A 55952-nucleotide genomic window follows, 5' to 3' on the forward strand; every position below is an offset into this window, starting at 1 on the left:
TGCGGGAGTAGCTCAGTTGGTAGAGCGCAACCTTGCCAAGGTTGAGGTCGCGAGTTCGAGACTCGTCTCCCGCTCCAAATTTTGATCCACAGACTTCTACTGGGGTCTGTAGGTCATTGAAAAAAGGAGCTTCGGCTCCTTTTTTCATTCCAGCGAGTGCCACGGAAATCCACCCACAGCTACCGTTTTTGAGTGACCAAATAAGGCACAAGAATATGGGTGGGTTGGCTACCGGATAGTTGCTGGGGCTGAGCGGGAACCATGACGAGCATAGGGCCTAAGTCATTACTTAGGAGTCTCGAAATGGCGCTCTCTGATCTGACCGTCCGGCAGGCGAAGACCACCGGAAAACGCTACACCCTCTCCGACAACGACTGCCTGGGCCTGATGGTCTCAGCCGCAGGCGGCAAGTCATGGCAATTCCGCTACTACTGGCTGGGCAAGCAAAAGCGCCTGTGCCTGGGTGGCTATCCTGCCCTCAGCCTGCGCGAGGCCCGGACCGAGCGGGACAAGGCCCAGGCCCTGCTCGCCAGGGGGATCGATCCCCAGGTCGAGCGCGACCAGAAACGGCACGCGGCCAAGCTGGCGGGCGAATACACCTTCAAGACCGTCTTCGATGCTTGGGTAGAGCATCGCCGCAAGGAACTCAAGGAAGGCCGTCAGAGCACGCTTTCCCAGATCCTGCGCATCTTCAACAAGGACGTGCTGCCCACTCTGGGAAAGATGTCGATCTACGACATTCGTCGCCCCCAGCTCCTGGGCGTCCTGGCGGCGATCGAGAAGCGCAAGGCGTTCACCACCGCCGAGAAAGTCCGCACCTGGTTCAACCAGATGTTCCGATATGCGCTGGTCATCGCCGAGGGACTGGAAGTCAACCCGGCCGCGGACCTGGACGTGGTGGCCGAGCCCAAGCCCCCGGTGGCCCACAACCCCTACCTGCACCTGCCCGAGATGCCCGAGTTCCTTCAGAGGCTCCGGCTCTACAACCCCCGTGGCTGGCAGACCCAGCTTGGCGTCCGGCTACTGTTCCTGACCGGGGTGCGCACCGGCGAACTGCGGTTGGCCGAACCTGAACAGTTCGACCTCGACAGGGGCTTGTGGATCATCCCGCCGCAGATCGTCAAGCAGCTCCAGGACGAAATGCGCAAGGCGGGGAAGCGGCCGCAGGACGTGCCCCCCTATATCGTGCCGCTGTCCCTGCAGGCCATCGAGATCGTCCGCTACCTCCTGGGCGCAATGCGGCCGGCGCAAAAATACCTGCTGTCGCACCGTAGCGAACTCAAGAAGCGCATCAGCGAGAACACTCTCAACAAGGCCTTGCAGCTCATGGGCTACGAGGGGCGTCTGACCGGCCACGGCATTCGTGGCACCATCTCGACGGCGCTCAACGAGATCGGCTACCCCAAGATTTGGGTGGACGCGCAACTTTCGCACTCCGACCCGAACAAGGTGAGTTCGGCCTACAACCACGCCAAGTACGTGGAGCCGCGCCGCCGGATGATGCAGGACTGGGCCGATCGCCTCGACCTGCTCGAACAGGGCGAAGTGGGAGCCGCGAGCGCGCACCTGACCATCCGTATCGACGGGGTGCCGGCGATGGCGGAAGTGGAGGACGCGATGGACGCGGCCCCCGCGGTGGCCGAGCAGGCTCCCTCCGTCGCCCCGCCAGTGGTGGCCACGCCCATCGTCGTGACCCCGAACAGCGGCGGGATCACGTTCCAGCGGCTGTCGCAGGTGCCGCCACCGCCGACGCATGCCCCGGAGCCCGAAGTCTCTGCAATCCAGCGCGAGCGGGAAGAAATGCTGGCCATGTACGAGTCGCCGAACAACCTGCCGGTCCCGCTGTTCGGCAAGCTGGCCGGAAAATCCAAGGACCAGATCAACCGCGAGCTGAAGGCGGGCAAGCTGCTGTCCATCAGCTTGGGCAACCGGGGACAACGCGTTCCCGACTGGCAACTTGTACCGCTCAAGCACAGGCTGGCTCAGGTGCTCATGAATCAGTATCCACACGCGGATTCGTGGGACCTGTACCGCATGCTGACCCAGCCGCACCCTGACCTGGGGGACCGCGCGGCCATTGATACGGTCACGCCGACCAACGTGCCCGCGATCATCCGGGTCATCACGGGCGACTACCAGCACCATGCGGATACGCCCGAGACTATTGCCCCGCACCCCATCCCCGAGGATGTGCGGCAAAGCGTCCGCCGGTTGGTTGATAGCGCAGTGGTGCTTGAGGGTGCCTGACACTCGCGCTTCAACCTATGGCCGCGGGCGCCTGCTACGCAGCGCCTGCCCTGGCAACTTCCATCGCTCTGCGCTCGAACCGCTCAAAAACGGAGTCGGCTTGGGCGTGGGGCCGCTGCAGGTATGTCACGATCTCGTAGGGGCCGTCTGAAAGCGGGCGCATAGTGATCCCCCACGCATGGGCACGCTCAATGCGCGATTGCGCGGAGAGCCCCACTCCGTAGCCAGCGGTGACCCAAAGCGCCATCATCTCGAACGAAGTCACATGCTGAATGCTCTGTTGGCTCAACGGAAGGGAAGACAGTCGCTGATCGAGCAGTAGGCATGCCTCCGTCGGCCAGCGAAACACCGGATAGTCCAGAAGCTCGGCAAGCGTGATTTTCGCCTGGGCAAGTAAGGGGGACCCCAGCGGCATTGCAACGGCCATGTTCTCGACCCAGAGCGGCTGGCTTTTCACGGCCGGAGCACCAGTGTTCCGAAGCGACATTCCAGCGTCATAGCGGCCTTCCTCAAGGCCCGTCATCAGGTCGTCGCCTGAGGTCTCAAAGAACGCGATGGTGACTTCCGGCTCCTCCGCTCGCTGTAGGGCAAGAAGCGTTGTGAGGCAAGAGGATGGCACTCCAGGTGCGATAGCAAGCCTGAAATGGGAAAACTGGCTGGTGGCGTCATGCATGAGGGCCCCCAATAAGCGATCTGTCCAGAAAGGCAAACCAGCGTCGCAGGAAAGAGTGAAGTTTAACGTCGTTATTTTTAACGTGGTTAATTGTGGCAGATTGTTTGACGCTTCTGCTAATGCAGAAATCAACAATTCAGCCAGGCCGTCCTTCTGGCACATCGACGTATGAATCCGAGTCGGCGTTAGCCTTCGGACAGGCCGTGCGCGCTGCGCGCGTCGCTCAGGGAGTCGCGCAAGACGAGTTCGCATCTCGGGCAAGCATTTCGCGTTCTCACATGGGTAAGATCGAGCGTGGTGAGCACGTGCCCACGCTTCCGCTCATACTGAAAATTTCTACGGCACTCGGAATAAGCGCGGCTGACCTGATGACGGCGACCGAACGCAATCTGCGTGCCGACACTGATCCCTGAGTGTCTGGCCTGCCAGGCTTCGTCAACCGTCCGAAGAGTCGCGTAGGCGAACGATAAATCGCTCCACCGAAGCCGATAAATTGCTGCCGTCGGGCCGAAGCAGGTAGGTCGTGATCACGGCAGAATCCATCGCCAAGGGGCGGATCACCACATCCGGCCGTTGGGAGATGGGAATCTTGGTCGCCGTCATGAAGCCGATGCCGTAGCCGGCGCCGACCAAGGTGAGCATCATGTCGAGCGAGGATACTTCCTCGACAACATTCAGCTTGTGCTCCAACGTGTTGAGCAGCCGCTTGAGTTCGCGGCAATAGCCCTCGCATACCTGCGGGTCGCACAGGACAAGTGGATGGCCTTGGAGTTCTTGAAGTGGCACCTCCTTGTAGGTGAGCAATGAGTGTCGAGCTGGCACAGCAATCACCAGCGGGTCGCGCCAGATTGCTTCGGCAGCGATACCGTCGCCGACATCGGCCGTGTGCGCGAACCCGATCATGAAGTCGCCCGAACGCAAGCCACGCACTTGCTCTGCCAGAGGCACCTCTGACAAGCGTATTTCGATCTCCGGCTCCTCGGCGCGACAACGAGCCAGAAATGCCGACAGCCGTGGATCGATAGCTCCATCTGATACTGCAATGCGCAGGCTACCGCGCAAGCCCGCTGCCACAGCCTTGGCGTTTTCACGAGCCTGTTCCAGCACAGTGAATAGACGGCGTACATCTTGCAAGAAGACCGCACCCGCCGCCGTCAGAACTGTTCCTCGCCGGTTGCGGTCGAAGAGCACTACGCCCAACTCGTCCTCAAGTTCCTTGATGGCTCGTGATAGCGGTGGTTGTTCGATATGCAGGCGCTCAGCCGCCCGCGTGAAATGTAGCTCCTCAGCAAGAACTACGAAGCAGCGAAGATGGCGCAGCTCCATAGGCCACCCTCCCGTTCCGACTTATCCAACACTGTGCTATCTCCCTATAGAAGTGACTGCCATTCTGGCGGCGGCGAGTTCGGCCACGTCTTTGGAAACTTCTGGCTGAATGAGCCAGGGCTGGGTTGATCGTGCGATGGCCCGAGGCCGGCACAACACCAGGCGAGCCTGATCAAGTCCGTGGGGTGGTCAGGATCAGACGAAGGCTATGTCCAGCCATGCACGTCAATGGACGCCGTGCATCGCCTCCGTCCGACCCTTGGTCGATTGCGAACCAGGCGCCCGAACACGCCTGCGGTTGATCATCACCTGCGGATGCTGAGGCTCTGCTCCTGGCCCGAGCCAAGGCAAGTACCCCGTCAAAATCACAACGCCTTGGGGCAGCAGGCAAATGCCGGCGAAAATATTCGCCGGCTCCAGTTGCTGGCCGGGGACCTGCGGAGCCAGAATGCCTCTCACCAGAAAGTGTGAGACATCCTGATGCTTAGCCCGCGCCGGATGCTTACTGCCGCACTGAACCATGCGGGTCGATGACGTACTTGTATGCAGAACCCGCGTCGAACTCCTTGTACGCGGCGGGCGCGTCTTCGAGCTTGATGAACTTAGTGTTCATCATCGGCGAAAGGTAAGGCATGCGATCGTTCAGTATCGCCCGCATTAACGCGTGGTTGTAGTTGGCCGTCGGAGATTGACCAGCCGACATTCGCGGCGACTTGATCCAGGCGTTGGACCATTCCAGATCCATATGGCCTTTCTTGGCTTTCGGGTCTTTCGAGATCGGGTTTGCGCAGTACACACCGACCGTACTGGTCATTCCGCCGAAGCGGACATATTTGAGCATTGCGTTGGTAACAGCGCTCTCCACGATCTTGTCAGCCTCCGCGCCAAACCCGCGGCAGTCCACACCAACATAGTCGATGACGCGATCCACCTCCCTGTGCCCGGTAATGCGTTCGAGATGCTCCTCGATCGGCACGCCGTCGGAAAGGTTGATGGTTTCCACGCCGTGTGGCTTGAGAAGGTCCAGCCGCTCTTGAATGTAATCGGCAACGATGATGGCGCCTGCACCCAGAAGTCTGGCGCAGGCGGCACCCGCTCTGCCGACCGGCCCGGCACCGAAGATCAGGATGTTCTCGCCGACGACGTAGGCCGGTGCGGCTGGCCAGTCTGGGCCAGCGAACCCATGGAAAGCTGTGGGTAGTACGTCAGAGAGAAGGGTCAGATCGCGGATTTTTTCCATGGCGGCATCCTTGTCAGGGAAGCGAAGGAGATTGAAATCCGCATACGGTACGAAGAGATAATCACCTTGGCCCCCCGTCCAGCCACCGAGGTTGAACCCGTAGGCTCCGCAGTCGATTTCGGGGTTGGTGTTCTCGCATACATCGGAGCGCATATGCTTGCAGTTGTAACAACGCCCACACCCCACATTGAAGGGAACGGAAACGATGTCGCCCTTCTTCACGACTTCGACGTCTGATCCCACTTCGATCACTTCGCCGGTCATTTCATGGCCCATGGTCATTCCCTTGGGAACAGCAAACGAACCGCGATAAATGTGAAGGTCGCTGCCACAGATATTTGTGGTAACTATTTTGAGGATAGCGCCATGGGGTGCGCTTTTCCCTTGAGGGGTTATCAGCTCTGGAAATTTGAAGGTGTTGACCTTCATTTCCAAGGGCTTCTCGAAAGTCACGATTCGGTTACCGGTCGGAGTCATTTCGTCACCTCTGTGCGTTAATGTTTCCATCTTCTAAATCGAAGTGGGAAACGAGACTTACCGCTGTCAAGAAGAACGATCGTGGTACTGCCTAGCCGTTGGCCGCGTCTCCTTCTGCGGTCTTGACAGCATAGGATCAAGCTCAGAAGTGGTCAAACTGGAATAATCTATGTGCAGATAGGCACAATCTATCTACGCGGGCTCGTCGAGCCGTGCTCGTCTCCTAGCCGGGAGAGGGCAACGATCATCGCTACATCGCGCCTCCTAGCTTGATCTAGGAACAGTCAGCTCGACCCAGCGAAACATGAGGACGCCGCACGCAGCAGGTACTCCTGTCCCCCTAGTTGCCCCTGGACCTGGTGGACTTCGATGGGTTGCTCAGCACGTGGCGCCTGTTAGCGGCGCACACGGCATGCCTGCAATCTTCGCCTGGTTGAAGCAATACAGAGTTGCTCTTCAAGACTCGCTATTTCAGGGGGCTTTGAGATGAGTCTGCTTTGGGCTGGAACCGACGATGGATCGATATAACGGATTGAAGCGTGGCAGCGAGTTCGGGGGTGTGCACCATTTCGAGCAATGCACGCGATGACGGTGCCTCGAACGCATTTTTCCCAGCAACGAATCCGACATTTGAGTGCGACATTGGTCCATTGATTGCGATTGCGTGGAGATTTGGAATGTGCGCGAGTTGGCCGGCGAGAGATTGCGGAAGAACTGCCGAATATTTTCCTGTCGCCACGTGTGCCGATAGCACGTCAATTGAATCAGTGCGAATAGTCTGTGCGGTACATTGCGTCAGCCTATCTTGAATGGGTTCAGGTACTGCCGAGTTCAGCACGCAGAGTTGTCTATTGAGAACATGGTCCCACGTTGTGCTTCGGGGTTGCTGTGTTCTCGCGGCGTGAAAAAGGAAAATGCGTTCACGGTACAGAAGGTGAGTATCGAAGTCTTCCCCTGGGATATCCTCCAAATGCATGAGTGCGATATCCAAATTGTTTTCTCGAATCGCCTGTAGCAGGGAAGAAGCGCCGGAAACCAGAACTGATTGTTGAAGTAAGGGCGTTTTTTCAGCAAGGGCGATGCTTAATGTGGGCGCTACACCGGCAGTTCCTGGGAGTATCCCTAGCCGGAATTGCCCCTCTATACCTCGCCGTAGTGCGGAGAGTTCTCGCTCCAGCCCTTTGCAGTCGTCATACATCTGCTGAGCCCAAGACAGTACGCGCATCCCTTCAGAAGTGAGGCCGTCATAGCGTCGGCCATGACGCACGATCTCGACACCCATGTCTTCCTCCAATTGCTTAATGCCCGCGGAGAGTGTCGGCTGAGAAACATTGCAGCTTTTGGCCGCGTTGCCAAAATGGCCTTCACGGTGCAAAGCAAGCAAGTATTCAAAGTTTCTTACGATCATATATTTTCTTCTGATAAAGTTGATTAGATTTTATACTTTCACGAAAAACCCTGCGCACGCTTCGATCCGCGTCCAACCTTGGACACATAGCTGGCACGCATGAAAGGCTGCTGCGCGCAGTGCCCATACAGTAGGTTCGACTCGTCATCGACGGTCAGCACCACAACGCACGGGACAGCCAATAGCGCGAACACAGGTGCTTCGCGCTGTGGGGCGAGTCGTCCTCATGTAGCTTAGCAGTTGGCGCGTTCTGGAAGGGAGTAAGCGTGAGTGGTGAGGCACGCAACCGCAAAAGGCGGTGCTAAGCTCTTGAGCTGTTCGGGTCGTGGCCGCGAGTCGTTGAAGCGGCGAGAGAATGGAGCCTGCCGTGGCCGTTGTGGCGCAGCTAGTACACCATGCCCCCAGCGTTTCCTTAGCTGCGATTGACGGACATGCCTGGCGGTAGCTCAATAACAGCCATTTATGGATGAAGGAACGAGGGGAATGAGGCAGATGAAGATATTCACGATTGGATTCACTAAGACCTCCGCGCGGTCCTTCTTCACCAAGTTAAGTGCTTCTGGTGCCAAGCGCCTTGTCGATGTTCGCCTGAATAATGTTTCGCAATTGGCCGGCTTCGCTAAACGCGAGGATCTTCGATATTTTTCCGAGGCGTTGTGCGGGATGGAATATGAACATCTACCAGCACTTGCTCCAACCAAAGACATGTTCGAGGAATATAAAATAAAAGGGGGAGATTGGGATATCTACGCCAGGAAATTTCTGGATTTAATGTCGTCCCGAAAGATTGAGTCAATCGATAAAGAAAAGATTGATAACAGTTGCCTGCTTTGCAGCGAAGACAAGCCCCATCACTGCCATCGGAGGCTAGTGGCCGAGTACCTTGCAGGCAAATGGCCGAATGTTGAGATCGTGCATCTTTAGAGGGGCGACGTAGCTCCACGTTTCCAACGCCTCGTCTGGAGGGCTGAGAGAGACAAAGGCGCGTATCGGCGGGAGCCGGCGCCACACATTGGGCGTACAGAGCAACCTCGCCCGCCACGGCTCGATGTCGGCGCTCAACGAGGCGAGTGGCTCCAGGTGCATTGGCAGACGGGCCGCTGGCTGACGTCGTGGCGATCGGCGGATATGCACTGGGAAGCCCGCCCATGTGTTGGGCTATCATGTTGGCGACGCCTGCGCCCAGGTGGGGCGCGGCAGGATCGCCGTCATTTACACCCCAGTTTGGTACTGCTATAGGTCTTCTGAAATAGCCGATACATCAGGACAAATTGAAGTAGCTCAATTAGGAGATATCTAATGTCAACCGGTACGTTCATTCTGCACTCCAGCTATACGCCGGCGGGGGACCAGCCAGAGGCGATAGCGCGCCTACTGTCGGACATAGAAGAAGGTGCGACACACCAGACGCTGAAAGGTATCACCGGCTCAGGTAAGACCTTTACGATGGCGAATGTGATTCATCGTCTGAAGCGGCCCACATTGATCTTGGCTCCTAACAAGACGTTGACCGCGCAGCTTTATGGTGAAATGAAGCACTTCTTTCCCGAGAATGCTGTCGAGTACTTCGTTTCCTACTACGATTATTTTCAGCCCGAGATCTATATGCCGGGCACCGATCGTTTCATTCCAAAGGACTCGGCCATCAACGACCACCTTGAGCGCCTACGCCTGTCCACGACCAAATCCTTGATTGAGCGCCGCGATGTGATCGTCGTCGCTTCGGTGTCTTCAATCTACGGCCTGGGTGACCCGGATGCGTACCGAGCGTTACAGATCGCTCTGTCCCCTGGCGTCAAAATAAACCAGAGAGAGCTGATTCGTCGCTTGGCTCTGCTGCAATATGATCGCACTGAGCGCACTCTCAAACGTGCAACGTTTCGGGTGCAAGGTGATGTGATCGATATCTTTCCTGCTGATTCCGAGCATAGGGCAGTTCGGGTGGAACTGCTGGATGACTCTGTTGCGTCTGTTCAATGGCTAGACCCTGTTACAGGTAAAACGCTGGGGGCAATTGACCATTACTTGGTTTCGCCAAAGACGCTTTTTGCACCGCCCACGAATAAAATAGATTCCGCGTCCAAGAAGATACTCGCTGATATGGAAGAGCGGGTTGCCGAGCTTAACAGAAATAATCGCTTGGTCGAGGCAAACAGGCTGTACGAGCGGATCACGCATGACGTGGAGATGATGCGCGAGGTAGGCTATTGTTCGGGGATGGAGAATTATTCCTGCTACTTCAGCGACCGGGACCCGGCCTCGCCTCCGATCACATTGCTGGATTACCTGCCGAAAGATGGGCTTCTGTTCGTCGATGAATCCCACGTCATGGTGCCACAGATATCCGCAATGTACCGGGGGGATCAGGCGCGCAAGGAGACGTTGATAGATTACGGGTTCCGCTTGCCTTCGTCTAAGAACAATCGCCCGTTGAACTTTGGTGAATTCGAGAAGGTCAAGCCACAGACCATCTTCGTTTCCGCGACGCCGGGTGACTACGAGTTGAAGGTGTCGAAAGACAGGGTTGTCGAACAGGTTATCAGGCCGACGGGACTGCTTGATCCCGAGGTTGAGGTGCGCAAATCGGATGGGTACATAGATGATCTGCTTGCTGAAATATCGAAGTGCGTGAAGAAGAAAAATCGCGTGCTCGTGACCACGCTGACGAAGGTCAGTGCAGAAGAGCTAACGGATTTCTTGACGGACCATGGGATTCGAGCGCGCTACATGCATTCGGACATAAAAGCGGAGGATCGTGTTGAGATCATCAATGGCCTGCGCGCAGGAGAGTTCGATGTTTTGATTGGGATTAGCCTTTTGCGCGAAGGGCTGGATATTCCCGAGGCATCATTGGTTGCTATTCTCGATGCGGATCGGGCAGGCTTCCTGCGGTCGGCCCAGGCACTCATTCAGATGATAGGTCGAGTTGCTCGGAATGAAAACGGAAAGGCGATCTTGTACGCCGACGTGACGACTCCGGCGATGAAACAGGCGATCGATGAGACAAATAGGCGCAGGCAGCTTCAAATTGCCTTTAACGAAGAAAATGGAATTTCTCCGGTCTCCTCTGTGCGAAAACTAGCAGGAGAAGAGACGAGTACGGAGGAGCCCACAGTTCATACCGAGGCTTTTTGCGAGAATTTGTCCGACCTTTGCGACCAAATTACTGCCAAGGAGCAACAGTTGCTCGAATTTACTGATACTGGCGACGAGCAGCGCGTGGAAGATATCCGTCATCAGTTGGATGGGTTGTACCGGCAATTTATTTATATCTAATCGTTCGCCGGCATTGGATTGCATGGCCGACCGATCTGCACTTGGCGCAAGGGGCAGACGGTCGGCTCATCATTCAAACGGAGGGGTGAACCGCCGAGGCTCAGTGCCCCGCTTTCCAAGGCAGGTGTCCTACAGCGTCTTGCGGCGTGTCAGCGCAAAGCTGGCAACGATCCAACGGCGACCAGCATTTCATCAAATACCGCTCGAACCCTTCCCGGAATGGGGCCACGCTGAGGCCGATAGACGTACAACCCCCATGCCGGAGGTTCTTCGGTCTCCAGCACTCGCACGAGCTTCCCGCTGGCAATGTAGGGGGCAGCCATGTAGTCCGCCAGTTGCGCGAACGCGATTCCGGCCAACGCTGCCCCCATTTCCATGTCGGCGTTGTCGGCGACGAGGGTGGGAGCGGTGGGTGTCCACTGGCGTCCCGCCTTGAAGTGCCAAGGCCAGGGGCGGCCGGTATTGATATCCAAGGCCACGGTGACCGGCAGGCTGCTTAGCGCATCGATGTTTTCAGGTACACCCACTTTCTTGATCAGGCGCGGAGCGGCAACGATTGGGAGTCTCATGTCGGCCGCCTTGCGCGCGACGAAGCGGCTATCGCGCATGAATCCGACCCTGATCCCAACGTCAATCCCTTCGTCAACCGTGTTGCTGATGCGATCGGACAGGCGCACATCCAGAGTGATACCAGGATGACGCGCGGCCACGCGTTCCAGTGCAGGCAGCACCGCTCTGGTGCCCAAACTGTGCGGTGCGGTGATGCGAACCGTGCCGGACAGGGATGCCTGCTGGTCGGACCCAGGCGTCCGCCATAGATCCTCGAACCGCTCCAATGCCGGGCGCACCTGGTCTAACAGCCCTTCGCCGAAGGCGGTGATGCGCACCTGGCGTGTGCTTCGATGAAACAACACCTCGCCGTAGTGTTGCTCCAGTTGCTGGATGGCACGGGTGACACCTTGCGGAGAAGTCCCCAGCCGGACGGCCGCATCGCGAAAACTGCTGCTTTCGGCCGCCACCCGAAAGATGCGCAGTAGTTCCATTTCCTTGTTCATGACGAACACCTCATGGCCAGTTTCGCTGCTCGTTAATTGTTCCAGATAGTGGAATTATAAAATCGCAACAATTCCATATACAAGGGAGGCGCGGTTGCCCAAACTGGCAACACCCCCGAATGCTCCGCGCCTAACAACCCAACAAGGAACGCGAATGAACGCTGCGACTCTCATCACCGCCTACTACGACGCCTTCAACCGCGGCGATCGCGAGGCCATGCTGTCCATGTTGACCGATGACGTTGCGCACGACTTGAACCAAGGCGCTCGTGAGGTCGGTCGCGAAGCCTTCCGCGCCTTCCTGCGGCGCATGGATCGCTGCTATGGCGAGCAACTGCGCGGCATCGTGGTGATGGTCAGCGCCGACGGCCTGCGCGCAGGCGCGGAGTATGTGGTGCATGGCGAATACAAAGTGACGGACGACGGACTGCCGGAAGCACAGGGCCAGCGCTACGTGCTGCCGGGTGGCGCGTTCTTCGACATCCGCGATGGCAAGATCGCTCGTGTCACCAACTACTACAACCTCGGCGACTGGATCGCACAGGTCGGAGGGGATGCCTGAAATGACCAGCGACGTGCAGGTGCTGGTTCGTCGTGGATCGGACATTGCCGAATGGTTCGACACCGTGGCACATCTGCGGGCGAAGGTCTTCCGCAGCTTTCCATACCTGTACGAGGGCGACATCGAATACGAGAAGCACTACCTTTCCATGTACGCTCGTTCGGCAGACAGCCTGCTGGTGCTCGCGCTCGCTGATGACCTGGTCGTGGGTGCGTCCACGGGGTTGCCTCTCGGCGATGCAGAGCCGGCCTTCCAGGTGCCGTTCGCCGATCGAGGAGTCCCGATGGAGGCAGTGTTTTACTGCGGCGAATCAGTCCTGCTCCCGGCCTTCCGGGGGCTTGGCCTGGGCCACCGCTTCTTTGACGAACGCGAAGCGCATGCTCGTTCGTTGGGCGGCATGCAGTGGACATCGTTTGCGTCGGTGGATCGAGCAGACGACGATCCTCGGCGTCCTTCCAACTACCGCAGTAATGATCCCTTCTGGACCCGTCGTGGCTACGTGCGGCAGTCGGACATGAAGGTTACGCTGCCCTGGAAGCAGGTGGGTGAGCCAAGCGAAACCGAGCAGACGCTCACGATGTGGCTGCACTCCCTGGAGAACGCGAAATGAAAGTGGCAGTTGCGAAATACGCAGTGGGCCAGCCCACGGACTTCGAGGCATTTGCTGCGCGGCAGCGACTGGTTCTGGAGGAGGCGCGTCGTGGCGGGGCGGAACTGGCCGTGTTGCCCGAGTATCTATCCCTCGAACTGGCTGCAACGTGCGAGCCGAGCATTCGCCATGATTTCAACGCCTCTCTGGCCGCGCTGCAGGCCTTGCAGTCTCCGTGGCTGGCACTGTATGCCGACTTGTCGCGCGAGTTATGCATGACCATTCAGGCCGGTACGTTTTTGACCCAGGTTGGACTGAACCGCTATCGCAACCGGGCTTGGTGGTTTGCGCCTGACGGTACACGCGACTACCAGGACAAATTGCAGTTAACGGGGTTCGAGAAAGACACCGGCGTCATCGAGGGTGGCGACGAACTCAAGGTGTTCGATCTGAAAGGCGTGCGTGCCGGCATCGCTGTCTGCTACGACAGTGAGTTTCCATTGCCCGTGCGAGCCCAGCGAGAGGCGGGGGCGCGCCTGCTGCTGGTCCCGAGCTGTACCGACACCCGAGCAGGTGCAACCCGGGTCCGTGTGGGCTGCATGGCGCGGGCACTGGAGAACCGAATGTTCATCGCGCAGGCCGTGACGACTGGAACTGCCGACTGGAGTCCGGCGCTGGACACGAACACTGGCGAGGCCACGATCTACGCACCAATGGATCGTGGATTCCCGGAGGATGGCATTCTCGCGACGACTTGCGGCACGCAGACATGGGCGATCGCTGATCTTGACGTAGATGCGCTCGAACGAAACCAAGAACAGGCCCAGGTTGCAGTCGATCGCGACTGGGACGGTCAGATGTTGCCTGCACTGCGGAATGCTCGGTACTCGGGTCGTAAGGTCGCCTAGCCGGGGTCATCTTGATAGCTTCAGCTCGATGAATCCGTGTACATAGGCCATGTCTATCTGCACATAGATTTTTCCAGTTTGACCAGTTTTGAACTTGCCCCGATGCTGTCGATACATGCAAAAAATATTCATTGATTTGAATGTTTTGCGCTTCTTGGGAACAAATCTGTACTAGCCTGTAAGAGTGCTCGAAGAGCACAGAATTTGTGGCGAAGTTCGGCCGCATATACTATGGGGGAGTATTGTATAATGCGGCGATGTACCCAAGTAGAGAGGTGTTCGATGCCACACAGCCCGGAAGAAAAGAAGCAAGCACTGACGCGCATCAGGCGCATCAAAGGTCAGGTAGCGACTCTTGAGCAAGCGCTTGATGCAGGTGCGGAATGTCCTGCAATTCTTCAGCAGCTTGCGGCCGTTCGTGGGGCAGTCAACGGATTGATGGCAACCGTTCTGGAGAGCTATCTGCGGGAAGAGTTTCCCAGTAGCGAAATCAGGAGCGATTCGCAGAACAAGTCCATTGACGAGACCATCTCTATCGTCCGCTCCTATCTGCGGTAGAGGCACCAGGGTGCCCTCGGTGAGGGCAAATTTAGTTAGCTAGTAAAGGAAGCGACATCATGAAATCACGTGCAGCAGTTGCCTTTGGGCCAGGAAAGCCGCTAGAAATCGTCGAGATCGACGTCGAGCCGCCGCGCAAGGGCGAGGTGCTCATCAAGATCACGAACACCGGCGTTTGTCATACCGACGCCTTCACCCTGTCGGGCGACGACCCCGAAGGTCTCTTCCCGGTCGTGCTGGGTCATGAAGGTGCGGGTATCGTCGTGGAGGTGGGTGAAGGTGTGACCAGCGTGAAGCCTGGCGATCACGTCATTCCCCTCTATACCGCCGAGTGCGGCGAGTGCCTGTTCTGCAAGTCCGGCAAGACCAACCTGTGTGTCGCGGTTCGTGCAACCCAGGGTAAGGGGCTGATGCCCGATGGTACGACTCGCTTCTCGTACAACGGTCAGCCGCTTTACCACTACATGGGCTGCTCGACCTTCAGCGAATACACGGTCGTCGCCGAAGTCTCGCTGGCCAAGATCAACCCGGACGCCAATCCCGAGCACGTCTGCCTGCTGGGCTGCGGCGTGACCACCGGCATCGGCGCCGTGCACAACACGGCCAAGGTACAGCCCGGCGACTCGGTGGCCATCTTCGGCCTCGGCGGCATCGGTCTCGCTGCGATTCAAGGTGCACGCCAGGCCAAAGCGGGCCGCATCATCGCCATCGATACCAATCCGGCGAAGTTCGAACTGGCTCGTACCTTCGGCGCGACCGAATGTCTCAACCCGAAGGACTTCGACAAGCCGATTCACGAGGTTCTGATCGAGATGACCGGCTGGGGTGTCGATCACACCTTCGAGTGCATCGGCAACGTCGACGTGATGCGTTCGGCTCTGGAAGCTGCCCACCGCGGCTGGGGCCAGTCGATCGTCATCGGCGTGGCTGGTGCTGGCAAGGAAATTTCGACCCGCCCGTTCCAGTTGGTCACCGGTCGCACCTGGAAGGGTTCGGCTTTCGGTGGGGTCAAGGGCCGCACTCAGCTTCCCGGCATGGTGGAAGACGCAATGAAAGGCGAGATCGATCTCGCCCCGTTCGTCACCCACACCATGGGCCTCGACGACATCAACAAGGCCTTCGACCTGATGCATGAAGGCAAGTCGATTCGCACGGTGATCCACTACTGATCACCCACTATCCATTCAACACCAACCACCAAGGAAATTAACCATGTCCAATCCTGTCATTTCCGGCGACGGTATCTTCTCGCACGTCTTCGTCGGCGCCGCCGACCTCCAGAAGTCGACCGCGTTCTATGACGCCGCTCTGGGTGCTCTCGGCATCAAGAACCTCGGTCCTTTCGGCAACGGATGGGTGCTTTTCGGTCGCGAAAAGCCGGCTTTCATCATCGCTCGTCCGGGCAATGGTGAAGCGCCTTCCGGCAACGGCGTGACGGTCGGCTTTGCGGCCGCCACTCCCGCCGAAGTGGACGCCTTCCACGCCGCCGGCCTTGCCGCAGGCGGCACCGACGAGGGCCAGCCCGGCCCGCGTGGCCACCTGCCGGGTGCCTATGCGGCCTACCTGCGTGATCCGGCGGGCAACAAGGTTTGCGCGTACACCTTCGTCTGAAAGCCAGGAAGCTGAGGGCGTTCTGAAAAGGCCAGCACAAGCCTCTACACGGCGAGCCTATTGGACGGACCGTGTAGAGCGGTGCCCGCTCATGAAGATCGGCCCGCAGCCATGTGCGAAACGCATGGCTGCGGGCATTTGCTTTGAAGCGTGTTTTTCAACCAATGAGAAATGAGGTCGTTATGCAAGAGCCGGCCAACATCAATACGACGACCGTACAACCCGCCCCGACCGCCACCGTGTACGGCATGCCGGCCTATGCCGATCGTGCTGCGGCCGTGGGTGAAGTGCATGCGCGCCCGCATCTGTTGATTCAGGCCCCCCGCAGCATATTGCAGCTCGCTTTCATTACCGAAGGCGATCAGGCCAGGGATCAGATGGCGATGAGTGAGTTGTCTCATCGCTTCGGCGTTGCCGAACCCGACCATGCTACGCCGCTTCACGGCGTGACATGGGATGAAGGAGACCTGCACTGCGAAAAGCACACCGAGTTCTCGACGTATCTATGGTGCGCTTCGCTGGATTCCGAGACGGGAGAGCCGTGCGGCGAAAATCCGTTCAAGCATGGATTTGTTCCTCCCGGCCCGGTCGTATCCGGCATCCGTTTGAGACTTCTTCCGTGGACGCCGGAAACGGAGAAGGAGGTCGATCGCTTCGATCCTGCCAGCCTGTGCTACTCGCTGGTGGAGAACGGCTCTGCCGCCATCCTGACCGACTTTCGACAGGATGAGGATGGCCTGACGCAGATGCTCGTCCTGGCCCGCGATTTGACCCCGGCGCGGGCGGGTGCGCTGGCTCAACGTCTGCTGGAGATCGAGACTTACCGCACCTTGGCGTTGCTGTCCTTGCCGTTGACGCGGTCGATGACGTCGGAGCTGCGGCGCATGGAGTCGCGCCTTGCGGCGATCACCGACGAGATGTGTACGAGCTTGGTGGAACGGCGCGACAGCGACGTGCTGCTGTCCGAATTGACCGCCCTGGCTGCCGAGCTGGAAGCTGGCGTTGCGGCGAATCTCTATCGCTTCGGCGCCAGCCGTGCCTACTACGAGATCGTCGAGGAAAGGCTGGCAGCGCTTTCGGAAGAAGCCGTATCCGGGTACTTCACCTGGGCGGATTTCCTGCAGCGTCGCATCGCTCCCGCCATGCGGACATGCCAATCCGTAAAGGAGCGCCAGACCAAGCTCTCCGACAAGCTGACCCGGGCCATCGCGTTGCTGCGTTCCTGGATCGACGTCGAGCTTGAACGCCAGAACCGCGATCTGCTTGCGTCGATGAACAACCGGGCCAAGATGCAATTGCGCCTTCAGCAAACCGTCGAAGGCCTGTCGGTCGCGGCAATTTCTTATTACGTCGTGAGTCTTCTCGGCTATTTACTCAAGGGCATTCCGATGGTTCACGACAGCGTGGCGCCGGTGATGGCGGTTCTGGTGCCTGCGGTGATGCTGACGATCTGGTGGATCGTGCGCAGGATCAGACACGCCCACGGTGACACGGCAGCGGAAGAGAAATCTTCCTGAAGAGCTGCCGTCCTGGTGCGCGAGAGCTGCGCCGTTCCTTTGAACATAGGAGAACACCATGGAACGCATCGAACATCACGCCAGCTTTGATGGTTGGCAGGACGTTTATCAGCATGAATCCACGACGCTCGGTTGCACGATGAAGGTCGGCGTCTATCTGCCTCCGCAGGCACAGCACAGCAAGGTGCCGGTGCTGTACTGGCTTTCAGGCCTCACCTGCACCGAGCAGAACTTCATCACCAAGTCCGCCGTCCAGCGCTACGCAGCCGAACATGGCATTGCCGTCGTCGCGCCCGATACCAGCGCACGCGGCGAAGGCGTTGCCGACGATCCCGCCTATGACCTCGGACAGGGGGCGGGTTTCTACGTCAACGCCACGCAGGAACCCTGGGCTGCGAATCATCGGATGTATGACTACGTGGTGCAGGAACTACCGGCGCTGATCGAGGCCCACTTTCCCGTGACGGCGGAGCGGAGCATCAGCGGCCATTCCATGGGCGGGCATGGCGCCCTGGTCATCGCCCTGCGCAACCCGGGCCGTTATCGAAGCGTCTCGGCCTTCTCGCCCATCGTCGCGCCCACCCAGGTTCCCTGGGGACACAAGGCCTTCGAGGCGTACCTGGGCAGCGACCGGGAGGCGTGGAAGCAGTACGACACCGTGGAGCTGATTCGCACCGTGCAGGAGCGTCTGCCGCTGCTGGTGGATCAGGGCTTGGGCGACGAGTTCCTGGAGAGTCAGCTTCAGCCCGATCTGCTGCGCAAAGCCTGCGACGAGACGGGGCACCCGCTCACGTTGAATCTGCGCCCTGGCTACGACCACAGCTACTACTTCATTGCCAGTTTCATTGGCGAGCATATGGCATACCACGCATCGGCGCTGAAACGCTGAGAGAGATGAGATCAGGTTATGACAAAGACCTCCAAAAACCGACATCACGTCGTCATTATCGGAGCGGGCTTCGGCGGGATCGAGGTTGCCAACGAGCTTGCTGGTGCCGAGGTCGATGTGACGATCATCGATCGGCGCAATCATCACCTGTTCCAACCCTTGCTTTACCAGGTTGCAGGGGCGTCACTTTCGACATCCGAGATCGCATGGCCTATTCGCTATCTCTTCCGCAATCGCCCGGAAGTGAACACCTTGATGGCGGAAGTGGAAGGCATCGACCAGGACGCGCGTCAGGTCATTCTCAACAATGGCTCACGCCAAACCTACGACACGCTCGTACTCGCGACAGGCGCTACCCATGCCTATTTCGGACACGACGAATGGGGGGCTTTTGCGCCGGGGTTGAAGACGCTGGAAGATGCCACGGCCATTCGGGGCCGAATCCTCGCGGCTTTCGAGGAGGCCGAGCTCACGAGCGATCCTCAGCAGCGTGCCGCGCTGCAGACGTTCGTCATCATCGGTGGTGGTCCCACCGGGGTTGAATTGGCCGGGACCATCGCCGAGCTTGCACGAGACACGCTGGCGCGTGACTTCCGCTCTATTGACCCGAGCACGTCCCGGGTTGTACTGATCGAGGCGGGCCCGCGTCTGTTGTCGGTCTTTCCAGAGGATCTTTCGGCCTATACGCGCCAGGCACTCGAAAAGCTCGGGGTCGAGGTCGTGCTGGGTACGCCGGTCACCGAATGCTCGGCCGACGGCGTGGTGTATGGCGGCAAGCCCCTTTCGGCCAAGACCATCGTCTGGGCCGCAGGGGTCAAGGCGTCTCCCGCGGCTCGCTGGTTGGGTGCTGCGTCTGATCGTGCGGGTCGAGTGGTCGTTGGTCCCGACCTGACGGTGGCTGGTCGCCCGGAGGTCTTCGCCATCGGCGATACCGCCTCGTGCACTATGGCCGACGGGAAGCCCGTACCGGGCATCGCCCCGGCCGCCAAACAGCAAGGGAAGTACGTCGCCAACCTCATTGGACGGCGTTTGAAAGGCAAGTCCGCTGACGGGCCTTTCATATACCGGCATCAGGGGAACCTGGCCACCATCGGCCGCAGCCTGGCCGTGATTGACATGGGGCGGGTTAAGCTGCGTGGTGCCTTTGCGTGGTGGATCTGGAAGCTCGCGCATATCTACTTTCTGATCGGTACGCGAAATCGTCTCAGCGTCGCTTTGAGCTGGGTATGGAACCACAGCATCGGCTACCGCGGCTCTCGCATCATCATGCATGCGATTGCCGACAAAGAGCCCACAGCGTTGGATAAATCCGGCTCTCTGGATTGAGGTGCCCACCTTATCGGAACGTCAACTATCAGAAATGCCAGGGAGAGCAACTTGACCGATCTATTCACGACAAAGCCCAAGCCTCCCTTGGCCGAACTCCTGCGGCCCAAGACGCTGGATGAATTCGTCGGGCAACGGCACTTGCTCGGCCCCGGCAAGCCGCTGCGTCTCGCGTTCGAGGCGGGCAAGTTGCACTCGTTCATCCTCTGGGGGCCGCCAGGCGTGGGCAAGACCACCCTGGGGCGCCTGGCCGCCAGTGCGACCGACAGCCGATTCATCGCCATCTCGGCCGTGCTGGCCGGGGTGAAGGACATCCGGCAAGCCATCGACGAGGCCCAGGCTGAACTGGACAACCATGGTCGATCGACGGTGCTTTTCGTCGATGAGATCCATCGCTTCAACAAGGCGCAGCAGGATGCCCTGCTGCCCCATGTCGAGTCGGGGCTCCTGACCCTGGTGGGGGGGACGACCGAGCATCCGGGGTTGGCGGTCAATTCCGCACTGCTCTCGCGCGCGCAGGTCTATACCCTCGAACCGCTGTCCAGCGACGAACTGAACCAGCTCTACGAACGCGCACTGCCGCATCTCCAGGGCGTCAAGTTGGACGCGGACGCGCTGGACCTGCTAAAGGGCTTTGCCGATGGCGATGGCAGGCGCTTCCTCAATCTGCTTGAGCAGGTGACGAATGCGGCGTCGGGCGCGGGCAAGACCGTGGTCGATGGCGAGTTCGCCAATCTGTCCACGAGTCCATCGCTGCGCAGGTTCGACAAGGGCGGTGACGAGTTCTACTGGCAGCTCTCAGCCTTCCACAAGTCGCTACGGGGCTCCGACCCCGATGCGGCCCTGTATTGGCTGGCCCGCATCCTCGACGGCAGCGGCGACGTGAGCCAGGTGACCCGCCGCATGGTGGTGATGGCCAGCGAAGACATCGGCAATGCCGACCCGCAGGCGCTGCAACTGGCACTCAATGCCGCGCTGGCCTACGACAGGCTGGGCTCACCCGAAGGCGAGATACCGCTGGCCCAGGCGGTGACTTACCTCGCTCTGGCCCCCAAGTCGAATGCCGCCTATGCCGCCTGGGATCAGGCCAAGGCATTCGTCAAGCGCAGCGGCTCCCAGGCTGTGCCGCTCCATCTTCGCAATGCGCCGACGAAGCTGATGAAGCAGATGGGCTATCGCGAAGGCTACCGCTACGCGCATGATGAGCCCAACGGCTATGCCGCTGGGCAAACCTATTTTCCCGAGGGCGTGGCGCGGCCGGGCTGGTACCAGCCAACGGACAGGGGCGTCGAGCGAAGGCTGGGAGAAAGGCTCACTTGGCTGCGCTCGCTCGATGACGCGACGCCGCTAAGCCCGTACACTTGACCGATATCCCCCCCGAAATCGGCCCATCGCTACCTCACGAACTACAGAATAAGAACATGCCAGACGCTTCTCTCGGTGAATCCTCTGCGAATATCAGACGGAGTCGAGTTGCCCGCTATCTACGCACTGAGTCCGGGGCGGCGGTGCTGCTGGTGATCGTCACGGTTGTGGCGCTGGCGTGGGCGAACTCGCCGCTATCCGATGCCTATTTCGGGTTGTGGCACCTGGACGTCGGGTTCAACTTTGGGCCATTGGGCCTGCACATGGATCTGCATCACTGGGTCAACGACGGCCTGATGGTCGTCTTCTTCTTCCTGATCGGCCTGGAGGTGCGTCAGGAGTTCGCCCACGGATCGCTCCGGGATCGCAGCCGTGCCGGTCTCGCCCTGATCGCGGGTGTCGCGGGTGTCGTGCTTCCCGCTCTGGTGTACGTCCTGCTCGTGGGGCTGGCCGGAGGTCAGGGCCTGCACGGGTGGGGTGCGGTGGTCGGCACCGATACGGCGTTCATGCTGGGCACCCTGGCGATCGTCGGTCCGCGGCTGTCCGGTCAGTTGCGTGTGTTCCTGCTCACCCTGACCGTGGTCGATGACTTCCTCGCCGTGTCCATCATCGGCATCGTCTATAGCGAGGAGATCCGGGTCGTCCCGTTGTTGATCGCCCTCGCCAGTCTCGTTGCGCTGTGGTGGCTGGGGCGCACCCGCCAGTGGCGGGCAATGCCGTATGTGCTGATCGTGATCGTGCTGTGGCTCGCAACCCTGTACTCCGGCATCCATGCCTCCCTCGCCGGGATGGCCGCGGGGCTGCTGATCCCCGCCTATGCGACGCAACGTCACGGGGTCGTTGCGGCAAGACAACTGTTCCGCGACTTCTGGCAGTCGCCGAGTGCCGCATCGGCCCGCGCGGTGGACTGCGGGCTGTCCCGGGGTATCTCGGTGAACGAGCGATTGCACGAGTTCCTGCGGTTGCCGACGGCGCTGCTGATCGTGCCGATCTTCGCCTTGGCGAACGCCGGGGTGGACCTGCGTGGCGGGCTGCTCGCTGAGGCCTTCGGCTCGCCCGTGACCTGGGGCGTCATCGCGGGGCTCGTGCTCGGCAAGCTCCTGGGCATCGGGCTCACCACGCTCGTCGCCGTCCGTCTCGGCCTGGGCCGGCTGCCCGAGGGCGTCGGGGTGGGGAGCGTGTTCGGTGGGGCGGCGCTGTCCGGGATCGGCTTCACCGTGTCGCTGCTGATCATCGGGCTCGCGTTCGGCACGACCTCCGACCTGGGCCGCCAGGCGACGGTCGGCGTGCTCGTGTCGATGATGCTCGCCACGTTGCTCGGGTGGCTCATCTTCAAGGTTGCCGCTCGCAGGTGGGGTGAGGAGACCGCCGATCTGCCGATGGTGCTTGAGCCGCCGGTCGATCCCGAGGTCGATCACATTCGCGGGCCAGAGGACGCGCAGCTCACGCTGGTGGAGTACGTGGACTTCGAGTGCGAGTACTGTGCGCACGCTACCGGTTCTTGGGAGGATCTGCGCGCCCACTTCGGGGACGACCTGCGGTATGTGGTGCGCCACTTGCCGCACCACCCGCATGGGCCGATCGCCGCGCGTGCGTCCGAGGCGGCATCGAATCAGGGGATGTTCTGGCCGTGGCTGGACTTCGTGTTCACCCGTCAGCACGCGCTGGAGCGCGAGGATCTGATCGGCTACGCCGCAGAGCTTGGGCTCGACGTCGATCGGTTCATCGCGGATCTCGACAGCCCTGCGGTGATCGAGCGTGTCGAGCGCGACCTCGCCAGTGCGGTCGCCAGCGGTGCGCACGCCACGCCGACGTTCTTCGTCGAGGGTCGCCGCCTGCGCGGCAGCTACGACGCCCGCTCTGTCACCGCAGCGCTCGAAGCTAGCCGCCGCGGCACCCGAACTCAGGAAGTCCCGTCCTGAGCGGGACGAACTACCGGATAAAAACATGCCAAACAATTCTTTCGGTGAATCCTCTTGTACCGCTGCCGCCAGCGGCATGGTGGAAGTGCGCGGCGCGCGCGAGCACAACCTCAAGGACGTGGATGTCGCCATCCCGCGTAACGCGCTGGTGGTGTTCTCGGGTGTCTCCGGCTCCGGGAAGTCCTCGCTGGCCTTTGGCACCATCTATGCCGAGGCCCAGCGGCGCTACTTCGAGTCGGTGGCCCCCTATGCGCGGCGACTGATCGACCAGGCCGGCGTACCGGACGTCGATGCGATCGACGGCCTACCGCCGGCGGTGGCGCTGCAACAGCAGCGGGGCTCCAGCAACGCGCGTTCCTCTGTGGGCAGTGTGACCACCTTGTCCAGCCTGGTGCGGATGATGTATTCGCGCGCTGGCGCCTACCCAGCCAACCAGCCCATGCTGTACGCCGAGGATTTTTCGCCCAACACGCCGCAGGGAGCGTGCCCGACCTGCCACGGCCTGGGCCATGTGTACGAGGTGACCGAGGCCAACATGGTGCCCGATCCCTCCCTGAGCATCCGCGAGCGGGCGATCGCCTCCTGGCCCCCCGCCTGGCAAGGCCAGAACCTGCGCGACATCCTGGTCAGCATGGGCTACGACGTTGACCGACCGTGGAAGGACCTGCCGAAGAAGGATCGCGACTGGATTCTGTTCACCGAGGAAACACCGACGGTGCCGGTGTACGCCGGCTTCACGCCTGCCGAGACCCGCGCCGCGCTCAAACGCAAGATGGAGCCGAGCTACATGGGCACCTTCACCAGCGCCCGACGGTATTTGCTGCACACCTTTGCCAACACCCAGAGCGCGCTGATGAGAAAGCGCGTGTCCCGGTTCATGGAGGGCAAACCGTGCCCCACCTGCCACGGCAAGCGGCTCAAGCCCGAGGCGCTGTCGGTCACGTTCGCCGGCGTGGACATCGGCGAGTTCATGCAGATGCCGCTGGATCAGTTGGCGGCCTTGCTCGAACCCATCGCCCAGGGCGATTTCCGCGCCCATGCAGCGGGGGCGGCTACGGACAAGGAAGCGACCCGACGCGACCGTGCCGAACGCGCGGCCTCCGGCCGCGCCGTCCATGCGGTATCGCCCGACGTGCGCCGCACCTCGGCGCTATCGGAAGAAAAGCGCCTCGCCGCGCAGCGCCTGGCCGGTGGCGTGATGGCGCGCCTGCGTCAACTGCGTGGGCTGGGTTTGGGTTACCTGACGCTGGACCGAGCCACGCCGACGCTTTCGGCCGGCGAGTTGCAACGCCTGCGGTTGGCCACGCAATTGAGTTCCCTGCTGTTCGGCGTCGTGTACGTGCTCGACGAACCCTCGGCGGGCCTGCATCCCTCCGACAGCCAGGCCCTGTACGACGCGCTCGACCGGCTGCGCGATGCGGGTAACTCGGTGTTCGTGGTGGAGCACGACCTTGACCTGATGCGCCGCGCGCAATGGCTGGTCGATGTCGGGCCGGATGCCGGGGAGCGTGGCGGCCGCGTGCTCTACAGCGGCGAACCGGATGGCCTGCGCAAGATTGCCGAATCGCGTACTGCACGCTACCTGTTCGACGAGATCCCCGCGCCGGGAAGCCGAGCACGCGAAGCGACCGGCTGGCTGGAGCTGCAGGGCATTCACCGCCACAACCTGCATGGCGTGGATGCACGCATTCCGCTGGGCGTGCTAACAGCCGTCACGGGTATCTCCGGCTCCGGCAAATCCAGCCTCGTCGCGCAGGCCCTGCCGGAGTTGGTGCTGCTACACCTGGGCCACGAGCCTGAAGACGATGCGGCCGATAACGCCACCAGTGAAGGGCCGGCCGTGATCGAAGCGACCGGTGGTCATCTGGCGGGCGACGTGGACGCCATACAGCGCCTGGTGCAGGTGGACCAGAAACCGATTGGGCGCACGCCGCGGTCGAACCTGGCTACCTACACCGGCCTGTTCGATCATGTACGCAAGCTGTTCGCCGCCACGCCCGATGCGCGACGCCGCCGCTATGACGCCGGACGGTTCTCGTTCAACGTTGCCAAGGGGCGCTGCGAGACTTGCGAGGGCGAGGGTTTCGTGAGCGTGGAACTGCTGTTCATGCCCAGCGTGTACGCGCCGTGCCCTACGTGCCATGGCGCACGCTACAACGAGGCCACGCTGAAGGTGCAGTGGAACGGGCGCAACATCGCCGAGGTGTTGCAGATGACCGTGGACGAGGCCAGCGAATTCTTCGAGGGTGAAGATGCGGTGGCAAGGCCACTGCAACTGCTGCGTGATATCGGACTGGGCTATCTGCGCCTGGGGCAACCGGCCACTGAGCTTTCCGGTGGCGAGGCGCAGCGCATCAAGCTGGCGACCGAGCTTCAGCGCAGCCAGCGCGGCCGAAGCCTGTACGTGCTCGACGAGCCGACCACCGGACTGCATGCGTCGGATGCCGACCGGCTGCTGGTGCAGTTGCAGCGCCTGGTCGATGCCGGCAATACCGTGGTGATGATCGAGCACGACATGCGCGCGGTGGCCCAGGCCGACTGGGTGATCGACGTGGGGCCGGGCGCGGGCGCTGCCGGCGGCAGCATCGTAGTGGCGGGTTCCCCTCAGCAGGTGGCCCGAACGTCTGGCAGCCGAACCGCTCCGTTCCTTGCACAGGAGTTGGCGCGGGCCGAGTAGCTCAGTTCGCTAAATGTTGCCAGCTTTCGCGGGGCATTGATCGCCACACGGTGGTGGCGATCAATGCCCGAATCGCGTCATCCTTCCTGAGTCAGAGCAAGATAGGGATTGTTGGGCGGTATTTCGGGGAATGCCAAGGACCCATCTTCCAGGAGGTAGCCATGCAGTCGGCGGGACTTCCTCGGGCCCGTGACTTCACAAGTCCAAATGTTCAGGCCATTGGGGTGCTTGCGATGTAGCTGCAGCTTCTCGAAGCGCTTCTGCATCCACTGCCAATCCTGTTGATTCTCCTGCTTGGCAAGCGCGCCCACTTCGGGATGCTCCTGCGCATAGCGTTGGAACACACCAGGGCTGACCAGGTAGGCCGTGTCATTCACCGTATGCACGAGCGCCTTCGCGTCGTTGATGATGAGCCGTCGTGAGGCGATTCCCTGCTTCAGCCAAGCCATGAAATGTTCCCCGGATGGCTTCGTCGCCGATGACAGAGGCGTAGGCGCAGGTGCAGGTGATGGAAGGGAGGTTGCGGCTGTCGCTGGCGTGGGAGTGTGGAAGAACTCCTCGGCATCCTGGCCAACGCCGGCCGACTCACCCAAGCCCACCATCGCGAGCAAGTCCTCCATGACGTCGGGCATGGGCTGGGCTGCGGGAGGTGAAACGATGGTGGTGCCGTCGCCCTCCCAAATTGGAGGTTCTTGACCTCCCTGCGCTGGTTTCCCCGAGACAGTAGGCGCGGGAGCCGACGTGCTGGCATCGTTTTCTGCGGGCGTCGCGTCGATCTCTACCGTGCCTGCGAAAGGTGCTGGTCGCTCGCCAGACTCCCAGATCAGCGCGGGAGCGAGACGCAACAGGGTGAACGAATGGGACCAGCCGGTCGTGCTGGTCACGGTCGCGCGCCAGACCGCTTTGCCGTCCGAGGTAGGCTGGAGCATGCCGTGATCCTGCAGCACGTTGAACACGGCAGTGTTGTTCGCAGGAATGCCATCGATCCCTTGAGACAGGAGATGTGCGCGCAGTTTGTCCGAGACTGTCTTGCTCACCAGCCACAAACCATCCTCGGTGAGCCAGCCATCGGAGGCTTCCGGCTGGTTCAGCTTCAACTGTTCCTTGAGCAGGTAGCGCAACCCGTCCAGCAGCTTGCGTTGCAGTGCGTGCTTGGGCGCTGCCATGGCGCGGGCTGGATCGCCGCCCAACTCCTGAGCCACGGAAGCGCGGTCGGCCTGTACGACCAGTTCTCCCAGCACGCCGGCGTGCTCGTACTGTCCGGCCAGGACGTAAAGCAGCGGTGCCCAGAGAGATGGATAGCCGCTGAGCCAGTCCAGGATGTGGCGATCGAGCAGTTGGCGGTAGAGCAACCCCGTCGCGGCGCTGTGCAGGCGGTACTCGCGGTCTTCGCGGTAGCGGAATCGGTATGGCTGGACCAGAGGGTCATGCCACGGATGCCACACGGTCCCGTCGGCCAGTTCGACGTGCAGATCGACGGCGATCTTGCCAACGTCGTGGAGCAGCGCGGCATAGGCGACGGCGGCGGTCCAGGCCTCAGACTGCGCCGCCTGATCCTCGGGACTGGCACCGATGGGTAGCAAATGGGACTGCCGGAGCTTCAGGCTGTAGGCGACGATTTCCAGGCCGTGGTCCAGCATGCCGCCGGGGTATGCGTGATGATGCGCCTCGGAAGCCGGGAAGGCCTGGACCAGCTCGGCGTAGCGTTCCAGCGGCGCCCGGTACAAGGTGGCGAACTGCCTGCGCGAGAGCGACGTGCGCTGCCAGATGTGTTCCAGCAGCTTCTGTCGGCGCGGCGTCGCCAGCAGCGAAGCGGCCGACCCAGGCCGCAGCAGCCCTTTCGGGAGATCGATGGCGGGTGCTGGCGATGGATCGGCAGCGACCGAGGGCCGTTTTCGCTGGAACAGGGAGAGCATGTGAGGTGTCCTAATGACGGGCCGACCGGGAGGCCTTTTGGCCTTTTCGAGGTAGGGCCTTTCCCCTTGCACCCCATTCCCTTGCCATTTCGGCCCTTTGGCCTTTAACCGTTTCGGTATAGCGGGGCTTGGATTGCGGCTCCACCGTCAATGTGGAACTCGCTCGAATGCATTGGACGGCGACCAGGCGCTGGCCTCGGTCTATGCTGCGAAGACGCTGCTTCCGCCAGGTAGGTTGCTCTCTAGGCGACAAAGTTGACAAGCGCGACAAAGGCGACTAGAGTGAATCCTGTCTCAAACCTACTCGGGAGATGACCATGCCCACTGCCATTGAATTCATTGCCGACCGTCTGCCGCGCGTCACGGTGGAAGATGTGCGCCGCTTCGCGGATACCGTCGAAATCCGGGATGCCACGGCTTTCGCGGCCGAGTTGCAGGCGTTCGTCCACGAGCGTGTGGAAGCGGTGACACTGCCCGCTAACTTGGAGGGCGAGACCGTTGGTCAGGCCCTTGCACGCAAGGCGGCCGCGCTGCGCGCCGACACGCGCTGGGCACCGAATGAAACCGACGTCCAGCGAGGCCGCGCTGTGCTGCTGGAAGCCTTCAACCAGCCGCACAACCTGCCGCCCACCGAGTTCGCCAAGCTGGCGGACAAGTCGCGCCAGCAGATCTACAAGGACATCCTCGCGCGTCGGCTGCTGGCGCTGAACGTTGGGCCGCGCGGTCAGAAGCTGCCCGACTGGCAGCTCGACCCGGTAAAGCAGCAGTTGACCCAAACCGTGCTTCAGGAGGTCGAGGGTATCGATCACTGGACGATCTACCGCGCACTGTCCGAACCGCTCGAAGGCTTGGGCGGTCGCTCGCCGGTGGATGCGGTGACGCATGGCACGATCGACGACGTGGCCGAGGCCGTGTTCAACGTGCTGGGCGTTCAGGTGCATTGAAGCGAGACCGCCATGAGCCACGAGCTGCCTTCGTTCCTGATCGATGCCGGTGAACTGCTCCAGCATGTGAGCCGCGTCGTCTATCGGGGCAGCCCGCTGTACTATGGCCGCGGCAGCACCAATCGCTACGACGACCCGGCCCGGGCCTACGGCGTGCTCTACCTGGGGCGCGACCTGCCCACGGCGCTGATGGAGTCGGTGTTTCACAAGCATCAGTGGCTTGATGACGCGAAGCGCTCGATCGCGTTGAAAGAAGTCCAGGGCAGGATGGTGCGCGCCGTAGGGGTGGTGGCCGACGTGCTTCTGGCCGATCTCACGGCACCGGGCGTCATGGCGGGCTACTTTGGTCTGAACCTGGAGCAGTTGGCCAGCCGTGACTACACGCACACGCAGCAGGTGTCCGCCCAGGTGCATGCGATGCTCGGCGACGACGGCCAGCCGCTGTTCGACGGGGTGCTCTATCCGTCGCGCAACAACTATCCCGCCAAGAGCATCGCGCTGTTCGAGCGTGCGGAAACGAAGGTCAGCGTCATCGAGGACATCGATCTGGTTGACCATGCGGACTGGCCGCGTTTCGTTGCCACCTACCGCATCGGCGTGGAACCCGACCCCGGCCCGGTAGAACCGGATGACGGATCGTCCTGAAGCAGAAAGAGAACATATTGAAGCCCCAATCTGAATGACGTGGAGCACACCGGAATAGGCATCCCTCAGTAGCAGGAGACGACCATGAATACCACAACCCGCACCAGCACTGCAGAACGTCTCGGCCGCGCCTTTGGCCGCGGATGGCGCGCCTATGCTCGCGGCGAACGGCGGGCGTCGAACTGGCTGGTATCCAAGGGACTGCCGCGAGCTGGCGCCGCCGCGATTGTGTGGATAGTCAAGCTGGCCGCGCTCGGAGTGTTGCTCTACAGCACCTTCTGGCTGGCTCTGCTGCTGGTGTTGGTCATGGTGGTTGCCTGGATGGCCCGCAATGCCGACCTGGGCGATGAATTGCCCGAGCCAGAGTGGCGAAACGGACCAGCAGGGTTTGGCCTATACACCTACGACGGTTTTCGCATTGATCCTCATGTCGAGGACGATTAATTCGTCACAGAGCTGTGTTCTGGAGGTGCCGATAAATCTGCTCGCGTACTTCGGTGTCTGCCACTCCCCAGGTTTTCACCTGCTTTCGGATAGCGCGTGGAAGGTTGAGCAGAACCTCGTGGAGATCGGTATCGGACAGGGATTTGCCGGTCGCATCCAACACTGTGTCATGAAGGTTTGCCATGCACGCTTCAAGGTCATGTGCTTGATCATCAGCCGCAGCAAAATCTGCTGAGCCGTCTAGATGAATTGGGCCAGTGATGAAATCGACCCCTTGCAGCCGAAGCACGGCTTCGAGCACCGACTTTCCCTCGCCGCTCGGCACGATGGATGGGTAGCGAAGAGTGTTGGTGGTCATCGTGTGAAATCCTGGCGTTGCAGTTGGTCAGGATCGCTGCATCTTTCCCTACGATAAGCCTACTACGCCGCGGGGGTTGTCGGCGCAAAGATCACTTTTTCCCCACTGCATTGATCGCAATACTTCCACCCTTGCCGCCAGCGGCCTTGGCATCTCCGGTGGCCCCGGCGAGGCCTTGCAGCACGTTGCCGGCACGAACGCCCGCCCAAGCCAAGGCCATGATCCAGAATGTAGGCAGCACGATGAACATCGTGCCCATGACGAACATCAGGAGCAGGTCGCCAAAGGCATTGTTCAACCCCACCAGCGGATCGAAGTTAGTGTGTGGCCGGTTCCAGCCGAAGCCCCACCCATAGAGCGCATCGAGGATGGTGCTGTCGATCCAGCGTGCGAGTTGGAACCAGAAATCGGTGAAGAACAGCGCGAACTGCACGACGCTGACGGTGACGACCGTCTTCAGGTCATAGGTTCCGACGACCAGTACGAGCGGGATGCAGATGACCAGTGCCATCTTGAGCAAGGCAAGCACCATGGGCAGCGCTTGGCGCACCACGTCCATGGCGGGAAATGCGGCAAGTGCCCCGACCGCCATTCCTACATCCCCCGTGGCCCGCGTCACGATGTTCGGCAGGGTCTTGTCGATCTGGCCGCCGTAGTCGGTATAGACCGAACCCTGGGTGAGCTTCTGCTGTCGCGGTGACGCGATGGTACGGACCACCGAATCGTCCACCTCGGTACGGCTCAGGAACCCGGCCCAGCCCGCCAAGCGATTCAACAGGCTGGGGTCCACCTGGCTCAGCAGCCGTGCCCGCAGGCCGTTGCTGCCATCGGCCCACCACTGCCTGCAGGTCGGGTAGCCGCCGCCACTGGCCACCTGCGCAAGCCCTGCGTCGCGGGTGTCGTCATAGGGCCATGACTCGCGCGCCGTGCTGGAACGGTAGCTGTCGTAGTAGCCGCCGGTATCCGTGAAAAACCTCGAACCGATCCAGGTCACGTCGTTCATTTGAGCTTCGTCCAGCTCCGGCCGCGCCATGAACAATTTAGCGCGTGCAGGTCCGTAGCAGTCGTGTGTGAAATCGGCCACTTCCTGAGCCAGAACCGGGTCATTGATGCGGGTAGCGTCGATCTCCATGCGCATCTGTCGCAGGTCTGTCCCGCACGGGATTGCCGCCACCGAGGCGCTGGTGACGGCGCGCGAGAGCGCGTGCATGAAGGCCCACCAGACCGGCACCTTGGCACTCTGGTTGTTGATGGTGCTGAAGGACTGGGACCAGCCGGTATCCGTGGGCTGCGGCACGTTGACCTGGCACTGGGCCGAGCGCGAGCTGTCGTACTGAATTGTGTTGAGGTCCACGTCGATGAAGGGGATGCCGGCGAACATCACCACCACGATGGCGACGAACACCCGGTTCTCGATGCGTGCGGCCGAGAGCACGCCCTTGTTGCCTTCGTCGGCACCTTCCGCACGGGCCTTAAGCCATTCCTGCACGATGATCGCCACGAAGGGCAGTGCGAATACCCCGCTGGATACCAGTACCGCCCAGATGCCGTTGTTGACGATCCAGGACACCAAGGTCAGGTAGTACTCCAGGTAGTCGGTTGTGAAAAGCGTCATGGCTCGGACTTCCCCTCAGCCCTGCATCAACAGGCTGGCTTCAAGCGCCACGATGGCAACGACGCCGGCGATCTCGCTGCGTACCAGGCGGCGCCGCGCTTGCGCGTCGTCCTCACGCGCAAGCAGCCGGCGACGCATCCAGACCCAGCCGTAGGCCGTCGCGCCATACAGGCACAGCCGCCAGACCAGGAAGTAGCCCGCTGCTGCCGCCAGCCAACGCTCCCAGCCCGCGACGCTTCCGACGAGGTAGATGCCAACGATGTTGGCACCCACGGCGACGGCCGCGAGTACCACCGTCCACAGCAGCGCCTTCGCTGCGCGCCGGTTGAACAGCCAGCGCGGGCGCAGCCAGGCCGCACGCATCAGGCTCATGGCCGGCCTCCCGGATTGCCCTTCTGCAACTGATCGAGGCGGTCAGGCACCGGATCGCCTTCGTAGATGCCACGCGAGCCCGCCGCGCGCGTGCCGTGGCGCTGGATGATCGCCATGGGCGAGTTGTTCGCCAGCTCCCGGCGCAGCTCCAGCTCGGTCTTGAGGTTGCGAATCTCGCGATCGAGCGTGTCGCTCTCGTGGTTCACCGCCTCCACGGCGAGCTGGTTGGCCGCCACGTTGGGCTCCTTCTTGCCGGTCAGCAGCGTGCGTTGCAGCAGTAGCGCCTTCTCCAGCACCGACGCCAGCGCAACCTCGGACGCCAGGCGCTGCGACAGCAGGTGCTGGTCCGGTTCGTCGCGCAGTGCCTCGACCACGCCGCGCGTGATGGGCAGCGACGCGCTGCCGGCCTCCCGCAGGTTTTCGGGCGTCGTGTTCTTCGCCTTGGAGACCAGGTCCTGGAGCGCCTGCAGCTTGGCGTCGTACTCCTCCTGGATCAGGGGCGTCAGCCCGACGCCGGGCACCGTCTCCGTCTTGGTGCAGGCGTCGCAGGTGCGCTGCTCCTTCTCGCCGAGCACCCGTGTTGCCCACTCGATGGCCGCCTGCGGCGTGGTCCAGGTTTGGCACGACAGGCTCGTGCAACTGGCCGGAGCGATTGCCGACGTGTCGGTCACCCCGCGGCCATTGACCAGGTTGTAGCCCGCGCGGGTGACGTCACCGACCACCTTGATCGCGGGCTGACCGGAGCCGCCGGCATTGCTTCCCCCGACCCAGGGCACGCCATCGTTGCCACGGCGCGTCTCGGCCTGCTCGATGGCCGAGACGGCATCCGTGCTCGAAACAGCGTCACGCAGTGCCAACCCCTCTGCCATCTGGCTCCAGCCGAGTTGGCCGCCAGCCGTTTCGGCCATCTTTTCGGCCATGGCGCGGCACGTCAGCTTCGAGCGGTCGAAATCCAGCCGCGCTTGCAGAACGCCGTTGGTGAGCAGGTTGTAGAGGCCTGGATCTGCACGCTGGATGATCAACGCCGGCAGGGACGCCACAGCACTCGTAGCACTCTGGATCACCGAGGACATGATCTGCTGAAAGCCATTGGTGACACCGTTGAGTTGATTCTTCAACGTGGTCTGAATGCTCATGTCGCCGCAGATCAGATTGCTGTTCCAGCCGACACCCACGCCGAGCGAGCGCATGCCGGCTGCGCGGCCCATCGAAACGGCGCTGCCGCCGCCGATGGAGTACATGACGTCATCGCCGATGACGTTGCCGCTGGTCTGGTAGCCTAGTTGGCCCCAGGCCACGCCGCTTGCCAGAACCAACGCGCCGGTAATCGCCAAACAGATCATCTTGCCACGAGCCGGTGGGGAGAACTGCATAGAGTCGGAACGCTTCATCGCGACACCTCAAAGGAAATCAACGCTGCCAAGGAACACCTGTCCACGGCGTTCGCAGCAGGCATACGGCCGCCACAGCGCCCAGGCGTAGTCGCCTTGCTGGGCCTGGGTCAGGAAGCCGGTGCGTGGGAAAACCGTGCAGGACGAGGACAGGACGGGCGTGAGTTCCTGCCACTTGCCAGTCGAGGCATCACCCTCCATCAGCGCGCCGGCGGGCCAGTAGCCATCGCGGGCGTTGGCAAGCAGCGGCTGGTACACGTGCAACTGCCCCCGGCGAGTGACGATATCTCCCGCACGCTGGGCCACCACGGCCCCCGATTTGTGGTCGTCGGTCTGGTGCAGGAAGCCGCCGCGGGGATACACGTTGCCCCAAAGGCTCATCGTGGTGCGTGCGCCGACCTCGCGCATGCCGGGAATCAATGCCTCCGGGTAGGCCATCTCGGGCACGTTGTAGCGCCAGGCAAGCGTGTCCAAGGTGCTGAGCAGATACGGCATGAATGCCGTTCCCGCGCCCTCGCAGAAGTAGCCCGAGGACGAAACAAACTGGTTGAACACCTCGACGCCGGGATGGCCGATCACCTCGGCGTTCTTGAATTTCGCGAGATTGTTTTCGTGATCCTCGTTCGTCGTTCCATCGCCGCCCGCTTGGGCGGACGGATTGGCCGTACTCATCGCCCGGACTTCAACCCACGGGTTCTCGCCCGTGTTGCTGTAGCTGGAGACGACCGCATCGGGGATGTAGTGGCGCACCTTGACAGAGGTGCGCACCGTGCATCCTCCCCAGGTGCAGTAGAGCCAGTAGCAGATACCCACCACCCGGTACTCCAAGCAATCGGGCGAGGCCACCGAGGCAACGATGGCGGTGGTGTTCAAGGCGTAGCTACCCGTGGCGCTGAGCAGCATCAAGGAAGCCACGCCGGCCCGCATGCGGCGCATCAGGTCGAATGGTCGCGTCATGGCTGGGTCCTCCGACGCTGCTCGATGCGCGCGACAGCGCGGGCCACATCCGGCTCGCCATAGACCACGTAGCGCTGATCCACCACGACAGCCGGGATGCTGGTGATGCCCAGGCTCCATGCGTCGGTGACGCCCTGGTATGCGGAAGCGATGCGGCGCTGTAGGTCGGCGCCGCCTTGGTTCAGCCGACGCTTGACGGTGGCCGCCGCCTGTTCGGGGGCGGCGGGCAGTTCCGCAGAAAGCTCCGCTTCAATCCGGCGGGCTTCGTCTAGCACGATCAGCCGCTCGCCGCCCATGGTCTTGACCGGGTGGTGGCTGTCGGTGACGACCAGTACGTCGGCTGCGAAGGTGACGGGGCTGAACACGGCCAGGGACGCCGGCAGCGCCACGACGAGACCAAGGGTTCGCCAGCCCGACGCGAACGTGGAAAAGGATGCCGGCATGTCGCGTGCCCCGAAAGTTGATCAGGGCCATAGTCAAACGCGAACCCGATGCCACCCCAACAAACAATGCGCATCGCGGGCTGCCCGCATACCTGCTTGTCCCGCGCCATAAAAAATGTCCGCTGTCAAGCCCTTAGTGCGGACATGCAGCGGTGCGAAAGGTCTTATGGGGCAAGAGGTTAGGCCAGATTTCGACCGCCATGTGCTCTTGCTGCTTATCGAGCTAGGTGCCGCATAGGCGCTTCGCGGTAGTAAACGCAGGGGCGTCGTAGCGGGCAAGGTCGCGTCGTCATCATAGCCCCAACTTATCGCAAGACGCCCTCAAAAGCGAAGCGCAGCCCGTGAGCTGCGCTTCCGTCATGGGGATGCTAGCGGACTCGTCCGCAGCATCAGGGCGGTTTCGGCGGCGAAGCCTTGGCGACTGCCGCTCCCTTCCTGAATCCCCGATCCCCGGCGATGAATGCCTCCAGCATGTGCGGGATCAGCGTCGTTGCATCGACCGTTTCGCCGTAGGTCTGCGCGTGCAGCACCGCATAGCGGTCGAGGTCGGCCTTGAGGCCGGCTGGACAGGCGAAGGTCAGCTTGATGCTCTCGGTCTTGGGCAGCGGCCCGAGCCGCAGCTTCTTGGTCGTACTCATTGCGAAGCTCCCCGATTGAAGAACAGCGGCTGGTAGGGCCGCAGCACCAGATCGCGGTTGACGATGATGCGCACCGGCAGGCCCGGCCGCTCGGTCAAAGTGGGCTGGATGTTGAGGTTGCGCCGGGTCATCTCCTGCCCGACCTGATTAACGCTGTCCTGCAGGCTGTCGCGGCCGGCGATGATGACGCGATCGCCGTTACGGTTCTCCGGCGCGGCCAGTTCGGCGCCGACGCCCAGCAGCGTCGTCAGCGCCGCACCGGCGAAGACGCGATCCCAATGCCAATCGACGCCATCCTCCAGGCCGGCGTAGCCGGCCGGATCGGTGCCAGCAAGGTTGTCCAGCGTCAGCGAGGACGTGTCGGGCAGGATGATGCGGTTCCAGACAACTTGAACCCGGCTCTGCCCGTAGGCGACCTGGCTGTTGTACTTGCCGAAGATGCGCGAACCCTGCGGGACCAACAGATAGCGGCCGGTGGCGGTGTCGTACACCGGCTCCGTCACCGTGCCGATCACGTCGCCGGGCAAGTCCGACTTGATGCCTGTCACCAGCGCCGCCGCGATTACCGTCCCCGCCATTACCTGATAGGGCGAGGACGGCATTTGTAGATTGCCGGAATTACGGGTTTCCGTGGTTCCGGCTTTCTGGAACACCTCTTTCTGGTCTTGCCGGTTCTGCACTGTGGTCGGGTCGGCAGGCTGCGCCGCCGTCGAGGCCGGCCCAGCGGCCTGCGGGTCGAAGCCGGCCAAGCCAGATGACGGGCCGGCAGCCGCCACTTGCGCAGGCGCAGAAGCGGCACGCTGGTTGCTGGAGCGGAAGAACACCGACGATCCCGCTGCCGCTTCGGCTTCCTTGCGCCTCGCGTCACGCTCGGCTGCCGCCGCATCCTGGCCGGGCGGCGTGTAGCGGGCCACCGCTGGCTGCTGCGAGTTCACGATAGCCGGCCCCAGGTCGCCCGGCAGCGGCGGCCCCAACTCTGGCACCTTCGGCGGCAGCTTCGAGTAGTCGGCGGGAAGCTGGTCGAGTCCTTCGGACTTCGACACGCGATCCACGTTGTAAAGCTCGGCCGGCTCGTTGCCGCCGCGCCGGTGCGTCGGCTGCAATGACCACATCGTTGCGCCCAGTACCGCGACGCCGAGGCCACCAGTCAGCAGCGCCAGCGTGCGCCGATTGAGACGTGTCACCGGGCGCGGCTGCGCTCGCAGCGCCACATTCTCCGGCGCGACCTTCGGCGTGGCATCAGGAATCGGCACGTCCGGGATTCCGTCGTGGCTCATGGTCAGTTCCCCCGCGTGCCATCCGTACGCTCGATGCGCACCATGTCGCCCTTGTCTCCACCGAGACGCAGTTCGGCCGCGCCGAACAGCCGATCCACGATGTAGTACGGCGAGCGGAAGCGGTAGTTCACCAGTTGCCCGTCGCCCTGCGCGCCGATGACGAACAGTGGCGGCAGTTCGCCTTGGGCGATGCCCGGTGGAAACTGGATATAGACCTTCTCGCCGTCATCGAAGGCGCGCAACGGCTTCCACGGTGGATTGCTGCCGCTGATCGCGTAGCGGAAGCGGATCTTTTCCAGCGACAAGCCGGTATCGACCGGCGCGGCCGCTTGCGCGGCTTGATCCTGACGCCGCAACGCGAGCATCTGGTCTTTCGGATACTCCCACGATACCGACGCCATCCATGCCTTGTCGGTCGAGGTCAGCTCGATCAGGTAGGTGCGCCGGCTGGTGGTGATGACCACGTTCGTTTTAAGGCCGGAGCGGATGGGTTTCACCAGCACGTTCACGCGCAGATCATTGCCGGCGCCGCTGGATGTGTCGCCGACGATCCAGCGCACGGTATCGCCGGCGGCGACCGTTACCAGTTCCTCACCGGGCTGGAGCGAAATCACGGTGACGCGCCCCGGCGCGGCATAGACTTGGTATAGCGCGCCGTCGGTGAAGGGCCAGACCTGAATCGCATTGACGTAGCCCTCGCGCGTTGGCGCGATGCGCGCCTCGGCGTTGGCGCGCGACACGCGCACAGTTTCGTCGGCCGGCTCCGGTGCGGGCTTGGCCTCGTCCGCTTCCGGCAGTGGCTTCATCTGCGCCGGCAGCGGCAACACTTTCGGCACCGTCACCACTTCGACAGGCTTGGGCGGTTCCGGTAGCGGCTGCGCCTGCACTGGCTCATCGAGCGAGATGCGTGGCGGCGGCTTGCCTTGCGAGGCGCAGCCAGCGAGCGCAGCCACCAAGGTCAACAAGCTGACCGTGTAGAGGACTTGGCGATCCAGTCCGAAGCGCGGCGAAAACAGCGGGAAAGCCAGCATCAGCCCATCGTTCAAACGCCGGCGGTATTCATTTTCGTCGGCGTCCGGTTGGCTGCGCCCAACACGGGTTTTTCTTTCGATACTGCCGGGCCGGGGTAATGGCAGAGGACGGGTTTGCAGTGATTTCATGGTTTGGCTCCTTCGGACGCATCCAGTTCGCGGCTCCACGACAGCCCGTTGACGTAGATGCCCAGCGGGTTCTTGCGCAGGCGCTGCTCGGTGCGCGGGGTTTGCAGGACGGTGGAAATCACGGCGTTCCAGCGTTCGGTTCCGGCCGGTGCGCCATTGATGAATCGCTGTTCTGTCCAGCGCACGTTGAACGACGAATCGCTAGCGCGCGTGACGCTGGTGATCTGCACCGTCACGGATTCTTTGCCGACGCGAGCGAACGGGTCGTTCTTGCTGGCGTAATCGTTGAGCACAGCCGCGCCGCGGTCGGTGGTGTAGTCATAGGCATCGAGCCAGTTCTGCCGCACCACGATGGGGTCGATGGACAGCGAGCGAACCAGCGTGACGAAGTGCGCGAGGTGGAACGCGATCTGCGCGTCCGTGGGTTTGTACGGCGTAATTGCCTCGCCAACAGCGCGCACATGATCCTTTTCCACCTCGACCACGTAGGGCGTCACCAGCGATTGCGTGGAAAGCCGAATTCGGTCGCCCGCGAGTAGCAGCGCGAGCGCAAGGCAGCCGAAGGCCATCAGCCGCCAGTTCTTCGCCTGCACGCGGCCCGAGCCGATACGCTCGTCCCACACCTGCGCGGCGGCTTGATACGGGGTGGCAGGCTGCGGTGTATCGGCGTAGCGCACCTGCGGTCGCTTGAATCGCATGGCTCGTTCTCCTCAAGAATCGGAATTGCCCAGGCTTGGGCCTTGCGCCGAGCCACCGCCATCCCCGCCGCGCAATGTGTGCGCGGCAGTGGTCGCCGCATGGGCGATCTGTTGACGGCGGTGCAGCCGCTTGGCCCAGGCGGGCTGCGACTGCTCGGCAGTGTTGGCTTGTGCTTCGCTCGCGGCCTGACCGGATGCGCTGGCACCGGATGCGGCGGCGCCCGCGCCGTCCGAGCGAAACGCGGCGGCTGCGCGCTGCCCAACTGAGCGCACCCCGGCGGCGGCCTTCTGGCCGACTGCTTGCGCGCCGGTCTTAGCAACATTGCCCAGGCCAGCCATTGCGCCTTTCGCGCCGCCGCCGGCGGCGGCGGAACCGGCTTGGAACGCCGACCGCGCGCCGGTCGCGGTCGAAGCAGCGGCACGGGCGCCGCTGCCGATGGCGCTGGCGGCGGCCGGCGCCATGCGAGCACCGGCAGCAACAGCACCGCCAACGCCGGTAGCGGCAGCGCCGACAGCGACGGCTGTTCCCGCCGCGCCTAGCGCCGCACCAGCCATTGCGCCGGCTCCGAGCTGCGGCGAGCCGGACACAAGGCCCGTGGCGATGCCCGGGCCGTAGATGCCGAGCGCGAGCATGGCGAGCGAGGCCAGCATCACGACCAGCGCGTGGTCGATGGAAGGCTCGTCGGGTGTGACCTGGAACTCGGCGAACAAGCCCGTACCGATGCCGACGATGACGGCCAGTACCAACACCTTGATGCCCGACGCCACCACGTTACCGAGCACTTTTTCGGCGAGGAACGCGGTCTTGTTCCAGAGCGCGAACGGCACAAGCACGAAGCCGGCGAGCGTGGTCAGCTTGAACTCGATCAGCGTGATGAAAAGCTGCACCGCCAGCACGAAGAAGCAGAGGATGACCACCAGCCAGGCGAGAAACATCACGACGATGGGTGTGAGGTTGATGAACACCTCGGGGAAACCGGCCATCTCGCTGATCTGGTCGAGGATCGGCGCTGCCGCGTCGATGCCGGTCTTGGCGAGATGCCCCGGTTGCAGGAACGTCTCCATGCTCAAGGTCGAGCCGGTAGCCGTCAGGCCCAGGCCGGCGAACGAGCGGAACACGATGCTCGCCAGCATGTTGAAGTTGCCGATGATGTAGGCGAAGGCGCCGACGTAGAGCACCTTGCGGATGAGCTTCGCCATCACGTCTTCGCCCTGGCCGGTAGCGTGGCCGAGCGCCCAATACAAACCGGCGAGCGTCATGTCGATCGCCACCAGCGTTGCGGTCAGGAACGCGACTTCGCCGCGCAGCAGGCCGAAGCCGGAGTCGATGTAGGTTGAGAAGACGTTGAGGAAGTGGTCGATTATCGAAACGTCGTTCATGGCCGTGCCTCCATCGGCGCGCTGGGATCGTCGAAGCTGGCCGGGATCGGCGGCAGGTCGGCCAGCGTCTGGTATTCATCCGGCCCGGCCCGCCCGGAAAGGAAGCGGCGCAGATCGGCTTGCGCGACCTGCGCGCAGAACGCGCCGTCATGTTCGCCATGCCGGCACTGCGCACGCAGCGCGTGCAGCCGTGCCGGATTGGCGGCCAGTGCATCGACCGACAGCGCCTGCCGCCGGTCGCAACCCGCCAGCAGGCACACGAAGGCAAACAGGACGGGCGCGTGCTTCATGGCCGTGCCCGTCAGTTGCCGTAGAAGTTGACCGACTGCGGCGTGTACGCCGTGCCGGTGCCGAGAAAGCGTCGCGTCACCTCACGGCCACGTTCGACGGCGGCGGCCTGACGCGCCAGTTCCAGCGACACCGCGCGCCCCTGCGTGAGCTGGAGCTGCTGCGCCTGAATGGATTGCTTCGCCTGCAAGGCCAAAAGCTGATTGGTCGCCTGCATGGCCTGCAAGGCGCCCGTGGCCGACTGGCTCTGGCCGACCAGATCGGTCAGCACGCCCTCGTCCTCGGTCACGTTCTGCGACACCTGCGCCTGCATCCGCATCGCGGCCTGCAAGCCTTCGAGCGTGTTCTGCCAACGCTGGTGGGCATCTTGGTACATCTGGTTGCCGCTCACGGTCGCGGCGTACTGCTCTGGGTATAGGCGCGCGAACTGCTGGTCCATGCTCTGCACCTGGAACGCCAGTCCTTGCGCCTGCGCGATGAGTTGCTGGGTGGTCGCCAGCGTCGAGCGCAGCCGGTTGACCACGTTGAACGGCAGGCTCGCCAGGTTACGCCCCTGGTTGATGAGCATCTGCGCTTCGTTCTGGAGTTGCTGAATCTGGTTGTTGATCTGCTCCAGCGTGCGAACCGCGGTCAGCGTGTTCTGCACGAGGTTGGTTGGATCGACGACGACCCATTGCGCCTGCGCGGTGGACGTGACACCGATCAACGCAGCGATGACGAGGGAAAAAAGGCGAATCTTCATTGCGAAATCTCCTGTGGTTGGGGAGCGAGGAAGGACGCGGCAGATGGTGCGGACGGCAGCAGGTCGGCGGCCCAATCGAGGCCGCGATGGCGCAGCCACGCGCCGGCGAAGCCGGGTGCGCCGGCCTGCGTCAGCACGCGGTCGATGTCGCGTTGGTCTTGCGGTGTGGATGCGCCCGCGAACGCGAGCGCGGCCGGCCCCAGGTCGAGGTCGAACAAGCGATTGCCTAATCTGGATTGGTAGTAGTAGTCGCGCTTGGGCTGCGCAGTGGCGACGATCTCGATTTGCCGACTGTTGAGGCCGAAGCCCTCGTAGATCGTGCGAATCTGCGGCTCGGTGGCCTGCGGATTAGGTAAGAAAATCCTGCTCGCGCAGCTTTCGATGATGGCTGGCGCGATGGTCGAATCCTTGATGTCGGCCAGCGACTGCGTGGCAAAGATGACGCTGACGTTCTTTTTCCTGAGCGTCTTGAGCCATTGCCGGATGCGGGCCGCGAAAGACGGCTCATCGAGGAACAGCCACGCCTCATCGAGAATCAGCAGCGTGGGCGCACCGTCGAAACGCTCGTCGAAGCGGGCGAACAGATAACGCAGCACTGCTTGCACGGCGGCGGGGCTGTGCATCAGTTCTTCCATCTCGAAGCCCTGCACGCCGGCCATGCCAAGCCGGTCGTGGTCGGAGTCCAGCAGCTTTCCGTGCGCGCCGCCCAGGACATAAGGCGCGAGTGCCTGGCGCAGCGCGTTCGATTGCAGCAGCACGGAAAGCCCGGTCATCGTGCGCTGTTCCTGCGGCGCACCGGCGAGGCTCCCCAGCGCCGACCAGATGGCCACCTTCTCGTCCGGGCCGACGGTCACGCCTTCATGCAGCAGGCGACCTTCCACCCATTCGGCGGCCCAGGAGCGGTAGCCCTCATGGTCGATGCGGGCGAGCGGCTGGAATGCGATGCTGCCATCGGCGCCCAGGTCGTAGTGCTCGCCGCCCAGGCCGAGGATGGTGGCGCGCATGGAGCGGCCCATGTCGAAGGCGAAGATCCGCGAGCCGAAGTAGCGTCGGAACTGCAAGGCCAGCGTCGCCAGCAGTACCGACTTGCCCATGCCGGTCGGGCCGGCGACCAGCGTATGCCCCACGTCGCCGATGTGCGTGACCAAGCGAAAAGGCGTTGCGCCATCGGTGCGGGTGACGATCAGCGGCGGGCCGTCGAGGTGGTCGTTCTTCTCCGGCCCGGCCCATACTGCCGACAGCGGTATCATGTGCGCCAGGTTCAGCGTCGAGACGATGGGCTGGCGCACGTTCGCGTAGGCGTTGCCGGGAATGGACGATAGCCACGCATCCACGGCGTTGAGGGTCTCGGGGATGGTGACGAACCCGCGCCCTTGGATGACGCGCTCCACCATGCGCAGCTTCTCGTCGGCCACGGCCGGGTCGGCGTCGAGCACCGTCACCGTGGCGGTGAGATAGCCGAACGCGACTTGATCGCTGCCCAGTTCCTGCAAGGCCGCGTCGGCATCGGCGGCCTTGTTGCTGGCGTCGGTATCGACCAGCGGGCTTTCCTGCTGGAAGATCGTCTCGCGCAGCAGCGCGACGACGTTCTTCCTTTTCGCAAACCACTGGCGGCGCAGGCGGCCCAGTTCCTTTTCCGCCTCGGCTTTGTCCATGCAGAGGAAGCGCGTGCTCCAGCGGTAGGCAAAGCCCAGGCGGTTGAGGTCGTCCAGCAAGCCCGGCCAGGTCGAGGTCGGAAAGCCGCGCACCGACACCACGCGCAGGTGCTGGTCGCCCAGCGTGGGCGCCAAGCCACCGACCAGTGCCGAATCGGCCAGCAGCGCGTCCAGATGGAAAGGCACTTCGGGAACACCGATGCGATAGCGCCGCGTCGAGACGGTCGCGTGCAGGTAGGTCAGCGTCTGGCTGTCGTCCAGCCACGCAATCTCCGGCATCACGCCATCGAGAAGGTCGAAGATGCGTTCGGTTTCGGCGCCGAACGCGGTCAAGTGTTCACGCCAGTCCACGCCGGCGGTCGGTGTGTTCTCGTAGAGCAGCTTGGCCGCGCGGGCGCGGGATTCCTCCGGCGGCAGGTATTGCAGCGTGAAGTGATAGCCGCTCTCGAAATGGTTGCCGGATTCCTCGAAGGTCGCGCGCCGTTCCTCGTCCACCAGCCACGACAGCGGTTCGGGAAAGTCCGAGTGCGGATAGTCCGCCGCCGGCAGGCGCTCGGCTTCGACGAACAGTGCCCAGCCGGCACCGAGGCGGCGCAGTGCGTTGTTTAGGCGCGCAGTCTTGGCGATCAGTTCGCCTTGCGTTGCGCTTTCCAAGTCAGGCCCACGGAACCGCGCCGTACGTTGAAAACTGCCGTCCTTGTTCAAGACGACACCCGGCGCGACCAGGCCGGCCCACGGCAGCCAGTCGGCGAGCAAGGCTGGGCGCTGGCGGTATTCGGCGAGGTTGAGCATTGCGGCGTCCTCCCGTCACACGTCCAGCAGCGGCTTGTGCTTGAGGTGCTTGGCGAACACCTGCATGAACTGCGGATCGACGCGCGCACCCCACACCGCCAGCGAATGGCCGACGATCCAGAGCACGACACCGGGAATCCAGAGTTGCAGGCCCAAGCCCACGGCCGCGGCCAGCGTCCCGTTGGCGATCGCCACGGTGCGCGGCGCACCGCCCAGCAGGATCGGCTCGGTCAGCGAGCGATGCAGAGGCACCTCGAAGCCAGGCAGGTCGGTGGTCGTGCTCATACGACGGCCCCGCCGGAGAAACTGAAGAACGACAGGAAGAAGCTCGATGCCGCGAACGCAATGGACAGACCGAACACGATCTGGATCAGCTTGCGGAAGCCGCCGCTGGTGTCACCGAACGCAAGTGCGAGGCCGGTGGCGATGATGATGATGACCGCGACGATGCGCGCGACCGGACCTTGGATAGATTCGAGGATGGATTGCAGCGGCCCTTCCCAGGGCATCGAGGAACCGGCGGCTTGTGCCGTGCCGGCGGTCGCCAGCATGACGGTCGCCGACAACAGGCCGTGGTGCGCCGGGCCGACCAGGCGGCGCAGGCGTGCGGGGATGGAAACCGGATTTACGGAAAAGCGGAAAGCATGGGCGTGCGTCTGCGTCATGGCAGTTCTCCAAGGTGGTTAGGGGACGGGGAAGAAAGCGGCACTTCTGGAAGCGGCTGCTCCAGCGCATCTGCCAGGCGATAGCCCACGCCGTCGAAGCCAAAGACGCGGGCGATGCTCTCGATACGACGGCGCCGGCCACGGCCGGCGATGTGGATGACGACATTGACCGCCTCGGCGACGAGCGCCCGAGGCGGGTTCACGGCGACTTCGAGAATCAGTTGCTCCAAGCGCAGGAGTGCGCCGAGCGCGGAGCCGGCGTGGATCGTGGCGATGCCGCCAGGATGGCCGGTGCCCCACACCTTGATGAGATCCAGCGCCTCGCCGCCACGCACTTCGCCGACGATCACGCGGTCAGGGCGTAGGCGCATCGTTGCGCGTACCAGCTCGGTCATCGACACGACGCCGGCGCGGGTGCGCAGCGGTACGTGGTCACGCGCCGTACACTGCAATTCGATGGTGTCTTCGAGTACCAGCACGCGGTCGCCGGTGGCGGCGATCTCTGCGAGCAAGGCATTGGCGAGCGTGGTCTTGCCGGTGCTGGTGCCGCCGGCGATCAAGATGTTCTGCCGTTCACGCACGGCGACGCGCAGGAACTCGGCCTGTTCGACGGTCATCATTCCGTCGGTGACGTAGCGATCCAGCGGGATGACGCCGACAGCGCGCTTGCGCAGCGCGAAGGCTGGCCCCGGCGCAGCCGGTGGCAGAATGCCCTCGAAGCGTTCGCCGGTTTCCGGCAACTCGGCGGTCAGCAGCGGCTGCCCGCGATGCACCTCCGCGCCGACATGTGCGGCGATCAGGCGAATGATGCGTTCGCCGTCTTCCTCGGGCAGTTCCGCGCCCAACGGCGCGCGGCCCGAAGAGAGGCGATCGACCCATAGCGTGCGGTCGGGGTTGAGCATGATTTCCACCACGTCGGGGTCTTCGAGCGCGGCGGCGATCAGTGGCCCCATTGCCGTGCGCAACATGCGTATGCGGCGGTCGAGCGACGTGGTGGCGAAGGACTGCGGTTGCGTGCTCATGAGGCACGCTCCTGCGCTTCGGCCAGCGCCGCCGCGTCATCGAGCCGCGCGGCGTCGGGATTCAGTTCCTCCACCACGTCGCGCACGAGGCTACGTCCGCGCATCAAGTGGCGGCCGAGCTGTTCGACGAACTGCTCGAAGCGCGCCTTGCCCTGCGCGCGGGCCGCTTCCTGATGCGCCTCGGGAACCGGCGTGCTGACCGTCAGGAAGTAGCGGACGAACAGCGCCAGCGTCTCGATCTCGATGTTCTGATCGCGCTCCAGCCGCTCGAACTGGCGCGTCAGTCGGTCAAGCCGCTTAGCGATAGCGGCCTCGCGCTGGTCGCCCGCGTCAGGCGACAGCCATGACGCAAGCGCTGCCGCGACGATGGACGACTTGGACACACCTTTCTTGGCAGCCAGCTCGTCGAGGCGCTTGGCGTGTTCGTGCGGAATGAATAGGTTGAGGCGGTACTGGCTCATAGCTCGATCCCGTCGTTTTGGTCGAGGGACGCCAGCCGGGCCGTGCGCTGCATGGCCGGGTCGAGCTGACGGGGAAGCGGCAACGGCAGGTCGTCGTCATCGAGCAACGCCAGGTCGTTGTCGGCCGGCTGCTGTTCGGGGCTGTATTCGGCGATTTCGGATAGCTCTGGCTGCCGGCGCGGCCCGCCGTCGTCGGCAGCGGCGCCGGTGTCGTCGTCCGCCAGGCCGGCGGCAGGCGCGACCGGCACAGCAGGAATAGCCAGCCCGCTCCAGTCGTCGGGCCGAACCGGCGGCGCATCGGCGTAGCGTCCGGCCGCGAGCGCGGGCGGCGGAAGCACGCGGCGCTTGAAATTGGCGTCGGCGTAATAGCGCAACTTCTTCGCCTTGATCGGTGCGACGCTGGACACCATCACCACGGCATCGTCGGGCGGGAGCTGCATCACTTCACCGGGCGTCAACAGTGGGCGCGCGGTTTCCTGGCGCGACACCATCAGGTGCCCCAGCCACGGTGCGAGCCGGTGGCCGGCGTAATTGCGCTGCGCACGCAGCTCGGTGGCCGTACCGAGCGTTTCGGAGATGCGTTTGGCGGTGCGTTCGTCGTTGGTGGCGAACGTCACGCGCACATGGCAGTTGTCGAGGATGGAATGGTTCTGGCCGTAGGCTTTGTCGATCTGGTTGAGCGACTGCGCGATGAGGAAGCTGCGGATGCCGTAGCCGGCCATGAACGCCAAGGCCGTCTCGAAGAAGTCGAGGCGGCCCAGCGCAGGGAACTCGTCGAGCATCAGCAGCAATTTGTGCCGACGCGCGATGCCATCGCTGCCGTCGAGCGATTCGGTTAGGCGCCGGCCGATCTGGTTGAGGATCAAGCGCACCAGCGGCTTGGTGCGGCTGATGTCCGAAGGCGGCACGACGAGGTACAGCGAGACTGGATGTTCGGACGCGATCAGGTCGGCGATGCGCCAATCGCAACGCGACGTGACTTCGGCCACCGTCGGATCGCGGTACAGGCCGAGGAACGACATGGCGGTGGACAGCACGCCCGATCGCTCGTTGTCCGACTTGTTGAGCACCTCGCGCGCAGCCGATGCGACGACGGGATGCGGCACGTCGCCCAGGTGCCGCGTGGTCATCATCCGGTGCAGCGTCAACTCAAACGGGCACGCGGGATCGGACAGGAAGTTGGCGACGCCGCGCAGCGTCTTGTCCTCGCCCGCATAGAGCACATGCAGGATGGCGCCGACCAGCAGCGCGTGCGAAGTCTTCTCCCAGTGGTTGCGGCGTTCGAGCGCACCTTCGGGATCAACGAGAATGTCCGCGATGTTCTGTACGTCGCGCACTTCATGCGCGCCGCGCCGGACTTCCAGCAGTGGGTTGTACGCGGCCGACTTCGGATCGGTCGGGTTGAACAGCAGGCAGTGCGAGAAGCGCGAACGCCAGCCGGCCGTGATCTGCCAGTTCTCGCCCTTGATGTCGTGGATGACGGCAGACGCTGGCCAGCTCAACAGCGTGGGCACTACCAGGCCGACGCCTTTGCCGGAGCGCGTCGGCGCGAAGGTCAGGACGTGTTCCGGGCCTTCATGCCGCAGGTATAGGCCACGATGCAGGCCGAGAAACACGCCGGCAGGCTTGTCCAGGCCGGCCTTGCGAATGTCTGCGGCTTCGGCCCAGCGTGCAGAGCCATAGGTCGTGACCAGCTTCGATTGCCGCGAGCGCCATACGGACATGGCAATAGCGACCAGCACGGCCACCAGGCCGCTGCCGCCAGCGATTGCGCCGCCGGTGTCAAAGATGCGCGGTGCGTAGGCGTCGAATGAGAACCACCACTCGAACAAGCGCCAAGGGTGATAGACCGGCGTGCCGAGTAAGTCGAACCAGGGCGAGCCAAGGCGTACTTGATAGCCCAGGGCGGCGGCTGTCCACTGCGTGGCGCTCCACACGCCGGCAATTACGATGCCGAACACGACACCGATTTGCCCGAACAGCACACCTTGACCTTGCATCCCGGCCTCCGCTTTCTCCTCGTTGTCACGCGGCACAAAAGCGTGCCGCACGCATAAGGATCGGAGTCAGGTCAAGGGTTGGTCAAAGACCGTTATCGGCAGGAATATCGCGGAAAAAGCAAGATTTCATGCACGGGCGAATGTACGGAAAACGCCGCCTACGACGGCGGGTTATGGCGTGTCGAGCGATATACGCGCGGCGCATGCGAATGCTTGCACCCTGAAAGTCGAAGTGCAGCACCCATCCCCTCAGAGCCACCCGAAAAATTCGCAGACTGCCTGCCGTTGCGCCAGCGTGTCGCGCTCACCCAGCGCCATTACCTCCTGGGTGAATGGAGCCTCGAACAGCAGATAGCTGACCAGGGCGGCGCCGCTCAGGTCGCCGCTCGCGCTGGACGAGCCGACGCCGCGCAACAGGGCGCGCACGGCCCGCGGTAGGTGCTTTTGGTGGCGTGCCGCGATGTCGTCGATGCGCTCGCTCGGCGCAATCACCAGCGCCTTCACCGGACGTAGTGAGGTGGCGAGGCGCTGGCCCAGCGTCATCATTCCAAGGGTACGGTTGACGCGCTCCATACGCTCGATGTCCACCGTGAGCGCGTCGAGAAATATGTTCGACAGCACGTGTCCTCCGACTTGGGCCAGTGTCGGGTAGCCGCCGTTACGCACGAGTCGCCCGCGAGGTTCGTGCATCCGACCAACGCCGACGATGAGCATACGTTGCGCGCCCAGGTGGATGGCCGGAGAGATCGGCGCGGTCTGCCGCATCGAGCCGTCGCCGTACCAGCCGGCATGCTCCATATGTTCGATGCGTTGTGCCGGGAACACGAATGGGATAGCCGCCGAAGCGAGCAGGTGTGCCAATCCCAGCCGCATGGGCACGGCCAGCCGCTGCGAGCGTTCGTAGCCCGTCATATCGCCGATGGACTCAAAGAAGGTGAAGTGCTCGCCGCTGGTGTAACTGGACGCGCCGATCGCCAGCGCACGCAGATGGCGCTGGGCCAGCATGTGCGGCAGCAGTTCCAAAGGCGCCCAATGTCGCAGCAGTTCGGCTAGTGGTCCATTGTCCAGTAGTGAATGCGGTCCTTCTTTGCGCCAGCGTGCCAACATCCAGCCTACCGAGATCGCGCTCAGCCACTGTGCGCCGCTGCGAGCGATACCAAGCGCGTCGGTGCGATACACCTGACCAGCATTGAAGTTGCGCCAAACTGCGGCGATGGCCTCCACGCCAGCGTCAAAGGAGTCTGCGCGACAGGCTAAAGCGGCGGCGTTGATTGCGCCTGCCGAGGTGCCGCATAGGATACCGAAGGGGTTGGGCGCCCCTTCGCCCAGGTGTTCACGGCGCAACGTCACCAAAGCCTGAAGCACACCGACCTGGTAGGCGGCGCGCGCACCGCCACCGGACAGCACGAGAGCCGTCTTTGCAGCACTAATGGCCGGCCTAGTGTGTGGCATCGCGGGCTCGCTTGATCATTAGGTAGGTGATGGCCCGATCAAAACTTCGGCTGCTCTTTCGGTGGGGTATAGGGCGCCTTCCCATCGCCAAAGAACCGTCGATTCGTCGCCTCAGCCACACGATTGCAGAGTTCGTCGCCCAGCTTGGCGCGATCCGTCTTGCACTGTTGCCGCAGTTCCTTCAATCGTTGGGGATTGGCGGCAAGTGCCTCTACCGTTTCGGTGGGTTCGGATTTGCCGCAGGCGGTCAGCATCGCAGCAAGCAGAATCAGCACAATCTTGTTCATGGCTCGATTTCCTCCGAAGCATCAAGGTCGGGTAGTACGGTCGGCTTCTTCGTCGCGGATGGTTCAAGGGTGCTTGTTCTCTCGATGAAACGAGCCAACACTTCCGAAGGCTCGTTGCCCCGGCGCAGCAGGTAAGTAGTGAGCATGGGTGTGCGGCCAGCCAGAGGCCGCGCGACCACACCCTGTTCACGGCTGGCGGCAATCTGCGAGGCTCCGGCCAGCCCAAGGGCGAAACCTGCTGCCACCATCGCCATCATCAAATCAACGGAGGCCACCCGTTCGGCGATCAACGGCTCTTGATCGACCCTACGCAGCACCCTTTCAATCTGCCGCGTATATCCTTCGCACGCATGGGGATCGCCAAGCACCAGCGGATGGCGTAGCACTTCCTCCAGTGGGATGCGCTTGTACGTCAACAGCGGGTGCCGAGAGGGCACCGCCACCATCAAGGGATCGCTCCAGACAGCTTCGGCGACGATGCCGTCGCCAACTTCATCCGACCGAGCAAACCCCACGTCGTAAAGGTCGTCGTGCAGCCCTTTGATCTGCTGGGCCAGCGAAACTTCGGATAGACGTATCTCGATTTCCGGTTCTTCTTCGCGACACAATGCTAGAAAGGTTGAGAAGCGTGAAGGCGGGATGCCATCCGATAGCGCAACGCGCAACTGGTTATGAAAACCGTTGGCAGCCGCCTTCACGCTGTCGCGCGCCTGCTGCAAAGCCGTGAAGACGCGCGGCACGTGTTCCAGAAATAGCTGGCCTGCGCGAGTCAGTCGGGTGCTGCGTGTATTGCGCACGAAAAGCTGTGCACCCAAGTCTTCTTCCAGCTCTTTGATCGCGCGCGATAGGGGAGACTGCTCAATGTGCAGCCGCTCAGCAGCGCGAGCAAAATGCAATTCCTCGGCGACTGCAATAAAGCAGCGAAGATGGCGTATTTCCATCGCAGTCTCCTAAGCGGACCGCTCGCGCCTTGCCGGTGCAATTTGCACGGTTCCCATTCTTGTCGCAGGCCACGAAAGCTGTCGGCAGTAGAACCTCGGTTAAGTTAGAAAGCTCTGATTTACAGGTGAGTTGCTCAGTTCTTCCGCTGCGCGGGCGTTTAGAAGCATGTGCCTCAAGCATCGCTTGAGAGCATCAATATCCTTCTCATTCATTCCATCGAAGAGGATGGCGTAAGCGCCGTCAAAGACCGACGGCAGTTGCGAAGCCGTTTCCTTGCCATCGCGTGTTGCGAGGAGATACGTCACTCTGCGATCACGCTCGCAAGGAACTCTCTGAATCAACCCTCGACTAACCAGACGATCTATCAGTCGCGTAATGCCACTCGGGTAGAGCTTGTACTCACGCGCAAGGTCAACGGAGGTCATGCTTTGGCGGCACGCCAACAGCAGCAGCACGCTCGCCTGCATGCCTGTAAGGCCGCCCAGCGAAGACGTTCTCTGAGTGATGAGCTGCCAAATCGCCATGTTGGTCCGACTCATCAGATGAATGAGGCCATGTGGCACATCGGCGTTGCTTTCTCTTGCATATATCAATTGCATGTCACACCCCGTCGGCAGTATTCACGCTCCTTAGATCAATGCCCCGTGACTTTCTGGAGTGGCCCCTTCGGCCGCTTAACCAGCCAGATAGCGCCGATCGAGAGGATCATCAGCACGGTAGCCAGCGCATAAAAATCGTTCGTAGCCAGCATCACAGCCTGACCATCGACCAGGCGCGAGAAAAATGCTGTAGAACTCGATGGCGGTATTCCGGCGCGAACCGCCGCGGAAGCGATTTCATGCCCTGCATTCGGGTTGATGATTGAGACAAGCTCGGACCGGTTTGCCTTCGACATATGCTCCCAATAGGTTTGGGTCAGGGACGATCCGAGCGCCATCGAGAGCACGCGCAGGAAGTTTTGCAGGCCGGCTCCATTCGCAATGCGCTCGGGCGGCAGGTCGGAAACACCCAACGAGGTCAGCGTAATCATGCATGCGGGAATGCCTGCGCCGAGGACAAACATCGCGATGGCCACCGACATGAAGTCGGCTTGGGTCGTCAGATGCGCCCGCATGAAGAACGAGACGGCCAAGATACCCATGCCGTAGGTGACGATCCAACGAGGGTCAACCTTCGGCAGGAGACGACCGACGATCGGTGAAGTCGCCACCGCGAGAATGCCCATCGGCGCGGTAGCGAAGCCGGCCCATGTCGCCGTGTAGCCCATCTGTTGCTGGAGCCACAGAGGCGTCAGCACGATGTTGCCGAAAAAGATGCCGAACATCAGGCTCTGCGTGATTGAGGAAACCAGCCAGTTGCGCGAGCGGAAGACGCTCAGGTCGATCACGGGATCGGAGTCGGTGAGTTCCCAAATAATCAGATAGATCAGCGAAACGGCTGCAACGATGGCGCACGTGACCACTAGCGGCGAAGCGAACCAATCCAGCTCGCGGCCCTTGTCGATCATGATCTGGAAACTGGTGACAAAAACCACCAGAAGCGCCAGACCGATTCCGTCGATGCGGGAACGCTCCGTGGGTTCGTCCCGGCCCCGAAGCACTTTCATGGCGCCCAGCATGACCAAGATGCCGAACCCGAAGTTGATGTGAAATATCCAGCCCCAGTGCCAGTTATCCGAAATGATCCCGCCCAGGATTGGGCCGAAGATCGGGGCCACGACCGTCATCATTCCCCACAACGAGAGCGCGATGTTTGACTTGTTCTTGGGGAACACCGCCAGCATCAACGTCGATGACAACGGAATCAGCGGTCCACCGGCCAACCCCTGCAACACGCGAAAGAAGACGAGGCTTTCCAGAGACCATGACAGGCCGCAGCACACGGAGAACAGTACGAATGCCACGACGCAGATCATGAACAACCGTACTTCGCCGACCTGGCGAACGAGCCAGCCGGTCAGGGGGATGGTGATGGCCTCCGCAACAGCATAGGACGTGATGATCCAAGTGCCCTGGCTCGTCGAGACACCCGTCGACCCCGAGATCGTGGGCATGGCCACGTTGGCGATGCTGGTATCGAGCACCACCATGAAATTCGCCAGAGACAGGATGATTGCCGCGATGACCAGATCCATCCCGGAAAGCGGCTTGTGTTCTGAGGAAGTCATGTCACTACCTCGTCGCAACCGGCTGGGACTCACCGTGGTCGCGCAGATCGACGGTAGCCTCCATTGACAGACCGACCCGCAGCGGATGCTGCTTCAACTGCTCGGGATCAATCCAAATCCTGACGGGCAGCCGCTGGACCACCTTGATCCAGTTGCCCGTGGCGTTCTGCGCGGGAATCGCTGCGAAGGCAGACCCTGATCCTCCAGCGAAGCCTTCGACACGGCCCGTATAAACGACATCGCTGCCGTAGAGGTCCGAGGTCAGTTCCACGTGCTGCCCGGGACGGACCTTCTGCAACTGGCCTTCCTTGAAGTTCGCATCGACATAGATGCGGTCGATCGGCACCACGGTCATCAGCCGCACGCCAGTCTGAACCTGTTGCCCAATCTCCACCGAACGCTGCGCGATGACGCCATCGAAGGGCGCACGCAGCACCGTCCGTTCAAGATTCACGCGCGCCTGGTCAAGCCGCGCCTTCGCCGCGAGTACGGCGGGGTTGTCATCGACCGTGCTATCTACGATCAGCGCCCAGTTGGCCGTCCGGGCGCCGCTTGCAGCTTCCTTTGCGGCCTCGGCAGCGCGAACTCGGGCTTGAGCCTGCTCCAGCGCAGCGCGCGCCTCGCGCAACTGCGTCTGCGCATTCGTCAGCTCCTCTTTCGAGACAGCGCCTTCTTCAACCAGGTTCTGCCTACGGCGCTCGTCGATGACCGCTTTTTCATAGGCGGCAGTTACACGGGTCAGGTCACTGCGAGCGGTGGCGATTTCGGCAGCACGCAGGGCCACTTGTCCCGCAAGGCTCTCGTCATTTCCCAGCAGTTGCCGTACTTGGCGCTGAGTACGCGCCAAATCCGCCTCGGCCTGCGCGACAGCAATCTTGGCGTCGGTATCGTCCAGAATTACCAACACGTCGCCAGCCTTGACGGCCTGCGTGTCACTGACCTTGACTTCCTTTACAGGGCCGGCAACGAGTGGTGTGATTTGGGCCACTTCCGCTGCCGTGTAGGCGTTATCCGTGGTGACGGATTTGCCTGCGAACAGAAGCGCCCACGCACCGTAGAGAACACCGATGGCGACCAAACCAACCGTCGCAATTAAAACGAGACGTTTGCGCTTCGCCCGCTTTTGTGAAGCCTCCGGCGTTGTGGAAGAATCTTGAGGGTCAGGGGGCATCGGAGCACTCATCGGGTCACCTGTTCATTCATTGAGGAATCGGAAAAGCCGCCGCCAAGGGCCTTTGTCAGCGCAATGTCGAGGGATAGGCCGCGCACCCACAGGGCATTGACGGCCATCCGCGCATTGAGCGCGGCATCCTCCGTCGTTAGCACGGTTTGATAGTTGGATAAGCCGCCCTCGTAGCGGCGCTTGGCGAGTTGGTAGGCTTTGTCGCTGCTGACGACCGCCGACTCCGTTGCTTCGAGGCGGATCGGAAGCGCTTGCAAGCTCCTCACCGCGTCCGCGGTTTCTCTCAATGCTTGGACCAGCGCATCGTTGTAGCTGGCTACTGCGAACTCGTATTCGGCCCAGGCTCGGCTGTAGTTCGCTCGGAGCCTTCCACCCTCGAAAATGGGCAGATGGATGGCGACTCCGGCACGGCCCGCGTCGGAACCCGAATCGAACAGGCGGTTCAGGCCCAGCGACTCGTAGCCAACCAGGGCGACCAGATTGACGCTGGGATAGAAGCCTGCCTTTGCAACGCCGATACGCTTGGCGGCCGACTCCACGCGCCATCGCGCTGCCACGATTTCGGGCTTGCGCCCGATCAGATCGCTCTTCAGTGTTTCCGGAAGCGCCAGGGACAGGCTCGGCGAAAGATGCGTCTCGTGGATATTCAGACCACGATCCGGTCCACGCCCCAGCAGAGCCGCGATCCCATTGCGAGCCAGTTCTATCCGCTCTTCCACGTCGGCCAAGTCAGCCCGTGCCAGCTTGACCCTCGCATGTGCCTGTTCCAGTGTTGTCTGTGTATCGAGGCCCTGGTCAACGCGGCGCATCGCCATGCGCTCGGAGTCCTCACGATTTCTGAGCGTGTCGCTCGCCAAATCGCGCTGTACATGCAAGCCATTGAGTTGGACATAGCGGCTTGCAAGCTCCGTCGTCAGCAGGACGCGGGCTGCGGCGGCATCGGCTTGCACCGCCAGCGCCTCGGATGTGGCCGCATCCAGCGCGGACCGGTTCTTTCCCCAAAAGTCGAGTTCCCATCCGAAATTCAGAGAAGCCGCGCCATAGTCGTTCCATCCCTTGGGAACGACATCCTTTGGGAAGATGCTGTTGTACGTCAGCTTCTGCTCGCTGGCGGATGCGTCCAGTGAGACAGAGGGAAACAGCGCTGCGCGCGCACCTTTCGATCGCGCAATAGCGGCATTGAGGCGAGCCTGCGCTTGCGCCATCGACGGCGAGCTAGCCAGCGCTTCGTCCATCAATTGGTCAAGTTGTGGATCGCCAAAGGACTTCCACCACGCCTGCGTCGGCCATTCACCGACAGGCGCCCCAAGGCTCTTGTCGGCCGCAAGCCCGTCCATTGATGCGGGCTTTTCCATCGGCCCCAGGTCCGGGATGGAGGCGCATGACGCCAGTACTGCGCAGCAAATCGCTACCGCAGCGGTTTTGCGCCATGCGGCAGAGGACTTATCGACGAAGGATGAATATTGGAGCGATGGGCTTGACATGGAGGCACCCGTGACTTGGCATGGCGCCATGCTAAACCGATCGGTTCGGTTTAGTCAAGAGCGGAAGTCAAACAGGAAATACAGCAATGTCAACATGTTGTGGAAAGACAATACAGTACCGATCGGTTTGACTTGGACCGCTTATGTGCTATCGTGCGGCTTTACTTTCCGCAGCGGTGGACCGAACACATGACCACTTCGTCAGCGCGCTCGAAGGCGAGCACGCCTTCCAAGCATCCCTCGTCCGCTGGGGGCGCAGTGCAATCAGAAAAAGCACGCCTTGTCCTTGCCGGCGCAAGGACTGTCTTCTTGGCAAACGGCTTTAGCGCTGCGACGACCGACATGATTCAGCAGGCCGCCGGCGTATCGAAATCGACGGTGTATTCGCACTACCCGAACAAGGAAGCTTTGTTCGTGGCCGTCGTCGAGGCCGAATGTGAGCGGTTTCTTAGAGCCGTTCGAAAGCCCAAGTTTCCAGAAGAACGGCTTGCCGATATTCTGAACGCGATGGCGCTCGCCTACTTGGAGATTGTGCTGTCGCGCGACGGGTTGGCGCTATACCGCATGATTGCGGCCGAAGCGCCGAGGTTTCCCGAGCTTGGGAGGCGCTTCTACCTGGCCGGCCCCGCCGCCATAAACAACATCGTTGCGGAGACGCTGGAAGTCGCTGCCTCGAAGGGAGAGCTGGATCTTGGAAGCATCGGACTCGACTCCGCGGCCTCATTGTTCGTGAACATGGTGCGCGGTGAGGCCCAGATGCAGTGCGTAATGCACCCTGATGCTCCGGCGTCCGCTGCCCAAAGAGATCGGTGGGCGAAAGACGCTGTAACGACGTTCATGCGCGCCTACGGACGCGATAGGTAAGGACCAGCCATGAAACAGCATCGTTACCGCATAACCGTCGAACACCTTGTCGATGCCCACGATAGCCTGCTGCCCAACAGGCAA

53 protein-coding genes and 1 tRNA gene (1 of these 54 running past the window's edge) are annotated in these 55952 nt (G+C 62.3%); 22 read left to right on the forward strand and 32 right to left on the reverse strand.

Annotation, left to right across the window (positions count from 1 at the left end; all coding sequences use genetic code 11):
• Position 1 precedes the first annotated feature (1 nt).
• Positions 2–77: transfer RNA gene (locus PCE31106_RS20905), tRNA-Gly, on the forward strand.
• A gap of 226 nt (positions 78–303) precedes the next feature.
• On the forward strand, positions 304–2247 hold the full coding sequence (locus PCE31106_RS20910) for a tyrosine-type recombinase/integrase (RefSeq protein WP_023435196.1): 1944 nt from the start codon (positions 304–306) through the stop codon (positions 2245–2247).
• Positions 2248–2281: 34 nt separating this feature from the next.
• Here PCE31106_RS20910 and PCE31106_RS20915 read toward each other — a convergent pair whose 3' ends face one another.
• Positions 2282–3082, reverse strand: coding sequence for a substrate-binding domain-containing protein (locus tag PCE31106_RS20915; RefSeq protein ID WP_426789288.1), 801 nt, complete (start codon positions 3080–3082; stop codon positions 2282–2284).
• On the opposite strand from PCE31106_RS20915, the gene PCE31106_RS20920 reads away from it, so the two are divergent.
• Positions 3040–3333, forward strand: a complete 294-nt coding sequence (locus tag PCE31106_RS20920) for a helix-turn-helix domain-containing protein (RefSeq protein WP_009459591.1) — start codon at positions 3040–3042, stop codon at positions 3331–3333. The two genes, PCE31106_RS20915 and PCE31106_RS20920, sit on opposite strands and share 43 nt — an antisense overlap.
• Before the next feature lie 22 nt (positions 3334–3355).
• On the opposite strand, the gene PCE31106_RS20925 is transcribed toward PCE31106_RS20920, so the two are convergent.
• The 3 genes from PCE31106_RS20925 to PCE31106_RS20935 form a co-directional block, all read right to left on the reverse strand.
• Entirely contained in the window at positions 3356–4246 is an 891-nt protein-coding gene (locus PCE31106_RS20925) for a LysR family transcriptional regulator (protein ID WP_023435198.1), read from the reverse strand.
• A gap of 502 nt (positions 4247–4748) precedes the next feature.
• The gene (locus PCE31106_RS20930) at positions 4749–5963 is read right to left on the reverse strand and encodes a glutathione-independent formaldehyde dehydrogenase (protein WP_009459598.1); all 1215 of its coding nucleotides are present in this window, start codon (positions 5961–5963) and stop codon (positions 4749–4751) included.
• A 466-nt stretch (positions 5964–6429) separates the two neighbouring features.
• Entirely contained in the window at positions 6430–7371 is a 942-nt protein-coding gene (locus tag PCE31106_RS20935) for a LysR family transcriptional regulator (RefSeq protein WP_054572497.1), read from the reverse strand.
• Positions 7372–7863: 492 nt separating this feature from the next.
• On the opposite strand from PCE31106_RS20935, the gene PCE31106_RS20940 reads away from it, so the two are divergent.
• Complete coding sequence (locus tag PCE31106_RS20940) at positions 7864–8295, forward strand: DUF488 domain-containing protein (protein ID WP_029885976.1); 432 nt, start codon at positions 7864–7866, stop codon at positions 8293–8295.
• Positions 8296–8670: 375 nt separating this feature from the next.
• Entirely contained in the window at positions 8671–10647 is a 1977-nt protein-coding gene (uvrB, locus tag PCE31106_RS20950; RefSeq protein WP_023435200.1) for an excinuclease ABC subunit UvrB, read from the forward strand.
• 149 nt (positions 10648–10796) lie between these two features.
• Here the strand turns inward: uvrB and PCE31106_RS20955 are convergent, their stop codons facing one another.
• The gene (locus tag PCE31106_RS20955) at positions 10797–11702 is read right to left on the reverse strand and encodes a LysR family transcriptional regulator (RefSeq protein ID WP_023435201.1); all 906 of its coding nucleotides are present in this window, start codon (positions 11700–11702) and stop codon (positions 10797–10799) included.
• A gap of 154 nt (positions 11703–11856) precedes the next feature.
• Between PCE31106_RS20955 and PCE31106_RS20960 the strand changes: the two genes are divergently transcribed.
• The 12 genes from PCE31106_RS20960 to PCE31106_RS21015 all read left to right on the forward strand — a co-directional run bounded on the left by PCE31106_RS20960 (position 11857) and on the right by PCE31106_RS21015 (position 25626).
• Positions 11857–12264, forward strand: a complete 408-nt coding sequence (locus tag PCE31106_RS20960; RefSeq protein WP_023435202.1) for a ketosteroid isomerase-related protein — start codon at positions 11857–11859, stop codon at positions 12262–12264.
• Position 12265: 1 nt separating this feature from the next.
• Positions 12266–12874 carry a GNAT family acetyltransferase gene (locus PCE31106_RS20965; protein WP_023435203.1) on the forward strand — a complete coding sequence of 203 codons (609 nt, stop codon included), beginning with the start codon at positions 12266–12268 and terminating at the stop codon, positions 12872–12874.
• Positions 12871–13761, forward strand: coding sequence for a carbon-nitrogen hydrolase family protein (locus PCE31106_RS20970; protein ID WP_006402492.1), 891 nt, complete (start codon positions 12871–12873; stop codon positions 13759–13761). Before PCE31106_RS20965 ends, PCE31106_RS20970 begins: the two co-directional genes overlap by 4 nt.
• Before the next feature lie 282 nt (positions 13762–14043).
• A complete protein-coding gene (gene frmR / locus PCE31106_RS20975; RefSeq protein WP_007182548.1) occupies positions 14044–14319 on the forward strand; it encodes a formaldehyde-responsive transcriptional repressor FrmR in 276 nt (91 codons plus the stop codon).
• 59 nt (positions 14320–14378) lie between these two features.
• Positions 14379–15488: an S-(hydroxymethyl)glutathione dehydrogenase/class III alcohol dehydrogenase gene (locus PCE31106_RS20980; RefSeq protein WP_023435204.1), complete on the forward strand. Its 1110-nt coding sequence runs from the start codon at positions 14379–14381 to the stop codon at positions 15486–15488.
• A 43-nt stretch (positions 15489–15531) separates the two neighbouring features.
• Positions 15532–15930, forward strand: coding sequence for a VOC family protein (locus tag PCE31106_RS20985; protein WP_023435205.1), 399 nt, complete (start codon positions 15532–15534; stop codon positions 15928–15930).
• Between the two features lie 182 nt (positions 15931–16112).
• Positions 16113–17447 carry a DUF3422 family protein gene (locus tag PCE31106_RS20990; protein ID WP_023435206.1) on the forward strand — a complete coding sequence of 445 codons (1335 nt, stop codon included), beginning with the start codon at positions 16113–16115 and terminating at the stop codon, positions 17445–17447.
• A gap of 58 nt (positions 17448–17505) precedes the next feature.
• Entirely contained in the window at positions 17506–18336 is an 831-nt protein-coding gene (gene fghA, locus PCE31106_RS20995) for an S-formylglutathione hydrolase (RefSeq protein WP_023103887.1), read from the forward strand.
• A gap of 18 nt (positions 18337–18354) precedes the next feature.
• On the forward strand, positions 18355–19662 hold the full coding sequence (locus PCE31106_RS21000) for an NAD(P)/FAD-dependent oxidoreductase (RefSeq protein ID WP_023103888.1): 1308 nt from the start codon (positions 18355–18357) through the stop codon (positions 19660–19662).
• Positions 19663–19713: 51 nt separating this feature from the next.
• Entirely contained in the window at positions 19714–21027 is a 1314-nt protein-coding gene (locus PCE31106_RS21005) for a replication-associated recombination protein A (protein WP_006402503.1), read from the forward strand.
• A 56-nt stretch (positions 21028–21083) separates the two neighbouring features.
• Positions 21084–22949: a Na+/H+ antiporter NhaA gene (gene nhaA / locus PCE31106_RS21010; protein WP_029885974.1), complete on the forward strand. Its 1866-nt coding sequence runs from the start codon at positions 21084–21086 to the stop codon at positions 22947–22949.
• A gap of 25 nt (positions 22950–22974) precedes the next feature.
• Positions 22975–25626 carry an excinuclease ABC subunit UvrA gene (locus PCE31106_RS21015; protein ID WP_029885973.1) on the forward strand — a complete coding sequence of 884 codons (2652 nt, stop codon included), beginning with the start codon at positions 22975–22977 and terminating at the stop codon, positions 25624–25626.
• Positions 25627–25703: 77 nt separating this feature from the next.
• Here the strand turns inward: PCE31106_RS21015 and mobH are convergent, their stop codons facing one another.
• Positions 25704–27542, reverse strand: a complete 1839-nt coding sequence (gene mobH / locus PCE31106_RS21020) for a MobH family relaxase (RefSeq protein ID WP_023435209.1) — start codon at positions 27540–27542, stop codon at positions 25704–25706.
• 317 nt (positions 27543–27859) lie between these two features.
• Between mobH and PCE31106_RS21030 the strand changes: the two genes are divergently transcribed.
• The 3 genes from PCE31106_RS21030 (at position 27860) to PCE31106_RS21040 (ending at position 29575) form a co-directional block, all read left to right on the forward strand.
• Positions 27860–28486 (forward strand): hypothetical protein, encoded by a 627-nt coding sequence (locus PCE31106_RS21030; RefSeq protein ID WP_029885972.1) that lies wholly within the window; start codon positions 27860–27862, stop codon positions 28484–28486.
• 12 nt (positions 28487–28498) lie between these two features.
• On the forward strand, positions 28499–29131 hold the full coding sequence (locus tag PCE31106_RS21035) for an RES family NAD+ phosphorylase (protein WP_029885971.1): 633 nt from the start codon (positions 28499–28501) through the stop codon (positions 29129–29131).
• Between the two features lie 84 nt (positions 29132–29215).
• Complete coding sequence (locus PCE31106_RS21040) at positions 29216–29575, forward strand: DUF3742 family protein (RefSeq protein ID WP_029885970.1); 360 nt, start codon at positions 29216–29218, stop codon at positions 29573–29575.
• Positions 29576–29579: 4 nt separating this feature from the next.
• Here PCE31106_RS21040 and PCE31106_RS21045 read toward each other — a convergent pair whose 3' ends face one another.
• The 26 genes from PCE31106_RS21045 to PCE31106_RS21170 form a co-directional block, all read right to left on the reverse strand.
• Positions 29580–29933 carry a hypothetical protein gene (locus PCE31106_RS21045; RefSeq protein WP_029885969.1) on the reverse strand — a complete coding sequence of 118 codons (354 nt, stop codon included), beginning with the start codon at positions 29931–29933 and terminating at the stop codon, positions 29580–29582.
• Between the two features lie 91 nt (positions 29934–30024).
• On the reverse strand, positions 30025–31548 hold the full coding sequence (locus PCE31106_RS21050) for a conjugal transfer protein TraG N-terminal domain-containing protein (RefSeq protein WP_029885968.1): 1524 nt from the start codon (positions 31546–31548) through the stop codon (positions 30025–30027).
• Positions 31549–31563: 15 nt separating this feature from the next.
• Positions 31564–31920: a hypothetical protein gene (locus tag PCE31106_RS21055; protein ID WP_029885967.1), complete on the reverse strand. Its 357-nt coding sequence runs from the start codon at positions 31918–31920 to the stop codon at positions 31564–31566.
• Positions 31917–33311 carry an integrating conjugative element protein gene (locus PCE31106_RS21060; RefSeq protein ID WP_029885966.1) on the reverse strand — a complete coding sequence of 465 codons (1395 nt, stop codon included), beginning with the start codon at positions 33309–33311 and terminating at the stop codon, positions 31917–31919. The genes PCE31106_RS21055 and PCE31106_RS21060 overlap by 4 nt, the downstream gene beginning before the upstream one ends.
• A 9-nt stretch (positions 33312–33320) precedes the next feature.
• Positions 33321–34268 (reverse strand): TIGR03756 family integrating conjugative element protein, encoded by a 948-nt coding sequence (locus tag PCE31106_RS21065; protein ID WP_029885965.1) that lies wholly within the window; start codon positions 34266–34268, stop codon positions 33321–33323.
• Positions 34265–34711, reverse strand: coding sequence for a TIGR03757 family integrating conjugative element protein (locus PCE31106_RS21070; protein ID WP_029885964.1), 447 nt, complete (start codon positions 34709–34711; stop codon positions 34265–34267). The genes PCE31106_RS21065 and PCE31106_RS21070 overlap by 4 nt, the downstream gene beginning before the upstream one ends.
• A gap of 389 nt (positions 34712–35100) precedes the next feature.
• Positions 35101–35349, reverse strand: coding sequence for a DUF2274 domain-containing protein (locus PCE31106_RS21075; RefSeq protein ID WP_003160610.1), 249 nt, complete (start codon positions 35347–35349; stop codon positions 35101–35103).
• Positions 35346–36626, reverse strand: a complete 1281-nt coding sequence (locus PCE31106_RS21080; protein WP_023124822.1) for a TraB/TrbI/VirB10 family type IV secretion system protein — start codon at positions 36624–36626, stop codon at positions 35346–35348. The genes PCE31106_RS21075 and PCE31106_RS21080 overlap by 4 nt, the downstream gene beginning before the upstream one ends.
• 2 nt (positions 36627–36628) lie before the next feature.
• On the reverse strand, positions 36629–37786 hold the full coding sequence (gene trbG, locus PCE31106_RS21085) for a P-type conjugative transfer protein TrbG (RefSeq protein WP_024087508.1): 1158 nt from the start codon (positions 37784–37786) through the stop codon (positions 36629–36631).
• Positions 37783–38484: a conjugal transfer protein TrbF gene (trbF, locus tag PCE31106_RS21090; protein ID WP_024087509.1), complete on the reverse strand. Its 702-nt coding sequence runs from the start codon at positions 38482–38484 to the stop codon at positions 37783–37785. Before trbF ends, trbG begins: the two co-directional genes overlap by 4 nt.
• A 12-nt stretch (positions 38485–38496) precedes the next feature.
• Entirely contained in the window at positions 38497–39864 is a 1368-nt protein-coding gene (gene trbL / locus PCE31106_RS21095) for a P-type conjugative transfer protein TrbL (RefSeq protein WP_024087510.1), read from the reverse strand.
• Positions 39861–40154: an EexN family lipoprotein gene (locus PCE31106_RS21100; protein WP_024087511.1), complete on the reverse strand. Its 294-nt coding sequence runs from the start codon at positions 40152–40154 to the stop codon at positions 39861–39863. Before PCE31106_RS21100 ends, trbL begins: the two co-directional genes overlap by 4 nt.
• 11 nt (positions 40155–40165) lie before the next feature.
• On the reverse strand, positions 40166–40894 hold the full coding sequence (gene trbJ, locus PCE31106_RS21105) for a P-type conjugative transfer protein TrbJ (RefSeq protein WP_024087512.1): 729 nt from the start codon (positions 40892–40894) through the stop codon (positions 40166–40168).
• Positions 40891–43341, reverse strand: a complete 2451-nt coding sequence (trbE, locus tag PCE31106_RS21110) for a conjugal transfer protein TrbE (protein WP_024087513.1) — start codon at positions 43339–43341, stop codon at positions 40891–40893. The genes trbJ and trbE overlap by 4 nt, the downstream gene beginning before the upstream one ends.
• Before the next feature lie 15 nt (positions 43342–43356).
• Positions 43357–43626 (reverse strand): VirB3 family type IV secretion system protein, encoded by a 270-nt coding sequence (locus PCE31106_RS21115; protein ID WP_024087514.1) that lies wholly within the window; start codon positions 43624–43626, stop codon positions 43357–43359.
• Positions 43623–44006: a TrbC/VirB2 family type IV secretion system protein gene (locus PCE31106_RS21120; RefSeq protein ID WP_023124817.1), complete on the reverse strand. Its 384-nt coding sequence runs from the start codon at positions 44004–44006 to the stop codon at positions 43623–43625. Before PCE31106_RS21120 ends, PCE31106_RS21115 begins: the two co-directional genes overlap by 4 nt.
• The gene (trbB, locus tag PCE31106_RS21125) at positions 44003–45028 is read right to left on the reverse strand and encodes a P-type conjugative transfer ATPase TrbB (protein ID WP_024087515.1); all 1026 of its coding nucleotides are present in this window, start codon (positions 45026–45028) and stop codon (positions 44003–44005) included. Before trbB ends, PCE31106_RS21120 begins: the two co-directional genes overlap by 4 nt.
• Positions 45025–45489 (reverse strand): ribbon-helix-helix protein, CopG family, encoded by a 465-nt coding sequence (locus tag PCE31106_RS21130; protein ID WP_023087383.1) that lies wholly within the window; start codon positions 45487–45489, stop codon positions 45025–45027. Before PCE31106_RS21130 ends, trbB begins: the two co-directional genes overlap by 4 nt.
• Entirely contained in the window at positions 45486–47489 is a 2004-nt protein-coding gene (locus PCE31106_RS21135) for a conjugal transfer protein TraG (RefSeq protein ID WP_150564576.1), read from the reverse strand. Before PCE31106_RS21135 ends, PCE31106_RS21130 begins: the two co-directional genes overlap by 4 nt.
• 249 nt (positions 47490–47738) lie before the next feature.
• Entirely contained in the window at positions 47739–48896 is a 1158-nt protein-coding gene (locus tag PCE31106_RS21140; protein ID WP_228770476.1) for a patatin-like phospholipase family protein, read from the reverse strand.
• Between the two features lie 83 nt (positions 48897–48979).
• Positions 48980–49228 (reverse strand): EexN family lipoprotein, encoded by a 249-nt coding sequence (locus tag PCE31106_RS21145; RefSeq protein WP_023124812.1) that lies wholly within the window; start codon positions 49226–49228, stop codon positions 48980–48982.
• Positions 49225–50169, reverse strand: a complete 945-nt coding sequence (locus tag PCE31106_RS21150; protein WP_023124811.1) for a LysR family transcriptional regulator — start codon at positions 50167–50169, stop codon at positions 49225–49227. Before PCE31106_RS21150 ends, PCE31106_RS21145 begins: the two co-directional genes overlap by 4 nt.
• Before the next feature lie 99 nt (positions 50170–50268).
• The gene (locus tag PCE31106_RS21155) at positions 50269–50769 is read right to left on the reverse strand and encodes a MarR family winged helix-turn-helix transcriptional regulator (protein WP_049876657.1); all 501 of its coding nucleotides are present in this window, start codon (positions 50767–50769) and stop codon (positions 50269–50271) included.
• Positions 50770–50804: 35 nt separating this feature from the next.
• Positions 50805–52337 carry a DHA2 family efflux MFS transporter permease subunit gene (locus tag PCE31106_RS21160; protein ID WP_057379585.1) on the reverse strand — a complete coding sequence of 511 codons (1533 nt, stop codon included), beginning with the start codon at positions 52335–52337 and terminating at the stop codon, positions 50805–50807.
• 4 nt (positions 52338–52341) lie between these two features.
• Positions 52342–53520, reverse strand: coding sequence for an HlyD family secretion protein (locus tag PCE31106_RS21165; protein WP_057379586.1), 1179 nt, complete (start codon positions 53518–53520; stop codon positions 52342–52344).
• Positions 53517–55004, reverse strand: coding sequence for an efflux transporter outer membrane subunit (locus PCE31106_RS21170; protein ID WP_150564577.1), 1488 nt, complete (start codon positions 55002–55004; stop codon positions 53517–53519). Before PCE31106_RS21170 ends, PCE31106_RS21165 begins: the two co-directional genes overlap by 4 nt.
• A gap of 189 nt (positions 55005–55193) precedes the next feature.
• On the opposite strand from PCE31106_RS21170, the gene PCE31106_RS21175 reads away from it, so the two are divergent.
• Both PCE31106_RS21175 and PCE31106_RS21180 read left to right on the forward strand, forming a co-directional pair.
• A complete protein-coding gene (locus PCE31106_RS21175; RefSeq protein WP_079769125.1) occupies positions 55194–55868 on the forward strand; it encodes a TetR/AcrR family transcriptional regulator in 675 nt (224 codons plus the stop codon).
• Between the two features lie 9 nt (positions 55869–55877).
• Positions 55878–55952: the beginning of a DUF3861 domain-containing protein gene (locus tag PCE31106_RS21180; RefSeq protein ID WP_023087374.1), read on the forward strand. Its footprint extends 216 nt past the window's final position; only the first 75 of its 291 coding nucleotides appear in the window; its start codon is at positions 55878–55880; the stop codon falls past the right edge of the window.

The organism is Pandoraea cepalis, from assembly GCF_902459665.1.
In the GTDB taxonomy this organism is placed as follows: domain Bacteria; phylum Pseudomonadota; class Gammaproteobacteria; order Burkholderiales; family Burkholderiaceae; genus Pandoraea; species Pandoraea cepalis.

What these genes read in the sequence shown, in the direction of transcription:
- PCE31106_RS20910 (WP_023435196.1), top strand. Translation starts at nt 304, where the DNA reads ATGGCGCTCTCTGATCTGACCGTCCGGCAGGCGAAGACCACCGGAAAA.
- PCE31106_RS20920 (WP_009459591.1), top strand. Translation starts at nt 3,040, where the DNA reads ATGCAGAAATCAACAATTCAGCCAGGCCGTCCTTCTGGCACATCGACG.
- PCE31106_RS20915 (WP_426789288.1), bottom strand. Translation starts at nt 3,082, where the DNA reads ATGTGCCAGAAGGACGGCCTGGCTGAATTGTTGATTTCTGCATTAGCA.
- PCE31106_RS20925 (WP_023435198.1), bottom strand. Translation starts at nt 4,246, where the DNA reads ATGGAGCTGCGCCATCTTCGCTGCTTCGTAGTTCTTGCTGAGGAGCTA.
- PCE31106_RS20930 (WP_009459598.1), bottom strand. Translation starts at nt 5,963, where the DNA reads ATGACTCCGACCGGTAACCGAATCGTGACTTTCGAGAAGCCCTTGGAA.
- PCE31106_RS20935 (WP_054572497.1), bottom strand. Translation starts at nt 7,371, where the DNA reads ATGATCGTAAGAAACTTTGAATACTTGCTTGCTTTGCACCGTGAAGGC.
- PCE31106_RS20940 (WP_029885976.1), top strand. Translation starts at nt 7,864, where the DNA reads ATGAAGATATTCACGATTGGATTCACTAAGACCTCCGCGCGGTCCTTC.
- uvrB (WP_023435200.1), top strand. Translation starts at nt 8,671, where the DNA reads ATGTCAACCGGTACGTTCATTCTGCACTCCAGCTATACGCCGGCGGGG.
- PCE31106_RS20955 (WP_023435201.1), bottom strand. Translation starts at nt 11,702, where the DNA reads ATGAACAAGGAAATGGAACTACTGCGCATCTTTCGGGTGGCGGCCGAA.
- PCE31106_RS20960 (WP_023435202.1), top strand. Translation starts at nt 11,857, where the DNA reads ATGAACGCTGCGACTCTCATCACCGCCTACTACGACGCCTTCAACCGC.
- PCE31106_RS20965 (WP_023435203.1), top strand. Translation starts at nt 12,266, where the DNA reads ATGACCAGCGACGTGCAGGTGCTGGTTCGTCGTGGATCGGACATTGCC.
- PCE31106_RS20970 (WP_006402492.1), top strand. Translation starts at nt 12,871, where the DNA reads ATGAAAGTGGCAGTTGCGAAATACGCAGTGGGCCAGCCCACGGACTTC.
- frmR (WP_007182548.1), top strand. Translation starts at nt 14,044, where the DNA reads ATGCCACACAGCCCGGAAGAAAAGAAGCAAGCACTGACGCGCATCAGG.
- PCE31106_RS20980 (WP_023435204.1), top strand. Translation starts at nt 14,379, where the DNA reads ATGAAATCACGTGCAGCAGTTGCCTTTGGGCCAGGAAAGCCGCTAGAA.
- PCE31106_RS20985 (WP_023435205.1), top strand. Translation starts at nt 15,532, where the DNA reads ATGTCCAATCCTGTCATTTCCGGCGACGGTATCTTCTCGCACGTCTTC.
- PCE31106_RS20990 (WP_023435206.1), top strand. Translation starts at nt 16,113, where the DNA reads ATGCAAGAGCCGGCCAACATCAATACGACGACCGTACAACCCGCCCCG.
- fghA (WP_023103887.1), top strand. Translation starts at nt 17,506, where the DNA reads ATGGAACGCATCGAACATCACGCCAGCTTTGATGGTTGGCAGGACGTT.
- PCE31106_RS21000 (WP_023103888.1), top strand. Translation starts at nt 18,355, where the DNA reads ATGACAAAGACCTCCAAAAACCGACATCACGTCGTCATTATCGGAGCG.
- nhaA (WP_029885974.1), top strand. Translation starts at nt 21,084, where the DNA reads ATGCCAGACGCTTCTCTCGGTGAATCCTCTGCGAATATCAGACGGAGT.
- PCE31106_RS21015 (WP_029885973.1), top strand. Translation starts at nt 22,975, where the DNA reads ATGCCAAACAATTCTTTCGGTGAATCCTCTTGTACCGCTGCCGCCAGC.
- mobH (WP_023435209.1), bottom strand. Translation starts at nt 27,542, where the DNA reads ATGCTCTCCCTGTTCCAGCGAAAACGGCCCTCGGTCGCTGCCGATCCA.
- PCE31106_RS21030 (WP_029885972.1), top strand. Translation starts at nt 27,860, where the DNA reads ATGCCCACTGCCATTGAATTCATTGCCGACCGTCTGCCGCGCGTCACG.
- PCE31106_RS21035 (WP_029885971.1), top strand. Translation starts at nt 28,499, where the DNA reads ATGAGCCACGAGCTGCCTTCGTTCCTGATCGATGCCGGTGAACTGCTC.
- PCE31106_RS21040 (WP_029885970.1), top strand. Translation starts at nt 29,216, where the DNA reads ATGAATACCACAACCCGCACCAGCACTGCAGAACGTCTCGGCCGCGCC.
- PCE31106_RS21045 (WP_029885969.1), bottom strand. Translation starts at nt 29,933, where the DNA reads ATGACCACCAACACTCTTCGCTACCCATCCATCGTGCCGAGCGGCGAG.
- PCE31106_RS21050 (WP_029885968.1), bottom strand. Translation starts at nt 31,548, where the DNA reads ATGACGCTTTTCACAACCGACTACCTGGAGTACTACCTGACCTTGGTG.
- PCE31106_RS21055 (WP_029885967.1), bottom strand. Translation starts at nt 31,920, where the DNA reads ATGAGCCTGATGCGTGCGGCCTGGCTGCGCCCGCGCTGGCTGTTCAAC.
- PCE31106_RS21060 (WP_029885966.1), bottom strand. Translation starts at nt 33,311, where the DNA reads ATGAAGCGTTCCGACTCTATGCAGTTCTCCCCACCGGCTCGTGGCAAG.
- PCE31106_RS21065 (WP_029885965.1), bottom strand. Translation starts at nt 34,268, where the DNA reads ATGACGCGACCATTCGACCTGATGCGCCGCATGCGGGCCGGCGTGGCT.
- PCE31106_RS21070 (WP_029885964.1), bottom strand. Translation starts at nt 34,711, where the DNA reads ATGCCGGCATCCTTTTCCACGTTCGCGTCGGGCTGGCGAACCCTTGGT.
- PCE31106_RS21075 (WP_003160610.1), bottom strand. Translation starts at nt 35,349, where the DNA reads ATGAGTACGACCAAGAAGCTGCGGCTCGGGCCGCTGCCCAAGACCGAG.
- PCE31106_RS21080 (WP_023124822.1), bottom strand. Translation starts at nt 36,626, where the DNA reads ATGAGCCACGACGGAATCCCGGACGTGCCGATTCCTGATGCCACGCCG.
- trbG (WP_024087508.1), bottom strand. Translation starts at nt 37,786, where the DNA reads ATGAAATCACTGCAAACCCGTCCTCTGCCATTACCCCGGCCCGGCAGT.
- trbF (WP_024087509.1), bottom strand. Translation starts at nt 38,484, where the DNA reads ATGCGATTCAAGCGACCGCAGGTGCGCTACGCCGATACACCGCAGCCT.
- trbL (WP_024087510.1), bottom strand. Translation starts at nt 39,864, where the DNA reads ATGAACGACGTTTCGATAATCGACCACTTCCTCAACGTCTTCTCAACC.
- PCE31106_RS21100 (WP_024087511.1), bottom strand. Translation starts at nt 40,154, where the DNA reads ATGAAGCACGCGCCCGTCCTGTTTGCCTTCGTGTGCCTGCTGGCGGGT.
- trbJ (WP_024087512.1), bottom strand. Translation starts at nt 40,894, where the DNA reads ATGAAGATTCGCCTTTTTTCCCTCGTCATCGCTGCGTTGATCGGTGTC.
- trbE (WP_024087513.1), bottom strand. Translation starts at nt 43,341, where the DNA reads ATGCTCAACCTCGCCGAATACCGCCAGCGCCCAGCCTTGCTCGCCGAC.
- PCE31106_RS21115 (WP_024087514.1), bottom strand. Translation starts at nt 43,626, where the DNA reads ATGAGCACGACCACCGACCTGCCTGGCTTCGAGGTGCCTCTGCATCGC.
- PCE31106_RS21120 (WP_023124817.1), bottom strand. Translation starts at nt 44,006, where the DNA reads ATGACGCAGACGCACGCCCATGCTTTCCGCTTTTCCGTAAATCCGGTT.
- trbB (WP_024087515.1), bottom strand. Translation starts at nt 45,028, where the DNA reads ATGAGCACGCAACCGCAGTCCTTCGCCACCACGTCGCTCGACCGCCGC.
- PCE31106_RS21130 (WP_023087383.1), bottom strand. Translation starts at nt 45,489, where the DNA reads ATGAGCCAGTACCGCCTCAACCTATTCATTCCGCACGAACACGCCAAG.
- PCE31106_RS21135 (WP_150564576.1), bottom strand. Translation starts at nt 47,489, where the DNA reads ATGCAAGGTCAAGGTGTGCTGTTCGGGCAAATCGGTGTCGTGTTCGGC.
- PCE31106_RS21145 (WP_023124812.1), bottom strand. Translation starts at nt 49,228, where the DNA reads ATGAACAAGATTGTGCTGATTCTGCTTGCTGCGATGCTGACCGCCTGC.
- PCE31106_RS21150 (WP_023124811.1), bottom strand. Translation starts at nt 50,169, where the DNA reads ATGGAAATACGCCATCTTCGCTGCTTTATTGCAGTCGCCGAGGAATTG.
- PCE31106_RS21155 (WP_049876657.1), bottom strand. Translation starts at nt 50,769, where the DNA reads ATGCAATTGATATATGCAAGAGAAAGCAACGCCGATGTGCCACATGGC.
- PCE31106_RS21160 (WP_057379585.1), bottom strand. Translation starts at nt 52,337, where the DNA reads ATGACTTCCTCAGAACACAAGCCGCTTTCCGGGATGGATCTGGTCATC.
- PCE31106_RS21165 (WP_057379586.1), bottom strand. Translation starts at nt 53,520, where the DNA reads ATGAGTGCTCCGATGCCCCCTGACCCTCAAGATTCTTCCACAACGCCG.
- PCE31106_RS21170 (WP_150564577.1), bottom strand. Translation starts at nt 55,004, where the DNA reads ATGTCAAGCCCATCGCTCCAATATTCATCCTTCGTCGATAAGTCCTCT.
- PCE31106_RS21175 (WP_079769125.1), top strand. Translation starts at nt 55,194, where the DNA reads ATGACCACTTCGTCAGCGCGCTCGAAGGCGAGCACGCCTTCCAAGCAT.